Origin of the sequence: Ectothiorhodospira variabilis (assembly GCF_022227625.1) — a bacterium.
GTDB lineage: Bacteria > Pseudomonadota > Gammaproteobacteria > Ectothiorhodospirales > Ectothiorhodospiraceae > Ectothiorhodospira > Ectothiorhodospira haloalkaliphila.
Window position 1 is genome coordinate 1 of sequence record NZ_JAJNAO010000012.1, and the last position, 56,056, is coordinate 56,056.

Annotated in this window: 57 protein-coding genes and 3 tRNA genes (1 of these 60 cut by a window edge); 23 read left to right on the forward strand and 37 right to left on the reverse strand. The window is 63.9% G+C overall.

Features of this window, described 5'->3' with window-relative positions; genetic code table 11:
• Positions 1-321: 321 nt before the first annotated feature.
• Positions 322-546 carry a hypothetical protein gene (locus LPW30_RS11830; protein WP_025282791.1) on the forward strand — a complete coding sequence of 75 codons (225 nt, stop codon included), beginning with the start codon at positions 322-324 and terminating at the stop codon, positions 544-546.
• A gap of 4 nt (positions 547-550) precedes the next feature.
• Here the strand turns inward: LPW30_RS11830 and LPW30_RS11835 are convergent, their stop codons facing one another.
• Both LPW30_RS11835 and LPW30_RS11840 read right to left on the reverse strand, forming a co-directional pair.
• Positions 551-832 (reverse strand): type II toxin-antitoxin system YafQ family toxin, encoded by a 282-nt coding sequence (locus tag LPW30_RS11835; protein WP_238626109.1) that lies wholly within the window; start codon positions 830-832, stop codon positions 551-553.
• Positions 819-1,085 carry a type II toxin-antitoxin system RelB/DinJ family antitoxin gene (locus tag LPW30_RS11840; RefSeq protein WP_025282793.1) on the reverse strand — a complete coding sequence of 89 codons (267 nt, stop codon included), beginning with the start codon at positions 1,083-1,085 and terminating at the stop codon, positions 819-821. The genes LPW30_RS11835 and LPW30_RS11840 overlap by 14 nt, the downstream gene beginning before the upstream one ends.
• A gap of 165 nt (positions 1,086-1,250) precedes the next feature.
• Between LPW30_RS11840 and LPW30_RS11845 the strand changes: the two genes are divergently transcribed.
• Positions 1,251-1,745 carry an RpnC/YadD family protein gene (locus LPW30_RS11845; protein WP_239680951.1) on the forward strand — a complete coding sequence of 165 codons (495 nt, stop codon included), beginning with the start codon at positions 1,251-1,253 and terminating at the stop codon, positions 1,743-1,745.
• Positions 1,746-1,980: 235 nt separating this feature from the next.
• Here LPW30_RS11845 and LPW30_RS11850 read toward each other — a convergent pair whose 3' ends face one another.
• The 4 genes from LPW30_RS11850 to LPW30_RS11865 form a co-directional block, all read right to left on the reverse strand.
• Complete coding sequence (locus LPW30_RS11850; RefSeq protein ID WP_239680952.1) at positions 1,981-3,549, reverse strand: ATP-binding protein; 1,569 nt, start codon at positions 3,547-3,549, stop codon at positions 1,981-1,983.
• Positions 3,550-3,955: 406 nt separating this feature from the next.
• Positions 3,956-5,521 (reverse strand): ATP-binding protein, encoded by a 1,566-nt coding sequence (locus tag LPW30_RS11855; protein ID WP_239680953.1) that lies wholly within the window; start codon positions 5,519-5,521, stop codon positions 3,956-3,958.
• A 432-nt stretch (positions 5,522-5,953) separates the two neighbouring features.
• Complete coding sequence (locus LPW30_RS11860) at positions 5,954-6,364, reverse strand: helix-turn-helix domain-containing protein (RefSeq protein WP_238625947.1); 411 nt, start codon at positions 6,362-6,364, stop codon at positions 5,954-5,956.
• On the reverse strand, positions 6,361-6,669 hold the full coding sequence (locus LPW30_RS11865) for a type II toxin-antitoxin system RelE family toxin (RefSeq protein ID WP_238625948.1): 309 nt from the start codon (positions 6,667-6,669) through the stop codon (positions 6,361-6,363). Before LPW30_RS11865 ends, LPW30_RS11860 begins: the two co-directional genes overlap by 4 nt.
• 20 nt (positions 6,670-6,689) lie before the next feature.
• Between LPW30_RS11865 and LPW30_RS11870 the strand changes: the two genes are divergently transcribed.
• The gene (locus LPW30_RS11870; RefSeq protein WP_169738295.1) at positions 6,690-6,857 is read left to right on the forward strand and encodes a hypothetical protein; all 168 of its coding nucleotides are present in this window, start codon (positions 6,690-6,692) and stop codon (positions 6,855-6,857) included.
• A gap of 306 nt (positions 6,858-7,163) precedes the next feature.
• Here LPW30_RS11870 and LPW30_RS11875 read toward each other — a convergent pair whose 3' ends face one another.
• The 8 genes from LPW30_RS11875 to LPW30_RS11910 all read right to left on the reverse strand — a co-directional run bounded on the left by LPW30_RS11875 (position 7,164) and on the right by LPW30_RS11910 (position 16,976).
• On the reverse strand, positions 7,164-8,726 hold the full coding sequence (locus tag LPW30_RS11875) for an ATP-binding protein (RefSeq protein ID WP_239680954.1): 1,563 nt from the start codon (positions 8,724-8,726) through the stop codon (positions 7,164-7,166).
• A 174-nt stretch (positions 8,727-8,900) separates the two neighbouring features.
• Positions 8,901-10,271: a PEP-CTERM-box response regulator transcription factor gene (gene prsR, locus LPW30_RS11880; RefSeq protein ID WP_025282799.1), complete on the reverse strand. Its 1,371-nt coding sequence runs from the start codon at positions 10,269-10,271 to the stop codon at positions 8,901-8,903.
• A gap of 12 nt (positions 10,272-10,283) precedes the next feature.
• Positions 10,284-12,500, reverse strand: coding sequence for an XrtA/PEP-CTERM system histidine kinase PrsK (prsK, locus tag LPW30_RS11885; RefSeq protein ID WP_239680955.1), 2,217 nt, complete (start codon positions 12,498-12,500; stop codon positions 10,284-10,286).
• Positions 12,501-12,530: 30 nt separating this feature from the next.
• Positions 12,531-14,078 (reverse strand): TIGR03013 family XrtA/PEP-CTERM system glycosyltransferase, encoded by a 1,548-nt coding sequence (locus LPW30_RS11890; RefSeq protein ID WP_239680956.1) that lies wholly within the window; start codon positions 14,076-14,078, stop codon positions 12,531-12,533.
• 360 nt (positions 14,079-14,438) lie between these two features.
• Positions 14,439-14,514, reverse strand: a tRNA-Thr gene (locus LPW30_RS11895).
• A 73-nt stretch (positions 14,515-14,587) separates the two neighbouring features.
• On the reverse strand, positions 14,588-15,229 hold the full coding sequence (locus LPW30_RS11900) for an SPOR domain-containing protein (RefSeq protein ID WP_239680957.1): 642 nt from the start codon (positions 15,227-15,229) through the stop codon (positions 14,588-14,590).
• A complete protein-coding gene (locus LPW30_RS11905; protein WP_025282803.1) occupies positions 15,229-15,984 on the reverse strand; it encodes a type III pantothenate kinase in 756 nt (251 codons plus the stop codon). The genes LPW30_RS11900 and LPW30_RS11905 overlap by 1 nt, the downstream gene beginning before the upstream one ends.
• Positions 15,981-16,976 (reverse strand): biotin--[acetyl-CoA-carboxylase] ligase, encoded by a 996-nt coding sequence (locus tag LPW30_RS11910; RefSeq protein WP_239680958.1) that lies wholly within the window; start codon positions 16,974-16,976, stop codon positions 15,981-15,983. Before LPW30_RS11910 ends, LPW30_RS11905 begins: the two co-directional genes overlap by 4 nt.
• A 56-nt stretch (positions 16,977-17,032) precedes the next feature.
• On the opposite strand from LPW30_RS11910, the gene LPW30_RS11915 reads away from it, so the two are divergent.
• Positions 17,033-17,665 carry a lytic transglycosylase domain-containing protein gene (locus tag LPW30_RS11915; protein WP_029762677.1) on the forward strand — a complete coding sequence of 211 codons (633 nt, stop codon included), beginning with the start codon at positions 17,033-17,035 and terminating at the stop codon, positions 17,663-17,665.
• A 5-nt stretch (positions 17,666-17,670) separates the two neighbouring features.
• On the opposite strand, the gene pgeF is transcribed toward LPW30_RS11915, so the two are convergent.
• The 5 genes from pgeF to LPW30_RS11940 form a co-directional block, all read right to left on the reverse strand.
• On the reverse strand, positions 17,671-18,414 hold the full coding sequence (gene pgeF, locus LPW30_RS11920; protein ID WP_239680959.1) for a peptidoglycan editing factor PgeF: 744 nt from the start codon (positions 18,412-18,414) through the stop codon (positions 17,671-17,673).
• Between the two features lie 175 nt (positions 18,415-18,589).
• Positions 18,590-18,665 (reverse strand) — tRNA-Phe (locus tag LPW30_RS11925).
• Positions 18,666-18,781: 116 nt separating this feature from the next.
• The gene (locus LPW30_RS11930) at positions 18,782-19,054 is read right to left on the reverse strand and encodes an oxidative damage protection protein (RefSeq protein WP_025282807.1); all 273 of its coding nucleotides are present in this window, start codon (positions 19,052-19,054) and stop codon (positions 18,782-18,784) included.
• On the reverse strand, positions 19,020-20,141 hold the full coding sequence (mutY, locus tag LPW30_RS11935) for an A/G-specific adenine glycosylase (protein WP_239680960.1): 1,122 nt from the start codon (positions 20,139-20,141) through the stop codon (positions 19,020-19,022). Before mutY ends, LPW30_RS11930 begins: the two co-directional genes overlap by 35 nt.
• Positions 20,113-22,278 (reverse strand): AsmA family protein, encoded by a 2,166-nt coding sequence (locus LPW30_RS11940; protein ID WP_239680961.1) that lies wholly within the window; start codon positions 22,276-22,278, stop codon positions 20,113-20,115. Before LPW30_RS11940 ends, mutY begins: the two co-directional genes overlap by 29 nt.
• Before the next feature lie 223 nt (positions 22,279-22,501).
• On the opposite strand from LPW30_RS11940, the gene LPW30_RS11945 reads away from it, so the two are divergent.
• Entirely contained in the window at positions 22,502-22,951 is a 450-nt protein-coding gene (locus LPW30_RS11945; RefSeq protein ID WP_239680962.1) for an arsenate-mycothiol transferase ArsC, read from the forward strand.
• Positions 22,952-22,970: 19 nt separating this feature from the next.
• On the opposite strand, the gene moaC is transcribed toward LPW30_RS11945, so the two are convergent.
• Positions 22,971-23,447, reverse strand: coding sequence for a cyclic pyranopterin monophosphate synthase MoaC (moaC, locus tag LPW30_RS11950; protein ID WP_025282811.1), 477 nt, complete (start codon positions 23,445-23,447; stop codon positions 22,971-22,973).
• A gap of 81 nt (positions 23,448-23,528) precedes the next feature.
• Between moaC and LPW30_RS11955 the strand changes: the two genes are divergently transcribed.
• The gene (locus LPW30_RS11955) at positions 23,529-23,762 is read left to right on the forward strand and encodes a MoaD/ThiS family protein (protein WP_025282812.1); all 234 of its coding nucleotides are present in this window, start codon (positions 23,529-23,531) and stop codon (positions 23,760-23,762) included.
• Between the two features lies 1 nt (position 23,763).
• Positions 23,764-24,222: a molybdenum cofactor biosynthesis protein MoaE gene (locus tag LPW30_RS11960; protein ID WP_026623890.1), complete on the forward strand. Its 459-nt coding sequence runs from the start codon at positions 23,764-23,766 to the stop codon at positions 24,220-24,222.
• A gap of 98 nt (positions 24,223-24,320) precedes the next feature.
• On the opposite strand, the gene LPW30_RS11965 is transcribed toward LPW30_RS11960, so the two are convergent.
• The 11 genes from LPW30_RS11965 to LPW30_RS12015 all read right to left on the reverse strand — a co-directional run bounded on the left by LPW30_RS11965 (position 24,321) and on the right by LPW30_RS12015 (position 32,631).
• On the reverse strand, positions 24,321-25,265 hold the full coding sequence (locus tag LPW30_RS11965; protein WP_025281729.1) for a DnaJ C-terminal domain-containing protein: 945 nt from the start codon (positions 25,263-25,265) through the stop codon (positions 24,321-24,323).
• A gap of 90 nt (positions 25,266-25,355) precedes the next feature.
• Positions 25,356-25,790 carry an Hsp20/alpha crystallin family protein gene (locus LPW30_RS11970; RefSeq protein WP_025281730.1) on the reverse strand — a complete coding sequence of 145 codons (435 nt, stop codon included), beginning with the start codon at positions 25,788-25,790 and terminating at the stop codon, positions 25,356-25,358.
• A 99-nt stretch (positions 25,791-25,889) separates the two neighbouring features.
• On the reverse strand, positions 25,890-26,117 hold the full coding sequence (locus LPW30_RS11975; protein WP_025281731.1) for a DUF2835 domain-containing protein: 228 nt from the start codon (positions 26,115-26,117) through the stop codon (positions 25,890-25,892).
• Positions 26,118-26,123: 6 nt separating this feature from the next.
• Positions 26,124-26,990 carry a YicC/YloC family endoribonuclease gene (locus LPW30_RS11980; RefSeq protein ID WP_025281732.1) on the reverse strand — a complete coding sequence of 289 codons (867 nt, stop codon included), beginning with the start codon at positions 26,988-26,990 and terminating at the stop codon, positions 26,124-26,126.
• 71 nt (positions 26,991-27,061) lie between these two features.
• The gene (locus LPW30_RS11985; protein WP_239680963.1) at positions 27,062-28,348 is read right to left on the reverse strand and encodes an HD-GYP domain-containing protein; all 1,287 of its coding nucleotides are present in this window, start codon (positions 28,346-28,348) and stop codon (positions 27,062-27,064) included.
• A gap of 113 nt (positions 28,349-28,461) precedes the next feature.
• Positions 28,462-29,025, reverse strand: coding sequence for a PilW family protein (locus LPW30_RS11990; protein WP_238625124.1), 564 nt, complete (start codon positions 29,023-29,025; stop codon positions 28,462-28,464).
• The gene (gene pilV, locus LPW30_RS11995) at positions 29,022-29,471 is read right to left on the reverse strand and encodes a type IV pilus modification protein PilV (protein WP_025281734.1); all 450 of its coding nucleotides are present in this window, start codon (positions 29,469-29,471) and stop codon (positions 29,022-29,024) included. Before pilV ends, LPW30_RS11990 begins: the two co-directional genes overlap by 4 nt.
• Positions 29,472-29,674: 203 nt before the next feature.
• Positions 29,675-29,872 (reverse strand): YjfB family protein, encoded by a 198-nt coding sequence (locus LPW30_RS12000; protein ID WP_025281735.1) that lies wholly within the window; start codon positions 29,870-29,872, stop codon positions 29,675-29,677.
• A 122-nt stretch (positions 29,873-29,994) separates the two neighbouring features.
• Positions 29,995-30,933 (reverse strand): metal ABC transporter permease, encoded by a 939-nt coding sequence (locus LPW30_RS12005; protein WP_025281736.1) that lies wholly within the window; start codon positions 30,931-30,933, stop codon positions 29,995-29,997.
• A complete protein-coding gene (locus LPW30_RS12010) occupies positions 30,933-31,733 on the reverse strand; it encodes a metal ABC transporter ATP-binding protein (RefSeq protein WP_239680964.1) in 801 nt (266 codons plus the stop codon). The genes LPW30_RS12005 and LPW30_RS12010 overlap by 1 nt, the downstream gene beginning before the upstream one ends.
• A complete protein-coding gene (locus LPW30_RS12015) occupies positions 31,726-32,631 on the reverse strand; it encodes a metal ABC transporter solute-binding protein, Zn/Mn family (RefSeq protein ID WP_239680965.1) in 906 nt (301 codons plus the stop codon). The genes LPW30_RS12010 and LPW30_RS12015 overlap by 8 nt, the downstream gene beginning before the upstream one ends.
• A 237-nt stretch (positions 32,632-32,868) precedes the next feature.
• On the opposite strand from LPW30_RS12015, the gene LPW30_RS16055 reads away from it, so the two are divergent.
• From LPW30_RS16055 to LPW30_RS12050, 8 genes are all read left to right on the forward strand, one after another.
• Positions 32,869-32,997, forward strand: a complete 129-nt coding sequence (locus LPW30_RS16055; RefSeq protein ID WP_274520767.1) for a hypothetical protein — start codon at positions 32,869-32,871, stop codon at positions 32,995-32,997.
• A 46-nt stretch (positions 32,998-33,043) separates the two neighbouring features.
• Positions 33,044-33,637, forward strand: a complete 594-nt coding sequence (gene aroK / locus LPW30_RS12020) for a shikimate kinase AroK (RefSeq protein WP_239680966.1) — start codon at positions 33,044-33,046, stop codon at positions 33,635-33,637.
• Between the two features lie 47 nt (positions 33,638-33,684).
• Positions 33,685-34,776 carry a 3-dehydroquinate synthase gene (gene aroB, locus LPW30_RS12025; RefSeq protein ID WP_239680967.1) on the forward strand — a complete coding sequence of 364 codons (1,092 nt, stop codon included), beginning with the start codon at positions 33,685-33,687 and terminating at the stop codon, positions 34,774-34,776.
• On the forward strand, positions 34,773-35,954 hold the full coding sequence (locus tag LPW30_RS12030; protein ID WP_239680968.1) for a deoxyguanosinetriphosphate triphosphohydrolase: 1,182 nt from the start codon (positions 34,773-34,775) through the stop codon (positions 35,952-35,954). Before aroB ends, LPW30_RS12030 begins: the two co-directional genes overlap by 4 nt.
• Entirely contained in the window at positions 35,951-37,486 is a 1,536-nt protein-coding gene (locus tag LPW30_RS12035; RefSeq protein ID WP_025281741.1) for an AAA family ATPase, read from the forward strand. Before LPW30_RS12030 ends, LPW30_RS12035 begins: the two co-directional genes overlap by 4 nt.
• Positions 37,487-37,533: 47 nt before the next feature.
• Positions 37,534-39,318: a DNA primase gene (gene dnaG, locus LPW30_RS12040; RefSeq protein WP_239680969.1), complete on the forward strand. Its 1,785-nt coding sequence runs from the start codon at positions 37,534-37,536 to the stop codon at positions 39,316-39,318.
• A gap of 48 nt (positions 39,319-39,366) precedes the next feature.
• Positions 39,367-41,304 (forward strand): RNA polymerase sigma factor RpoD, encoded by a 1,938-nt coding sequence (rpoD, locus tag LPW30_RS12045; protein WP_338018819.1) that lies wholly within the window; start codon positions 39,367-39,369, stop codon positions 41,302-41,304.
• A gap of 85 nt (positions 41,305-41,389) precedes the next feature.
• Positions 41,390-41,466: transfer RNA gene (locus LPW30_RS12050), tRNA-Ile, on the forward strand.
• An 11-nt stretch (positions 41,467-41,477) separates the two neighbouring features.
• Here LPW30_RS12050 and LPW30_RS12055 read toward each other — a convergent pair.
• Positions 41,478-41,615, reverse strand: coding sequence for a hypothetical protein (locus LPW30_RS12055; RefSeq protein ID WP_156946849.1), 138 nt, complete (start codon positions 41,613-41,615; stop codon positions 41,478-41,480).
• Between the two features lie 438 nt (positions 41,616-42,053).
• Here LPW30_RS12055 and LPW30_RS12060 point away from each other — a divergent pair, with 438 nt between their 5' ends.
• Complete coding sequence (locus LPW30_RS12060) at positions 42,054-42,638, forward strand: cytochrome b (RefSeq protein ID WP_025281744.1); 585 nt, start codon at positions 42,054-42,056, stop codon at positions 42,636-42,638.
• 131 nt (positions 42,639-42,769) lie between these two features.
• Here LPW30_RS12060 and LPW30_RS12065 read toward each other — a convergent pair whose 3' ends face one another.
• The 3 genes from LPW30_RS12065 to LPW30_RS12075 form a co-directional block, all read right to left on the reverse strand.
• The gene (locus LPW30_RS12065; RefSeq protein ID WP_025281745.1) at positions 42,770-43,537 is read right to left on the reverse strand and encodes a competence/damage-inducible protein A; all 768 of its coding nucleotides are present in this window, start codon (positions 43,535-43,537) and stop codon (positions 42,770-42,772) included.
• 12 nt (positions 43,538-43,549) lie between these two features.
• Positions 43,550-44,659 carry a ferrochelatase gene (hemH, locus tag LPW30_RS12070; RefSeq protein WP_238625129.1) on the reverse strand — a complete coding sequence of 370 codons (1,110 nt, stop codon included), beginning with the start codon at positions 44,657-44,659 and terminating at the stop codon, positions 43,550-43,552.
• A 255-nt stretch (positions 44,660-44,914) separates the two neighbouring features.
• A complete protein-coding gene (locus tag LPW30_RS12075) occupies positions 44,915-45,454 on the reverse strand; it encodes an HNH endonuclease (RefSeq protein WP_051582720.1) in 540 nt (179 codons plus the stop codon).
• Between the two features lie 345 nt (positions 45,455-45,799).
• Between LPW30_RS12075 and LPW30_RS12080 the strand changes: the two genes are divergently transcribed.
• From LPW30_RS12080 to LPW30_RS12095, 4 genes are all read left to right on the forward strand, one after another.
• A complete protein-coding gene (locus tag LPW30_RS12080; protein WP_025281748.1) occupies positions 45,800-46,933 on the forward strand; it encodes a Re/Si-specific NAD(P)(+) transhydrogenase subunit alpha in 1,134 nt (377 codons plus the stop codon).
• Positions 46,927-47,220: an NAD(P) transhydrogenase subunit alpha part 2 gene (locus tag LPW30_RS12085; RefSeq protein ID WP_025281749.1), complete on the forward strand. Its 294-nt coding sequence runs from the start codon at positions 46,927-46,929 to the stop codon at positions 47,218-47,220. Before LPW30_RS12080 ends, LPW30_RS12085 begins: the two co-directional genes overlap by 7 nt.
• On the forward strand, positions 47,221-48,603 hold the full coding sequence (locus tag LPW30_RS12090) for an NAD(P)(+) transhydrogenase (Re/Si-specific) subunit beta (protein ID WP_025281750.1): 1,383 nt from the start codon (positions 47,221-47,223) through the stop codon (positions 48,601-48,603).
• 106 nt (positions 48,604-48,709) lie between these two features.
• Positions 48,710-50,920 (forward strand): primosomal protein N', encoded by a 2,211-nt coding sequence (locus LPW30_RS12095; protein WP_239680971.1) that lies wholly within the window; start codon positions 48,710-48,712, stop codon positions 50,918-50,920.
• Between the two features lie 13 nt (positions 50,921-50,933).
• On the opposite strand, the gene vapC is transcribed toward LPW30_RS12095, so the two are convergent.
• Complete coding sequence (vapC, locus tag LPW30_RS12100; protein WP_238625133.1) at positions 50,934-51,338, reverse strand: type II toxin-antitoxin system tRNA(fMet)-specific endonuclease VapC; 405 nt, start codon at positions 51,336-51,338, stop codon at positions 50,934-50,936.
• 3 nt (positions 51,339-51,341) lie between these two features.
• Positions 51,342-51,572, reverse strand: a complete 231-nt coding sequence (locus LPW30_RS12105) for a type II toxin-antitoxin system Phd/YefM family antitoxin (protein ID WP_239680972.1) — start codon at positions 51,570-51,572, stop codon at positions 51,342-51,344.
• Positions 51,573-51,736: 164 nt separating this feature from the next.
• Between LPW30_RS12105 and argS the strand changes: the two genes are divergently transcribed.
• The 3 genes from argS to hrpA all read left to right on the forward strand — a co-directional run.
• Positions 51,737-53,497, forward strand: a complete 1,761-nt coding sequence (argS, locus tag LPW30_RS12110) for an arginine--tRNA ligase (RefSeq protein WP_025281753.1) — start codon at positions 51,737-51,739, stop codon at positions 53,495-53,497.
• Positions 53,497-54,072, forward strand: a complete 576-nt coding sequence (locus LPW30_RS12115) for an SPOR domain-containing protein (protein WP_239680973.1) — start codon at positions 53,497-53,499, stop codon at positions 54,070-54,072. Before argS ends, LPW30_RS12115 begins: the two co-directional genes overlap by 1 nt.
• Positions 54,073-54,146: 74 nt before the next feature.
• Positions 54,147-56,056 carry the beginning of an ATP-dependent RNA helicase HrpA gene (hrpA, locus tag LPW30_RS12120; RefSeq protein WP_239680974.1) on the forward strand. It continues 1,969 nt past the right edge of the window, so the window shows 1,910 of its 3,879 coding nt (coding positions 1-1,910); it begins with the start codon at positions 54,147-54,149; its stop codon lies off the right edge, out of view.

Sequence of the window (56,056 nt, forward strand, 5' to 3'; positions counted from 1 at the left end):
ATCAGAGGGTAAGAAACAGCCACCCCAGGCGATGCGGATCGCGCCCCAAAAGGAAAGACCCCACCACACTCCATGTGGCGGGGTCTGGTGTCGCGCGGCAATGATCCATCCACTGGGCCTTCCGTGATGAACTGCCTTTCATCCCTGACTGCCTTCAATGGCGACACAAGGCATTTTCCACAATCCTGGAAAGGTGACAACTCCAATCATTGAAACTGTGAATCAGTTCAACCTACCGGCAGGTTATCGCCACAGTCGGGGATCGGCCAGGCTCGGGGCAAATATGGCACACAGTGGCCCGATCTCCTGCCAGGACGCCCCATGAGCAACCATCACGACACGGGCTACAAGGAACTGTTCAGTTACCCGGAACTGGTTCGCCAGCTCATCGAGGGCTTTGCGCCACCGGAGGTGGCAGCCATGATGGACTTTTGCGGCCAAGGAAGGGGACGGGCACCCTTGCCCCGCAGTCCGGCGCCGACAATGCGGTATCTGGGGATCACTCTGAAGGAGGTGCATGCACTGGCGAATGAGTTCTGTTTGTGATCGATCAGCCGAAAAGTTTGCTGTGCGAGCCGAGCCGTGCCAATCGGAGGGTGTTGGGGTCAGATTTGCGGTAAATCAGCAGCAGATCAGGCTTGATGTGGCATTCCCGGTAGCCTGCCCAATCACCCGAAAGGTCATGATCACGGTAGCGAACATCTAAAGCCTGATCGGTCGCCAGTGCGATCAACACCGGTTTGAGCTCATCGTCCAGCATGGTCCGGTGCCTGCCTTTGGCCTCTCGCTTGTAGTCGCGCTTGAAAGCGGATGAACGATCAATCGTCCTCATGCAAATCCGCCATCAGATCGTCCACGCTGGTGAACTTCTTGCCTTTCCCAGCTTCCAGTTCGGTAATGGCCTTCTTCGTCGTGGAGTTGGGCACCTTCACATCGAAGGGCAAACGGCGCTCATCAGCTATGCGCAACATCAGCAAACGAATAGCGTCCGAAACGGACAACCCCATTGCCTCTAGTGCATCAGCGGCGCGTTCCTTGGTCCGAGTATCGATGCGAGCACGGACGTAGGTATCAGCGGTTTTCATCGGCAATTCTCCGAGGAGATTATTATGTAGTCGCATTAAGACTACATAATAAGGCTATCATCGCAAGAATTCACCTTACTTCCCGGTGGTGCTGTACAACGGCTCGAAGCGGTGGACGGCGCGAGAGGACATCTATCGGATGAAACGGCCGGAGCCGCCGGCTTCATGCGGGTGTATCAGCCCCACCTGCGCTACTATCTGGTGAACGAGTCAGCCTTCAGTGAGGAGGAGCTGGCACAGCGGGATACGCCGCTCAGCGGGATTTTCGAGGTGGAGAAGGCGTCAAAGGATGCGGATGCCTTGCAGGAGGCCGTGCAGCACCTGGCGGCGCGCATCCGGGCACACCCGGAGAAGGCGCGCCTGGACGAGGTGATTACCCGCTGGCTCAAGCGTCACCTCAAGCGACTGGGCGCCGAGGCAGAGAAAGCCCTGGAACAGGTCAACAGTTTGGTGGAGGACAATGCGATGCTGGCGGAAAATCTTCAGACTTGGGCGGAAAAGGAGCGGCAGAAGGGCGAGCAGAGGGGCCGGCAGGAAAATGCCCGTGAAACAGCCATCAACCTGCTTGCGCTAGGCCTACTCGATGACGATCAGATCGCCCAGACCACAGGCCTGCCCCTGGATGAGGTGAAGGCCCTGCGATCGGATCAGCCTCACTGAGGGGTGGAGTCAGTCAGGGTAAGAGACAGATACCCCAGGCTTCTGGAGATCGCCGCCCCAAAACGGAAAGACCCCGCCACAGTCCATGTGGCGGGGCCACGTGTCGCGCGGCAATGATCCATCCACTGGGCCTTCCGTGATTGACTGCCTTTCATCCCTGACCACCTTCAATGGCGACGAACCTCATTGTCCACACTTTTAGAAGGGTGACAACTCCAATCACTGAAAATGTGAATCAGTTCAAGCTTTCCACATCAAAGGCCACGATCTGCCGCTGCTGGCTGGAAAACTCCACGCCGACCAGGTGAATGGCCTTGCCCTGCCCCAGGTACTTGTCCGCGTAGCCCTTGTCCTTGAGTTGCTGTAGCGCCCTGCCCTCAGGGAGCTGTTCCACCACCTTGAACTCGAACAGGTAGATGTGGCCATTGAAGTCCACCGCCATGTCCACCCGGCCCATGTGGGTGGAGTCTTCCACCCGGATCAGAAGCCCCAGGGCCGCCAGGTGGCTGTAAAACACACTGGCATAGTGGCCCTCGTATTGGGCGATGGGATTGTTGCGGTACCAGTCGTGAGGGAGGCTGGCGTACAAGGCCTTCAGGTGCGCCTCCAGGGCCTTGAGGTCGTGGGCCTGCAGGGCGCGGAACAGGGTGAGGGTTTCCCGGCCTGAACGCGGCAGGCCCAGGGCCGGCAGCAGGGCCTGGTTGAGGCTGGATTCCACTTCCCGGTTGGGATAGCCCAGGGTATACAGCCAGTAGCCGGTGATGGGCTGTTCCACCTTATGCACGGTGAGATAGCCGGTCTGGAACAGCAACGCCTCGGTGGCGATGTCGTCCACGTCGAAACGCCCCAGCAGGCTGGCTTCGGTCTCCATGGATTCCAGACGTGGGGTATACAGACCCCGCTCGGCCAGCAGCTTGACCAGAAAGCTGGGGGTGGCGCTCTCGAACCAGTAGGGGCGGAATTCACGTTTTTGGAAGAACAGCAGGACATCGAAGGGGTTGTAGACCGCTGGCGTGGTCTCATCTCCCCACCGATAACCGTTGTACCAATCCTTGATCTGCTGGCGATCCAGCCCGGGCAGCTCCGGGGCGAAGACGGTGTCCAGGTCTTCGTCGGTATAGCCGCAGATGGGGGCGTAGGGTTTGTCCAGGGTGATGTCGTTGAGGTTATTCAGCCCCGAGAACAGGCTCACCTTGCTGAACTTGGACACCCCGGTGAGCAGGCAGAACCGCAGGTGGGGATCGGCATCCTTGAGCACGGAATAGAGGTTCTTCAAGCCCTCCCGCAGCGCCCGGGCAGTCTCCCCGTCGGTGATGTTGTCCAGGATGGGTTTGTCGTATTCATCGATGAGCACCACCACCCGATCGCCATGCAGCCCGTGTGCCAGGCGAATCAGGTCGGAAAATTCCCCGGAGATGTCCGGGGCGCCGCTCTCCTCGACCCCCAGTCTCTCCCGGTTGAGCCGCAGCAGGTGACGGATGCGGGCGTCCAGGGCTTCGCGGCTGTCCATGACCCCATCGCCAAAGCTCAACCGGATGACGGGATGCTTTCTCTGCCAGTCCCATCGCTCATGAATATACAGGCCTTGGAACAGGGGCTCGTTGGCCTCGAAGAGCTCCTTGAGGGTGTCCAGCAGCAGGCTCTTGCCAAAGCGACGGGGGCGGGAGAGAAAGAAATAACCACCCTCCTGGGTGAGCTGATGCAGCCAGGGGGTCTTGTCCACATAGTAGTACCCACCCGTGCGAATCTTGGCGAAGCCTTGGATGCCAACGGGAAGCTTGCGGCGGGACAGTGGGCTGGTCATCGAGCGAGTTCCTGGGGACGGCAAGGGCCATATCACCTGGCGTCCAGTCTATCGCTTTGTCAGTGTTTAGCGAACTGGGTGTCGATGGGGCCGCTGCGCTTCCAGACCGAGGGCCACGCCCAGACTGAATCTTGCTTGCCTTGGAGATCGCTGCCGCAATAAGGGAAGACCCCGCCACAACTCCATGTGGCGGGGTCTGGTGTCGCGCGGCAATGATCCATCCGATGGACCTTCCATGATGAACTGCCTTTCGTCCCTGACTGCCTTCAATGGCGACGCGACGTATTGTCCACAGTCTTGGAAAGGTTACAACTCGAATCGCCGAAAATGTGAATCAGTTCAAGCTATCGACGGGCTACCGCCACGGTGCTCTCGGCCAGGCTCAGGACAAACATGGCGCACGCCATCAAAGGCTTTCCACATCAAAGGCCACGATCTGCCGCTGCTGGCTGGAAAACTCCACACCAATCAGGTGAATGGCCTTGCCTTGCCCCAGGTACTTGTCCGCGTAGCCCTTGTCCTTGAGTTGCTGTAGCGCCCTGCCCTCAGGGAGCTGTTCCACCACCTTGAACTCGAACAGGTAGGTGTGGCCATTGAAGTCCACCGCCATGTCCACCCGACCCATGTGGCTCGAGTCTTCCACCCGGATCAGAAGCCCCAGGGCCGCCAGGTGGCTGTAAAACACACTGGCATAGTGGCCCTCGTATTGGGCGATGGGATTGTTGCGGTACCAGTCGTGAGGGAGGCTGGCATACAAGGCCTTCAGGTGGGCCTCCAGGGCCTTGAGGTCGTGGGCCTGCAGGGCGCGGAACAGGGTGAGGGTTTCCCGGCCGGAGCGTGGCAAACCCAGGGCCGGTAGCAGGGCCTGGTTGAGGCTGGATTCCACTTCCCGGTTGGGATAGCCCAGGGTATACAGCCAGTAGCCGGTGATGGGCTGTTCCACCTTGTGGACGGTGAGGTAGCCGGTCTGGAACAGCAACGCCTCGGTGGCGATGTCGTCCACGTCGAAACGCCCCAGCAGGCTGGCTTCGGTCTCCATGGATTCCAGACGTGGGGTATACAGACCCCGCTCTGCCAGCAGTTTGACCAGGAAGCTGGGGGTGGCGCTCTCGAACCAGTAGGGGCGGAATTCACGCTCCTGGAACAGCAGCAGCACATCAAACGGGTTGTAAACCGACGGTTGGCGTCCATCCCCCCAGCGGTAGCCGTTGTACCAATCCTTGATCTGCTGGCGATCCAGCCCGGGCAGTTCCGGTGCAAAGACGGTGTCCACATCCTGGTCGGTGTAGCCGCAGATGGCCCCGTAATCACGGGAGAGGGTGATATCGCGCAGGTTGTTCAGGCCCGAAAACAGGCTCACCTTGCTGAACTTGGAGACGCCCGTGAGCAGGCAGAACCTCAAGTGAGGATCGGCATCCTTGAGCACGGAATAGAGGTTTTTCAGGCCTTCCCGCAGCGCCCGGGCAGTTTCCCCATCGGTGATGTTGTCCAGGATGGGTTTGTCGTATTCATCGATGAGCACCACCACCCGCTCGCCATGCAGCCCGTGCGCCAGGCGAATCAGGTCGGAAAATTCCCCGGAGATGTCCGGGGCACCGCTCTCCTCGACCCCCAGCCTCTCCCGGTTGAGCCGCAGCAGGTGACGGATGCGGGCGTCCAGGGCTTCGCGGCTGTCCATGACCCCATCGCCAAAGCTCAGCCGAATGACAGGATGCTTTCTCTGCCAGTCCCATCGCTCATGAATATACAGGCCTTGGAACAGGGGCTCGTTGGCCTCGAAGAGCTCTTTGAGGGTGTCCAGCAGCAGGCTCTTGCCAAAGCGACGGGGGCGGGAGAGAAAGAAATAACCACCCTCCTGGGTGAGCTGATGCAGCCAGGGGGTCTTGTCCACATAGTAGTACCCACCCGTGCGAATCTTGGCGAAGCCCTGGACGCCAACGGGGAGCTTGCGACGGGACAATGGGGTGGTCATCGGGGAATTCCTGGGGAGAGCAAGGGCCATGACACGATGTTCAGTCTATCGCTTTGCCGGTGGTAAGCGAACAGGGTGTGTGCGACCTGTGCCCTTCGCGGCCGAGGGCCGCTCCCACACGGCGCTTGAGAATCGCTACCCCAAATGGAAAGGCCTCGCCACAGTCCGTGTGGCGGGGCCCGGTGTCGCGCGGCAATGTTCCATCCTTTGGACCTTCCGTGATGAACTGCCTTTCGTCCCTGACTGTCTTCAATGGCGACACAAAGCACTTTCCACAGCTCTGGAAAGGTGACAACTTCAGCCTTTGAAGATGTGAATCAGTTCAAGCTATCAGCAGGTTACCTCCAAGGAGGAGATCGGCCAAACTGGGGGGGGGCATGGCACACTGCGGCTAGGGCTCTGCGAGGCGTCATTTCTCAGGATGTCAACCCCCTACACCTCACCTTTGCAGGAATATTCAGAAGGCAACAGGTCCTCCACATCCACCGCCAAAGCCTGGGCTAGTGCCCGTAAGACCTTCGCCGACCCTCCCCTCTTGCCAGCCTCAATCTGTGACAGGTAGGACTTTCCGATGCCTGCCTGCTCCGCCAGCACTGCCTGGGACAACCCACGGTGCTCCCGCCACACACGCAGCGGATGCGCCTCACCGTTCACCAGGCGGCTGACAACCTCAGCGGGTACCAACTCGTCCCGCCCATCCTCCAACTCGCGCATGGCCTCATCCGCGGCGCGCACGTCCTCCATATCCTCGGCTAATGCCAGCAAGCGACGATACTGATCGATTGGCACCACCGCGTATTCCGGCTTTCCATCTCGTTCGATGATCTGCGCTTGAAAACTCATTTGTAGATCCCTCCTCGAGGACCAATATCAATCACCAACAGCACCAGTTCCCGGTCGTTCACTTGGCAAATGGCCCGGTACTGACCAACTCGCAGCCGCCAGTAAGGTGAACCGACCAGCGGCTTCCAGTCGCCCAAATAGTCAGCCGGAGTCGCCGCTACGGCGCGTATTTCGGCCTCCATTTTAGTCCGCTGCGGCTTGGGCATCTTCGCCAGGCCCTTACCTGCAGCCTTCTTGTAGATGACCTCAAGCATGCTGGAAAGTTTACACACGGGTTTGCGTTCCGCAAACCCGTGCCAGTTCACCAAGAGGAACTCCTGGACGAGTGCAGAAGGGGCGGCAGGAAGGCGAGGAAATCGGCTTGCAGAAAGGCCAGCGTTTGGCAGCCATCAACCTGCTCAAGTTGGGACTGCTCGAAGACCAGCAGATCGCCCAGACCACAGGCCTGCCCCTGGACGAGGTGAAGGCCCTACGATCAGATCAGCCTCACTGAAGTGCGGGGTAAGTCAGGGTAAGAGACAGACACCCCAGGTTTTTGGGGATCGCTGCCCAAAATGGGAAGGCCCCGCCACAGTCCATGTGGCGGGGCCGGTATCGCGCGGGAATGATCCATCCGCTGGTCCTTCCATGATTGACCGCCTTTCATCCTTGACTGCCTTCAATGGCGACAGGAAAGATTTTCCACAATTCTGGAAAAGTGACAACTCCAATCAGTGAAACTGTGAATCAGTTCAATCTGTCGGCAGGGTAACGCCAGGGAGGAGTTCGGCCAGGCTCCGCGCAAACATGGCGCACGCCATCAAAGGCTTTCCACATCAAAGGCCACAATCTGCCGGCGCTGACTGGAAAACTCCACGCCGATCAAGTGAATGGCCTTGCCCTGCCCCAGGTACTTGTCCGCGTAGCCCTTGTCCTTGAGCTGCTGTAGCGCCCTGCCCTCAGGGAGTTGTTCCACCACCTTGAACTCGAACAGGTAGATGTGGCCATTGAAATCCACGGCCATGTCCACCCGCCCGGTGTGAGTGGCGTCTTCCACCCGGATCAAAAGCCCCAGGGCCGCCAGGTGGCTGTAAAACACACTGGCATAGCGGCCCTCGTATTGGGCGATGGGATTGTTGCGGTACCAGTCGTGAGGGAGGCTGGCGTACAAGGCCTTCAGGTGCGCCTCCAGGGCCTTGAGGTCGTGGGCCTGCAGGGCGCGGAACAGGGTGAGGGTTTCCCGGCCTGAACGCGGCAGGCCCAGGGCCGGCAGCAGGGCCTGGTTGAGGCTGGATTCCACTTCCCGGTTGGGATAGCCCAGGGTATACAGCCAGTAGCCGGTGATGGGCTGTTCCACCTTATGCACGGTGAGATAGCCGGTCTGGAACAGCAACGCCTCGGTGGCGATGTCGTCCACGTCGAACCGTCCCAGCAGGCTGGCTTCGGTTTCCATGGATTCCAGACGGGGGGTATACAGGCCCCGCTCGGCCAGCAGCTTGACCAGAAAGCTGGGGGTGGCGCTCTCGAACCAGTAGGGGCGGAATTCACGCTCCTGGAACAGCAGCAGCACATCAAACGGGTTGTAAACCGACGGTTGGCGTCCATCCCCCCAGCGGTAGCCGTTGTACCAATCCTTGATCTGCTGGCGATCCAGCCCGGGCAGTTCCGGTGCAAAGACGGTGTCCAAATCCTGGTCCGTGTAGCCGCAGATAGCCCCGTAATCACGGGAGAGGGTGATATCGCGCAGGTTGTTCAGGCCCGAGAAAAGGCTCACCTTGCTGAACTTGGAGACACCCGTGAGCAGGCAGAACCGCAGGTGAGGGTCGGCATCCTTGAGCACGGAATAGAGGTTCTTCAAGCCCTCCCGCAGCGCCCGGGCAGTCTCCCCATCGGTGATGTTGTCCAGGATGGGTTTGTCGTATTCATCGATGAGCACCACCACCCGCTCGCCATGGTGTTCATGGGTGCGACGGATCAGTTCTCCAAAGCGCCCGGCGATGCTGTCATTTTTCAGACAGACCTCAAGACGGCTGGCCCGCTCCCGAAGCATTTCCTGAATCCGTTCATCCAGAGCGGCACGGCTCTCCATGACCCCATCGCCAAAGCTCAACTGGATGACGGGATGCTTTCTCTGCCAGTCCCATCGCTCATGAATATACAGGCCTTGGAACAGGGGCTCGTTGGCCTCGAAGAGCTCCTTGAGGGTGTCCAGCAGCAGGCTCTTGCCAAAGCGACGGGGGCGGGAGAGAAAGAAATAACCACCCTCCTGGGTGAGCTGATGCAGCCAGGGCGTCTTGTCCACATAGTAGTACCCACCCGTGCGAATCTTGGCGAAGCCTTGAACGCCAACGGGGAGCTTGCGGCGGGACAATGGGGTGGTCATCGGGGAATTCCTGGGGAGAGCAAGGGCCATGACACGATGGTCAGTCTATCGCTTTGCCGGTGGTAAGCGAACAGGGTGTGCATGCAGTCTGCGCCCTTCGCGGTCGAGGGCCGCTCCCACAAAGCACCTTACACTTGGGAACCGCTGCCCCGAAATGGAAAGGCCCCGGGGAGTCTACCCCTCCCGACCCATCTCGTGCTTCTTCATCAAATCATACAAAGTCGGCCGGCTCACCCCCAGCAACTCCGCTGCCCGTGAGATATTGCCATCCACCATCTGCATTGCACGGCGCACGGCGCGGCCTTCGGCTTCGTCGCGGACCTGGCGCAGGTTGAGCATCATGGGATCTTCGCCCTCGGGGGAGAGTTCCAGATCCTCGGCGGTGACCTGGTTGGCGTCGGCCATGATGACAGCACGCTTGATGCGGTTTTCCATCTCGCGTACGTTGCCGGGCCAGGTGTGATGTTCGATGGCCTGGACGGCGTCCGGGGCGAAGCCCTTGATGGGGCGACCCTGCTGGTCGGCGAAACGCTTGAGGAGCAGGCGGGCCAGTACGTGGGCGTCGCCGGTGCGATCCTTGAGGGGTGGGATGGCGATGGTGATCTCGCTGATGCGATAGAACAGGTCTTCCCGAAAGGCGTCTTCGGCGATCAGGCCGGAGAGGTCCTGGTGGGTGGCGCACACCACGCGCACGTCCACCGGAATGCCTTCGCGACCACCAATGCGGTCGATCACCCGTTCCTGCAAGAAGCGCAGCAGTTTGGCCTGCAGGGCCATGGGCAGGTCGCCCACCTCGTCCAGGAACAGGGTGCCGCCGCTGGCGTATTCGATCTTGCCCTTGGTCTGTTTGTTGGCGCCGGTGAAGGCGCCCTTTTCGTAGCCGAACAACTCACTTTCCAGGAGGTTTTCCGGGATGGCGGCGCAGTTGATGGCGACGAAGGCCTCCTTGCTGCGGGGGCTCAAATCGTGGAGGGCGCGAGCGATGACTTCCTTGCCGGTGCCGCTGTCGCCGAGCAACAGGGTGGTGGCATCGGTGGGGGCCACTTTTTCCACCGTACGGCATACCTTGAGCATCTCGGGGCTGCTGGCGATCAGGCCCGGCAGGGGTTCGGCCGAGCGATGATCGGCCAGTCGGCGGTTCTCGGCTTCCAGTTCGTACAGGCGATGGGCGCGCTGCACGATGAGGTCGAGAATATCGGCGTCCACAGGCTTTTGGTAGAAATCGTAGGCGCCCAGGGCCACGGCCTTGACGGCGTTGTCACGGTCGTTGTTGCCGGTGACGACGATCACTTTGGTGTTGGGGGCCAGGGCCAGGATCTGCTCCAGGGTGGCCAGACCTTCGGTGGCGCCGCCGGGGTCGGGGGGCAGGCCCAGGTCGAGGGTGACCACCTGGGGTTCGCCGCGGCGTAGCTGGGTAATGGCTTCGTCGCGGTCTTTGGCAGTAAGAACTTCAAAGTCGCTGAAGCACCAGCGCAGCTGGCTGAGCAGGCCGGGGTCGTCCTCCACCAGGAGTAGGGTCGGTTTTTGTTGGGTGCTTCCGGTCAAGGTTTGGGTGCCTCACTGGCTGGTGGTGTCATTCTCAAGCGGGAGAGGGGTTGTTTGTTGTTGGGCCAACGGAATACTGACCCGGAATCGTGACCCCTTGCCCGTTTCGCTCCACACTTCCAGATCCCCCCCCAGGGCGCGGATGAATTCGCGGCTTTCGAAGGCCCCGATACCCATGCCGGTAAGGCCCTTGGTGGTATCGAAGGGGCGGAACAGGCGCTCGCGGATGAATTCCGGGGTCATGCCGGTGCCGGTATCCATCACATCCAGATAAGCCTGGCGGGTGTCCTGCCAGAGGGAGAGGCTCACCCTGCCGTTGTCGGGGGTGGCCTCCTGAGCGTTCTGGATGAGGTGGTTGAGCACGGAGCGTAACCTCTCGGGATCCGCCAGCACGGGACAATCCCCACCATTGTGCTCCAGTTCCGGCTCGGGTGCACGCCCCTGTGCATCGTTGACGGCCTGGGTGGCCAGGTCGGCCAGATTGACAGGTCTGGCCTCGCGGCCCGGGTCGCCACTGCGCAGCTGAAGCATGAGTTTGTTCATGCGGGATACGGCATTTTCCACTGTGCCGATGGCGTCCTTGAGGAATTCCGGGTTGTCGCCATGCTTTCGTGCATTGCTCACGACCAGGTTGAGCTGGGCGATGATGTTTTTCAGGTCGTGCACCACGTAGGCCGACAGGCGATTGAAGGCCTCGAACTGCCGCGCCTCGGACAAGGCCTGCAGGGCCTCCATCTGAGCCAGGTGGCTGGCGGCCTGCAGGCCAGCGGTCTTGAGCAGGTCGCGGTCTTCCCAGTTGATGATGCGCCGGGCCCGGGAGGGGGCCAGAAGCACGAAGCCCAGCAGTTCCAAGTCCTGCTTGAGCGGCACCAGCAGCCAGGAGCGTTCGCTTTCGGCCAGCCAGTCAGGCAGTTCCAGTCCGGGGTAACGCTCCGGGTACTGCCGCGCCTCCTGGATATCCAGCACCCAGCCGGTCTCCAGAAGATAGGCGGCCAGCGGGCCATCCCGAGGCTCGCTGGTCTGAGCGGGCTCAATCATGTTGCGCTGGGCCACCTGGGCAAAATGGCGGCCACCGCTGCGCATCCACAACTGACCGGCCGGGCTGTCGACGATGTCCCCCAGGGCATGAATCACCCGCACCGGCAACCCTTCCTGGCGGTGACCGTCGGCCAGTGTCTGAATGAAACGTAGCCACTCCTCGCGATAGTCGTATTTGTAGTTGAAAAAATGCTTGCTGACAAACACCCGGAACTGGGCCCGAAAGCGCCCGGAGATCACGAACACAGCCAGGCCCATCAGGGCCGCGAACAGGAATACCGCCTGGAACACGGTACCCCAGTCGCCGCCGAACACCCGCAGGTAATAGCCAGCGGCGGCCATGAGCAACAGATAGATGCCGGCTCCCAGCAGCGTCGCGGTGTGGAAGACCATCCCCCGCGAGACATACACATCCAGCGACCACTGGGGGTTGCGGGCGGCAGAGACGGCGATCAGCGGCACCACCAGGGCATTCACGAATCCCCGGGCCTCCCACAGGCCGGCATACACCTGGCGGAACAACAGGGCCTCGGCGTACATGTAGAAGTCGAATCCATACACCCCCCCCAGGCCCAGACACAGGTACTTGATGGCCCACCGGCCCTCGGTGGAGGTGTTGCGGAAGATCTGCTCCACCAGCAGGAGCACGATGAGCACCAGCAGCAACTTGCCGCCCAGGATGATGTCGCTGCGCACCCAGGCCTGGGGCAGCAAGGGCTGCACTCCCAGATAGACCGCCAGGGTGAGGAGCAGCACCAAGGAACCCACGCCCAGGGCGACCAGGGGCTTGCCCAGGCCACCGGAAACGGCCACGCTGCCCGGCAGGTGGGCGGGGTCGTGTTCCGGCTCGGCTGAGGGGCCAGCACGGCGCGGGGTTTGTGTGGGCGTTGCCAGGCCTTCGCCGGAGCGGGCCAGTTGCAGGTGGCGCGCTTGCCAGAGCAGCCCCCAGAGGAAGGCGATCCAGCCGGCGTCCCGGGCCAGCTCGGCCAGCAGGACCATCTGGGTGCCTATGATCTGCCCATGGGCGGCGTTGAGGGCCAGGGTGGCGCCCCAGAGAATACTCAGGGCAACGGCGACCATCAGCAACGTGCCTTGCAGGCGCCGCTGCCAGCCGATGGCCAGCACCGCCAGCAGGATGACGAAGGCGCCTGCGGCGATGCTGTAGCTGGCTAGGCCTAGGGGGAAGGTCAAGTCCATTGGGGTACGGCCAGGCTCAACCCCCTATCGGGACCCTCTTCCCCACAGGACCACCTCGACCGTTTGCACAATGGTGAGGATGTCCAGCGCCATGCTCTGATTCTTCACGTAGTACAGGTCGTACTTGAGCTTTTCAAAGGCATCCTTCTCGGAGGCGCCATAGGGATAATGGATCTGTGCCCAGCCAGTGAGACCCGGCTTCACCCAGTGGCGGTGATGATAATAGGGCAGCTTGGCACCCAGGGTTTCCACGAACTCCGGGCGCTCCGGACGTGGCCCGACGAAGCTCATGTCGCCACGGATCACGTTGAACAACTGCGGCAGTTCATCCAGGCGGGTCTTGCGCATGAATTGGCCGAAGCGGGTCACGCGCGGGTCTTTCTGCTGGGCCCATATGGCCTTGCCGTCCTTTTCCGCGTCCATGATCATGCTGCGAAACTTGAACAGGGTGAACGGCTGGCCATGCTGGCCGGTGCGTACCTGTTTGAAGATGACCGACCCCTGCCCCTTGCTCTCGATGAAGATGGCGATGGCACAGAACACCATGAAGGGCCAGGTGATGGCCAGCAGGCCCAGGCTGCTGACCAGGTCCAGCACGCGCTTGGCATAATCCCGATAGATGCACTGTCGGAAACCGCGGCCAAAGATCATGCTGGAAGGCCGCAGGATGTCAAGCTTGAGCAGCCCGGCCTCACGTTCGAAGAAGTCCGCCACATCCAGCACGTTCACGCCGTGCATCTTGCAGTGCATCAGCTCGTCGGTGGGGAAGCCACCGCGAGGATCATCGTAGGCGATGACCACATCATCGATATGATGACGACGGGTGAAGTCGGTGAGGGATTCATCCATGTCCACAAGGCTATCGGCCTCCACCTTGGACGAGTCCCCCTGCCCCGGAACAAAGCCCACTACGGTGAACGCCACCTGGTCGGACTTGCGGCGCAGTCGCTGGAACAGGCTGGCGGTGTCGCCGGCCCCCAGCACCAGCACCCGGCGCTTGAAGGCCTCGTGGGAAAGCACCTTGAGCATGCCGAAACGGGTGACCAGGATACCCGGCACCGCCAGCCCCAGGGCCACGGCCATGGTGGTTGGCGAGATCATGAGCGGGGGGAACACGTAGAACAGCATGGACATCATGACGATGGCCAAGGTCCCGGCCGCCAGGATGCGCAATACGATAGCGGTGGCACCACCACGGAAACCGCGCCGGTAGAGCCCCATACTGACCATGCCCACCATGCCGATCACCACGAACAGCGACATCTGCAGGGTGCTTGCCTGCCCCGTGAAGGCCAGCGCGGCGGGGAGATTCATCTGGGTGGCCCCCAGGAAGGCCAGTGCCAGAACCAGCACTTCCACGGCGGCCAGTAGGAGAAATGGGGTGGAGAGCTCTCGCCCGAAGATATGGAAGTGGCTATGACGAACCCGGACGGGGCGTCGTTTGGTCTCGCCTGGCCTGACCAGTCTGGGGGGTGGCGGCGGCGTGCGCTTATCCGGCGCGCGCTGCTTTTCCTGAATGGCGTCAGCCGTTTCCACTACGGAGAACAACCGATTTTCTGCTGGATTTCCCATATTACCCAAACCTCTCTTGCTTGGGTGAGTGACCGGCCGGCACGGACATCACCCGAGGTCCAACGGCACGGTCTCAAGACCGACGTTCCTGAACATGAACGTCCCTCTATTCTTGATCCTTTTCACGAAGGTTATGTGATGGCGGTCACACTTTGCAAGGCTTAAAAAAAGTCTAGACGCTTTTTTTTACAATGCCACCCCCGGATGAGAGGCTTCAGTAACAAATGGAGGTATTAAGGGTGGTGAGCGGCGAAGTACAGCCATACTTCACCCCTTGGCGGCACGTCGCCGTCGATGCCCGAGGCACACAACGACAAGGGGCGACCACGAACGTGCCGCCCCTTGCTGAGTGCATTGCGTTGGTGCCGGAGATAGGAGTCGAACCTACGACCTTGGCATTACAAGTGCCCTGCTCTACCAGCTGAGCTACTCCGGCGTTTGTTGCGGAAGGCGATATCTTAGACCAGCCCCCCGGGGTCCGCAATCGGCACCCGGTGTGCTGTCGACGGCTATGGGCAGGCTCGGGCCCGCCATTGCAGGCCTGGCTCAACCGTCGGGCGCTCGTCGGCATCCAGGGCCCGGTGCATCTCCAGGTCCACCCAGTGAACCGTGCGGTCGCGGTATCGGGTAATCACCGTCGGTGCCAGACCCAGCGCCCGGATCTGCTCCTGCCGGCGCTGTGCCCGCTCCGGGGACGAGAACAACCCCAGGGACAGGCCGTGCTCATGCTCTCCCTCGGTGATGATGTAATGATCCCCGACGCCTTCATCATTCAATCGCTCCCGGGCAGCCTCGGCGCCCTGCAGGCCGTTTTCCGGGGGCAGGATCACCCAATAGGATGCCGGTCGTGAAGCCTCCGCGGTACGGATCAACCCCTGAGCCCCGGCAGCCTCCCAGGCCAGCAGGGCCTGGCGAGCGGCCAGGTCATCGTCGAAGGGCCCCAGACTGAAACACCCCCATGTACCGGACTGCACCTGACTGCCCGGCGGCGGGGGCTGCTCCTCTCCCAGGCGCTGCAGCAGGGGCACACCGGGCCGCTCAATGGAGACGGGCGACGTCAGCGCCGATGGGGAGGGCGGCGCATCCTGCCACAGGACGAACCCGAGGTATCCCAGGTTGAGCAACACCAGCAGGGCGAACAGGGCGCGCATCAATCGCCCTCCCCCATCCCTGCCAGCCCCATGAAGACGAGGTCCGGTACCATGATGATGTCGCCTGTCAGGTGAGGGGCCAGGGAGGGGGCGTCGCCGCCGGTGATGAGGCGGGGGATGGCTCCCGGGACGTGCGAGCCCAGACTGGAGGACAACCGATCGATGGCCGCCACCAGCCCCATCAAGGTGCCGGTGGCCACAGCATCGGCGGTGCACGACGCGGGGATGCGGTCAGCCCGGCCCTGCTCGACGCCCGACACCCCGGGGGCAACGCCAAGACTGCGGCGCATCAGGCCCAGGCCGGGGAGGATCAAACCGCCGCGATGATGTCCGCCCTTACTCAGAAGATCCAGGGTCACCGCCGTGCCGCAATCGATGATCACCGCCGATTCATGGCCCAGGGCCCGTGCGCCGGCCATGGCGGCGTAGCGATCCAGCCCCAGGCGGGAGGGGTCGTGGTAGTCGCTGATGATGCCATGCAGCGCCGGGTCGTCGCTCATGAAGCGTGGGGCGGGCCAACCTCGGTCGCCTGCCCATGCTTGCAAAGCCTCTCGAAACCCATTGCCAAGCACCTCCACGCACAGGATCTGCGTTGGCGGATGCCGGGCTTTCCGTAGCTCCAGGGACGAGAGGAATCCGGGCCATGGGGTCCTGGTGGCACCATCATGGGCCAGGGCCCCCTGTTCACGCACGGCACCCTGCGCCCACCACGCCCATTTGAGACGGGAGTTACCCGCATCCAGCAACAGCTTCATGGGTCCACCCGCACGCTCACCTCACCGGCATCCACCCACTGGGGCCCGCTGGTGGTCTCGACACACAGCCGGCCCCGGGCGTCCACGCCCTGAGCGATACCTTCAAGCCCCGGATCCCCGGCGACGGTGACAGCCCGCCCCAGGCACACGTCACGGCCCTGCCAAAGCTCCCGCCAGGCCTGGAATCCCGGTTCCGGGTAGCTCTCAAGCATTCCGATCAGGGCCTGCAGCAGGCGCCCCGCCAGCCAGCTGCGGGTCGGCAGGGGATCAAGGCCGGACTCGCGCAGATCCCCATAGGGCTGATCGATGGGCAGACCGGGAGGCAGACGCAGGTTCAGCCCCACCCCCAGGATCAGGGCCCCGGCCCCATCCCGGTTCAGACGCCCTTCCACCAGGATGCCGCCCAGCTTGACCCCATTCACCTGAATGTCGTTGGGCCATTTCAGACCCAGACCACGGGCCCCCAGGTCTTCGAGGCATTGCACCAGGGTGGCACCGGTGGCCAGGGTCACCGTGGGTTGCGGTCCCGGCCAGTGGGATGTATCCCACAGCAGAGACAGGGCCAGCCCGGCCCCCGGGGGCATCAGCCACTGTCGACCGCGACGTCCGCGACCGGCAGTCTGAAGCTCGGCGCAGCAGACCATTGGGCCACGAGCACCTCGTTGGCGGGCCCGGTCCAGCCAGGCACTGGTGGAGTCCACCTGCTCCAGCACATGGATGGGTGGGACGGTTCGAGGGTTGTCAAAGCCGGCCCGGATGCCCGGTTCATCCAGCAGGTCCAGGGGCGTGCGCAGCTGGATGCTGCCCGCGTTGTCCTCATGGAGGGCCAGCCCCAGATCGCGCAGCTTATCCAGGCCCTGGCTGATGACGTCCTCGGTCACACCCAGGTCCTGGGCCAGTGCCCGGGGGGTGGTTTGGTGGCCGCAAGCCAGGGCGGTGAGCAAACCGTCCGGGAAAATCGGGCGATGGTCGGGGGGCGAGGCCTGAGGCATGCGTTGCGTGTATCTTGGGTGTATCCCTATGATCCTTGCAGGGGGACGTAAACACAATGCAGCCGCACCGCTTCGCCATCGGAATGTCACTCACCGGCCTCGCCCTGGTGATGTTGCTGATCTGGGTGCCCGGTGTGTCGATGGCGGACATCTATATGCACGAGGGTCGCGATGGCGTCCCGATGTTCACCGACCAGCGAGACATGGGGCCGGATTACACCTTTGTGCGCCGTTATGGACGACCCACCGCCCAGCACGCCTGCCAGGGCCTGACCCGGGCCATGCTGGATGAAAGGGCAGCCGACCAGATGGGTTGGGTGATGCACTATGCCCGGCATCACCGGGTGGATCAGGAGTTGATCCGGGCCATCATCACGGTGGAATCCTGTTTTGACCGATTCGCGGTCTCCCGGGTGGGTGCCGAGGGGCTGATGCAACTGATGCCCGGCACGGCCCGGGAGGTGGGTGTGGATAATTCCTTCGATCCCCGGCAGAACATCCGCGGTGGCGTCACCTACTTCGCCCGCATGCTGGATCGCTTCGACGGCGATCTCACCCTGGCACTGGCCGCCTACAACGCCGGGCCGGGCGCAGTGGAACGCCACGGCGGCGTGCCGCCCTTCAGGGAGACCCAGGGCTATATCGAGCGGGTGTTCAATGAGTTCCGATTGCTGGGAGGCAGACCTTAGCCGGGTTAATCCAACCAGATCAGGCTGGCCATCCGCCCCGTCTCCCCGTCGCGCCGGTAGGAGTAAAAGCGCTCCGGCTGGCTGTGGGTGCAGGCCTGGTTGCCGGTGATCTGGGTGACGCCGCAGTCTTGCAGGCGGCGGCGGGCCAGGCGGTGCAGATCGGCCAGCCAGCGGCCCTGGGGGGAGGGGGCGAAGGCAGTGTCTGCGCTCGGGTCGTGATCGATGAAGGCCTGGCGTACCTCGGGGCCCACCTCGAAGGCCTGGGGGCCGATGCAGGGCCCCAGCCAGGCGATCACGTCCATGGGCGGGCAATCGAAGGCCTCCACGGTGGACTCCAGCACCCCGGCCACCAGGCCGCGCCAGCCGGCGTGGGCGGCGGCCACCTGCTGGCCCGAACGGTCACAGAACAGCACCGGCAGGCAGTCAGCGGTGAGTACGACGCAGGCCAGGCCGGGGGTGCGAGTGATGGAGGCATCCGCCTTGGGGGGCTCATCAGGGTCCACATGATGAGCTTCCACCACCTGGATACCATGCACCTGGTGGAGCCAGGCCGGCTCGTCAGGCAGGTTCAGGATCTCTCGCAATCGACGGCGATTCTCCATCACCGCATCCGGATCATCACCGTTGCCCAGCCCCAGGTTCAGGCTGTCATGGGGCGTGCGACTCACCCCGCCTGCCCGGGTGGTCACGGCGGCGCGCACCCCCTCCGGGGCCGACCATTGGGGCAGAATGAGTTCAGGAGCGCTCAAAGGAAATCCTCGTCCACACAAACCTGGACCGCATGGGGCAGGGAAATGTTCATGGCGCTCATGGGCCGAGCCTGGTCAGCATGGAAAAATGTGACAAGATTGCCTGGTTGAGCCTGCGGGGTGGGCGCCCAGAAACAACAAAGCCCGGGCGATGCCGGGCCAAGTCGCTGAAATATGGTGGCCAGGGACGGAATCGAACCGCCGACACGGGGATTTTCAATCCCCTGCTCTACCAACTGAGCTACCTGGCCTGATCTGAGCGCTGCTGGGCGGGGGGCGCTGCAGCGAAGGTGCGTATTAAAGCCGGACTGACCGCATTCGTCAAGCCCATACCGGCTTGAAGTGATTTAATTCGAAGCAACCAGCCCTATTTGCTGGGGTCCACGTAACCTTCCGGCATGGTGGCGCCGTCACCAAAGAAGAATTTTTCCATCTCCTCCTCCAGGAACTGACGCGCCTTGGGGTCGATGGGGGTCAGGCGATACTCGTTGATGAGCATGGTCTGGTGACCCATCCACTTCTGCCAGGCCTGCTTGGAAACGTTCTCGAAGATCCGCTTGCCCAGTTCACCGGGATAGGGGGGGAAGTCCAGGCCTTCGGCCTCTTCACCCAGCATTACGCATTTCACCATGCGAGCCATTGGTCTCTCCGTCTTCTTGCGTGATTTGTTTCAGCAGCCGGGCCACTGGCGCTGCCAGTCCCAGCCCTGCCTGAGCCGTGTCTTTATACCAGACGCGGCCGGCACCTTCCATCACGCCCGCGGCAGGGTCTTGTACCCACATCCGCAGCGGGGTGATGTGTAGGCGAAAGTGGGTGAAGGTGTGCACGAAGGGCTCCATGGCATGACATTCCTGGGGATCCACCCCCAGCCGTGCCTGGCACCATGCCGCCGCATCATCCGTTGAAGCCACTTCCGGAAAACCCCACAGACCACCCCATAGCCCGGTGGGCGGGCGCTGTTCCAGCAGGATGCCTTCCGGGCCCTGGATGATCAGCATGCACACCTGACGCAGGGGTTGCTCGCGACGGGGCCTGGGGGTGGGCAGGCAAGATTGCAGCCCTTGGGCACGAGCCAGGCAATCGGTGGCAACCGGACAGGCATCGCAGCGGGGCCGGCTTCGGGTGCACACGGTGGCCCCCAGATCCATGATGGCCTGGGTGTAGTCTGCCACTCGCTGGGCGGGTGTAAGGTTTTCCGCCAGCATCCATAGGTGCTTTTGAACCGCGGCCTCGCCGGTCCAGCCCTGCACGGCCTGATGGCGCGCCAGCACCCGCTTGACGTTGCCATCCAGGATCGCCTCGTGCTGCCCCCGGGACAGGGCCAGGATGGCTGCCGCCGTGGAGCGTCCGATACCCGGCAGGGCCTCCAGCGCCGGGCGCTCACGGGGGAACTGACCCTGGTGCTGCTCCACCAGTTGCTGCGCTGCCCTGTGCAGATTGCGGCCCCGGGCGTAGTAGCCCAGCCCCGACCAGTAATGCAGCACTTCATCCTGCGTGGCCGAAGCCAGGGCGTGCACTTCCGGGAACCGGGCCATGAAACGCTGGAAGTACGGGATGACCGTCCCCACCTGGGTCTGCTGGAGCATGATCTCCGACACCCAGACCCGGTAGGGGGTCACTTGCTTTTGCCAGGGCAGGTCGTGGCGACCGTACTGGTCATACCAGTCCAGCAGGCGCGCCGCGAAATCCCCCGAGGTCTCAGCGCAACCGGTCAAGCAGACGGTCACCCAACTCCTCCTGGATCCGGCTGCCCTCTTCCCGCAGGCGCTCGCGCTGTTCCTCGATGACCGGGTCCACCCGCTCGCGGACCCGCTCCTCGGCCTCTTCCCGCACGCGGCTCTCAAGCACCGAGCGCAGATCCAGGCCGAAACGCGGCTCGGCGAAGCTGCCACGAATCGTGATGGGCAGATTCACGTTGCGCAGATCCGACAGGTCCCGGCCACCCTGACCTTTCAGGGTGCCCACCAGGCTGGTGTCCAGACGGTAATCCAGCTGTTCCCGGTTCAGGTCCACCTCGCCTCGACCACGAATCCGCAGCAGCGGCGAGGCGGCCCGCAGATCGTCATTCTTCACCACGCCGTTGTTGATGTTGAAGCTGCCCGTGATCTCGGTGAAGTCGGTCTGACGCGGCTCGTCGGTCTCCTCGGGGGAACGCCCGCGCACGCGCGCCTCGGCATCGCGGATGACCTGGGCCACGTTGATGCCCTTGACCGCGCCATCGGCGACTCGCATCTGCCCGTTGCCATTGAGACCATTGATCAGGGCCTTCACCGAGTTGCCGCGGCTGGTGACATCAAAACTCACATCCGCGCCGCCGGTGACCATGGCATCACCGGTTAGATCCTCCAGCAGGCCGCCAAAACGGATGCCTTCAAGGGATTGGCGGGCCTGAATGCGCGGGGTGTCCTGGCGCACATCCAGTCCAAGGCGACCATCCAGCTGGCCCTCGTAAAGGCTTGCCTGAACCGACTCCACGTCCAGTTGGCCATCGCGGGCCCGCAGCTTCAGGTTCACGTCCTGCATGCGCAGGCCGGCCACCGTCAGGTTGCCCACGCGCAGATCGCCGGCCACCTTCAGTTCCCGCAGCATGTCCACGGGCAGTTCCAGGGGCTCCTCGGGCCAGCCGTCCCGTGCGGGGGTGTCGCCGTTGGCATCACCATTGCCGTTGGCCTCGGCGGCTGGCGGCAGGTAATGATCCAGGTTGATACGATCCAGCTGCATGGATACGTTCACATCGGGGTTGGCCAGATCCTTCACCGTGGCCTGCCCGCTGAGGGTGCTTTGATCCAGGGTGACGATCAACTGGGTCACTTTCAGCTCATCCCCCTGCATTTCAAAGGCCATATCCATCGCCGCCCGTCGGAGCACATCCGGATTGGCCGTCTCGGGTGGCTCCATGGCCAGCTCTTCCATCAGACCACGGGGACTGAACTGACCGCTGCGCAATTCACCATGGACACGGGGGTCGCCGCTCAGCCCGGCCACTTCCACAAGACCGGTGAACTGGGTGTCGAAGGCGTTGATGGTCATGCGCTCCACCTTGGCCAGGTCATTGAGCAGATCAGCCATCAGATCCGCCTCCACCCGAACCGTGATGGGCGCAGGCAGCGCCTCTCCCGTGGCCTCCACCTGGGCCACCATGCGGCGCAGGGCGTAGCGCTGGTTGGCCACATCCAGGAAAACGAGCCCTTGCAGTTCCACGGCCGTATCCAGGTCATCCATGAGCGCCCGTAGGGAGAGGTCCAGGCGGGTCTCCTGGGCCAGGCGCAGGCGACCCAATTCGAGATTGAAGGGGTCCACGCTCAGGCGGGTGCCCGTTTGATCATCGCGCCAGTTGAGCCGGGCATCGCGCACCTGAATCCCCGCGATATCCAGCCCCCGCAGGATCTCGGGGACCGTTTCCGGGTCGTCAGCGGGCCGGGTGACCGGTCGGGTTTCTTCCGAGGGCTCGGCGACCGCCTCTTCGTCGATCAGGTCATCCCAGTTGGTCCGACCCTCGGCGTCGCGGGCCAGGTTGAGTTCAAGCCCTTCAAGGCGCACCTGCTGCACCTGCAGTTCCCGGCGCAGCAGCGGCAGCAAGGCCACCGCCACGTCCACCTCGCCCACCCGGGCAAAGTGTTCTTCTTCAAAGCCTTCGGCGTTGGACAAGGTGGTCTCACCCAGCTCGAGCCCCAGACGCGGGAAGACGGAGAGGCCGATGTCGCCAGTGATCACCAGGGTACGCCCGGTCTGTTCCTCCACCACCGCGCTGATGCGGTCCTTGTAGTCGTTGGGGTCGACGGTGACCAGCAGAAAGCCCACCAGCACCACAAGCAGCACCAGCAGCGCGAAGATGGCCAACAGGCCGCGCTTGATCCATTTCATCGAGTGATTACCTCGTCGGTAGCCTATGCATCGTCGACCCACCTTGCGCGGGCATTCCGAGGGCCCGGCGAGTCGCCATTTTCGTCAGTGTACTAAGGCCCGGGGCCTGAAAGCCATGACAAGGCCACGGCAGGTGCCCGGCACACAGCGCGGATCTGGCTTTCCGGTAGAGGCGGTGAGTACAATCCATAGGTACTGGCCGCCTCACGCTGAAACCCCGCCCATGCCCGAGAAACCCGACCTGCGGCGCAAGCCCCACATCCTGTTCCTGGGCCACACCAACACGGCCCGCACCCTGGTGGCGGAGGCCTATGCCCGGCAACTGATGCCGGACCTGGTGGAGGCTCGCTCCGCCGGCCTGCAGGCGGGCAAGGTCCAGCCCCGCGCCCTGGCGGTGCTGCGCGAAGAGGAGCTGGAATCCCCGGCCCTGGAGGCCAAGGCCCTGGATCGGGACTTGCTGGAGTGGGCAGACATGGTCATCACCCTGTGCACCGACCCGGCCAAGCTGCCCCTGCCTGCCGCTGAGAGCTTTATCTGCAAGAACTGGCCCATGGACCCGCCCACCCGGTTTGCCGCAGACGGGGAAGATCTGGAGCCCTTCAGGCGCATGCGCGATGACGTGAAACGCCGCGTGCGCCTGCTGGCCAACTCCATGCGCTTGATGCAGCGCTGAGCTGCACTTGCCCGGGCTGTTACGCCCGCTGCCAGTCACCGGACTGGCCACCCGACTTGCTGACCAGGCCGATTCCTTCCATGACCATGCCCCGATCCACCGCCTTGCACATGTCGTAGATGGTGAGCAGGGCCACCTGCACGGCGGTGAGGGCCTCCATCTCCACACCGGTGGGGCCGGTGGTTTCGGCGGTCACGCAACAGTACACGGCGGGCGGCTCATCCACAGGCGCCAGATCCACCTGCACCCGGCTCAGGGCGATGGGGTGACACAGGGGGATCAGGTCGGCGGTCCGCTTGCTGGCCATGATGGCCGCCACCCGGGCGATGCCCAGCACATCTCCCTTCCTGTGGTCGCCCTGGCGGATTTTTTCCAGGGTGGATGCCTGAACGCGGATGCGCCCCTCGGCCACAGCCACGCGACGGGTAGGTGGCTTGTGCCCCACATCCACCATGTGGGCCTGGCCGGAGGCGTCGAAATGTGTGAGATCGTTCATGAGTGGCATCCTGATGGGTATGGCGCCCGGGATCAACGAATGTTTAAGCTGTGCTCAGAGACTGACCGGGATCCGCACGCCATGTCCATTACCGTTCGTTACTTTGCCAGCCTGAGGGAGCAGTTGGGTGCATCGGAGGCCTCGGTGTCCGCTGACGGGATTCGCTGCGTGGCGGATGTCTGGCAACGTGCCCAACCCGGCCGCGACCTGCCACCCCGGGTGCTGGCAGCCGTGAATCATGCCCATGCCTCACTGGAAGATACGGTGACGGACGGCGACGAGGTGGCCTTTTTCCCACCCGTGACGGGGGGTTGAGATGGCTGTGGTGCTGCACAGTGAACCACTGGAGCCCTTCAATCTGGTGAATGAGCATGAAGGTGGCCTGTCCCCGGGGAGTTTCGGGGCCTGCGCGCTGTTTGTGGGCACCATGCGGGATTTCAACGACGGGGATGCAGTGACAGCCATGACCCTGGAGCATTACCCGGGGATGACCGAGCGTGAGCTTGCGCTCATCGAGGATGAGGCCCGCACCCGATGGCCTGTTCAGGACTCCCTGATCGGTCATCGGGTGGGCCGGGTCGAACCGGGGCAGCCCATCGTGGTGGTGGCGGTGTGGTCGGCCCATCGTCAGGCGGCCTTTGATGCCTGCCGGTTTCTGATGGAGGCGCTCAAGGAGCGGGCCACATTCTGGAAGCAGGAGGAGCTGCAGGATGGGCGCCGGCGGTGGGTGTCGCCCTCACCCCAACCCCTCTCCCCGGAGGGGAGAGGGGCTTAGCCTGCCCCCCATCATCAAGCCCCATTCTCCCCTTGGGGAGGGGATGAGGGGCGCGGCGGGCACGGTGCCAGCGGTGGAGGCACCTGATCTGTTGCCGGTCAGCCATTCCCCGGCAGATGTTCCCTCGGGTTGAAAGGCATTTCCTTCTGCATGCGCTCATAGAACTCCCGGGCCTTGTCCGAGTCTGCCGGGGGCGTGACGATCTGCAGTATCAGGTACTGGTCGCCCGGCGGTGACCCGGGCATGCCGCGGCCCTTGAGGCGCAGCTTGCCCCCCGATCGGGAGCCGGCGGGCACCTTCATGTCCACCTGCCCCTCCAGGGTGGGCACGCTCACCGTGGCACCCAGCGCGGCCTCCCAGGGGGTGATGGGCAGGTCCAGATGGATGTCGCGGCCCTCCAGGCGAAAATGCCGATGCGGGCGGATGCGCACTTCCAGATACAGGTCGCCGGCATCGCCCCCACCCACACCCTGGGCACCCTGACCGGACAGGCGAATGCGTTTGCCCTCGGTGACCCCGGCAGGGATCTTCACCTGAAGGCTGCGCTCACCAATGCGAACCGGAACGGAGCCACCGCGAAAGGCCTGTTCCAGGTCCAGCTGGATGCGGGCGTTCTGGTCCTGGCCACGGCTGGCGAACCCCCGCTGGGTGCGATGCCCACGGGTGCGCCGGGCGCTGCCCCCGAACAGGGTCTCGAAAAAGTCGGAGAAGTCGCTCTCACTGAAACCTGCCTGAGGGCCGGCATCACGAAAGCCACCCGGCTGTGGGCCACCGGCACCGAACCAGGCATCCCAGTCCGGTGGTGGACGAAAGTCCTCACCCGAGCGCCAGTTGCTGCCCAACTGATCATAAGCCTTGCGCTTTTCCGCATCACCCAGGACCTCGTACGCTTCGTTCACTTCCTTGAAGCGGTCCTCGGCATTGGCCTCCTTGCTCACATCGGGATGGTATTTGCGCGCCAGCCGACGATAGGCCTTCTTGAGGTCGTCCTGGGAGGCGGATCGATCCACCCCCAGGACCTTGTAATAGTCTTTGTATTCCATAACCGCCTACGATACTCCAAAACAAGAGCGCCGCGTGATCACGCGGCGCAGGTTGCGTCCTGCCGAACGCCTTCCGAGTGGAGTCCGGGGTCATCCTTCCACGGTGATGCGCCGGGGCTGCACCTTTTCCTGCTTGGGAATGCGCACTTCCAGCACACCGTTGGCGCTGCGGGCGCTGATGCGCTCGGCGTCTGCCGTGTCGGGCAGGGAGAAGCGACGATAGAAGCTGCCGCGGATACGCTCCACGCGCTTGTACCCTTCGCGCTCTTCCGCGCTTTCGGCCTTGCGCTCACCGCGGATGGTCAGCACGCCGTTTTCCATATGGACTTCAATGTCCTTGGGGTCCACGCCGGGCACGTCCGCGTGCAGCACATAGGCGTCCTTCTCCTCCCGGATATCCACCGCCGGCACCCAGTCGCTGGTGGCCGCAGCCTCTTCGCCACCGGCCATGGCCGGGTTCAGGCGATCCAGTTCCCGGGACAGCTGGTTCAGCAGGCTCCAGGGTTCATAACGGGTCGTCAACATGGCTATCACCTCCACTTGTCTCGTTAGTCAAGGCAACTTCGCCTTTCGCTATCCGATATAGGGGCCGTGGAGAGGATTTCAAGGGGGATTTGTCACCGTTCATCCGGTGCTCATGCGCTCCAGTGACTGCAGCCGGAATTGGTCATCCACCGTCAGGCGAAACCGCCCGCGCACCCCGTCATGGGTCACGTGCGGGCGCAGCGCCGAGGCCGGAAACCGAACCGTGCGACCCTCCTGTGACCAGGCCACCACGGAGGCCGCCGACCCGGAGTAGTAGCGCAGGAATTCGTCGCGGGGGATGTCCAGTCGGAAGTGATAGCGGTGCACCGGGGCCTATTCCAGGTTCTGAATCTGCTCGCGCATCTGTTCGATGAGCACCTTGAGTTCCACGGCGGCCTGGGTGGTTTCCATGTCGTTGGACTTGGAACTCAGGGTGTTGGCCTCGCGGTTGAGTTCCTGCATGAGAAAATCCAGGCGCCGCCCCACCGGCTCGCGGCGCTCCAGGACCGCCTGGATCTCCTTCACATGGCCCTCCAGGCGATCCAGTTCCTCGGCCACGTCCAGCTTCTGGGCCTGCAGGGCCAGTTCCTGCTCCAGCCTGCCGGGCTCAAGGTCGGTGCCCAGTTCCTGAATGCGACTGCGAACCCGTTCGCGCAGGGCCTCCACCACCTGGGGTCGCCGTGCGCGCACCCGGGCCACCTGCTCGGTAATGGCCTTGCAACGGGCCTGAAGCAGTTCCTTGATGTGCGCCCCCTCACGACCGCGATTGTCCACCAGGGTGTTCAGAGCCTCATCCAGCAGCTCCAGGGCGGCGGTCATCACGGGTTGCAGATCCTGCTCGGGCTCGATCACCACGCCCGGCCAGCGCAGGATGTCCATCGCCGTCATGCGTGCCGCGTTCATCATCCAGTGCTCGACACGCACCACGGTGCTGATCATTTCCTTGGCCAGCTCCTCGTTGAGTTCGATGGTGTCCTGGTCAGCGCTGCCCCGGCGAAAGCGCAGGTTGCACTCCACCTTGCCCCGCCCCAGCCGGGCCTGGATGCGCTCGCGCACCTTGCCCTCCAGACCACGGAGTTCCTCGGGCAGCCGCGGCGAGATCTCAAGGTAACGGTGGTTGACGCTGCGCAGCTCCCAGACAAGCGAACCGTACTCGCCCGAAGATTCGCATCGCGCGAAGCCGGTCATGCTGAATAACATGGGATCTCCCGATATGTGGATTGACCAGCAGATTGTAGCGGTTCGGTCGGATACCGACAGGCCTGGGTGCATCAGCGGGCCACGGCGCGTTCCGCTGGCGCCTGCCAGCCCTCCTGCGTCACGTATTGGACCACCTGATGGGGATCGATCCCATGGCTGCCGGGCTCGAGGACCGAACGTATGGCGGGGGCGGAGGAACCCGCCTCCCAGGCCGTGCTCGCCAGATTGAGGAGGCTCGGGGTGTGCATGGGGCTGTGTTCCGCATCCAGCAGCAGCATCACCGTGGGCCTGAGGCGATGGCGGGCATTGAAGCCCACCACCACCCCTACCTCACCGGAGGTGAGTTCCACCAGACTGCCCACCGGATAGATGCCCACGCAGCGGATGAAGGCCTCCACCAGTTCGGTATCCAGTTCCTCGCCACGCATGCGAAAGATGATGTTCAGAGCATCCTGCGGGGTCATTCCATCGTGGTAAACCCGTTTACTACTGATGGCGTCGTAGACATCCGCCACCGCCACCAGGCGGGCATGGGGCGGAATGGCGTCACCCTTGTGGCCGTTGGGGTAGCCTGCGCCATTGATGCGCTCGTGATGACACAGGGCCGTCTGCAACGCCTGTTCGGGGAGATCCTTGTTGCGCTTGAGCAGGGCGTAGCCGAGCACGGGATGGGCCTTCATCTGCTCGAACTCTTCGGCGGTCAGCCGACGCGGGCAGTTGAGGATCTCCAGCGGCACGCGCAGCTTGCCGATATCGTGCAATAACGCGCCCAGACCCAGAACCTCCAGTTCGTCACGGCCCATTCCCAGAAAGCGCCCGAAGCTCAGCGACAGGATGCAGACATTGATGCTGTGCAATGAGGTGTATCGGTCACGTTCGCGCAGGTGGGTGAGCCACAACAGGGCATTGGGACTTTCCACCACCTGCTCGGCCAGATGGCTCACAACCCGACGCACCTGCCCGGTGTTTACCGAACGGCCCAGGCGGGCATCTTCCAGAACCTCGGTGATGTAATGCTGTGCATCCCGCCACACTGAACGGGCACGATCCATCTGTGCGCCGATTTCGGCGAGTGCTTCTGGCGGCGGCGCGTCGCACTCCACCTTGCGAACACGGTCAATGGCGGACCGGGTCCGGCGCCGGGTGCCCGGGATGGGCTGGAGCAGTTCATCCGGGGTCTTGTCCCGGTCCACGGCAACGATGGTGCAGTTTTCCTTGAGGTAGCGGATCTGCTCATCCGTTTCCACCCAGAAGCCTTGCAGGGGAAACGGCGTACCCTGCCAGGGGCGATCCAGTTCGCAGACGTACATCCCCGTCCTGACGGACGTCGCGGCAAGCTCCTGCTTGATCACTGCCATCTCAACATCTCACCGGCGTGGCGCATGATTGTGCAGTATCTCACACTCTCCGGCCATCGCGGCACGATCAATCTCAACGGACCGCCGCCCCAGACCCGGCCCGGGAGACCCTGTCATGTGGGCGGTGCTGCCGACAGTATGCGGTTTCTCAGGGTGACATGGAATTCGAGATGGTGATCCCGTGGGGGCACCCCCTGAGCACCACCGCTTTGAAGCACCAACCCCACCCGCACGGCCAGTGTGTCCTGCGCATCAGGCAGGGGCTGCACCATCAACCCGGACCCGGGCCGAAAGCCCCGCAGCAGTTCGTGATTGTGCTGCGAGCCATGGCGACAACGCAGGGCGTCGCCCTGGATGAAATAGGTCACCGTGTGCACACCCGGTGGCGCGCCGCACCAGTCGATGGTGCGATCCCGGACCACCGCCAATTCACCATTGGCGTGACTCACGTGCTCGGCACCGCGTATATCCCGGGCCAGATAGTCCACGGCAAAGGCCATGGTTTCCTGGAGCTGCCCGAACCGCTGGGCCTCCCGATAGGCCACGTGGTTGGCGAGAAAGACCTGCACCACCCCGGCCATCAAAATCAGGCCGATCACCATGGCGACCATCAGCTCGACCAGGGAAAAACCCCGCGCCGGATACTGTGGCCCCACTTCAACAGGAGCCGCACTCATGGCAGCGATACCGCTGGCGGTTGCAATGCATATTCGAACACCGGCCTGTCATCCGCGTCATCGAATCGCCCATCCACCCACCGGATGCGCACGGTGCAACCCGAGGCACCGCAGTCCAGCGCGCTATCGCCAGCCTCGGGCAGGCCGACGCGCTCCGGAGCATCCGGATCATGTTGCCAGTGGCCACGCCATGGCCCTTGCACGGATTCCGGGTCCGCCATACCCGTGGCCGCCGCCAGCCACAGACGCTCGCCGGCATCCATGGCCATGATGCTGGCCACGGTGCGCTGGTAGGCGGAATGGGCACTTTGCAGGGAGAACAGTTGCAGCCCGGCCAAGCCGAGCAGGCCTATGGAAAGCACCAGCAGCGCAACCAGGGCTTCGACGAGAGTGAAGCCCTGGAGATGACGGGGTGCTGAGGGGGGACGAGGAAGTCGGTTTGGCATGGGGGTCACCTCCTGTGACGATATCCGTTTCCTTGTGGGCCGAGCCGGGGTCGGGCAGGGGCAGACTAAGCCAACCGGGCAAGGGCATCAAGTCCTTGCAGCCGCCCCCCTCACCCCGACCCCTCTCCCCCAAGGGGCAAGGGGCTCAGTGAATCGGCCCCGAAGAGGCCGTTCTCATCAGGGGGCTGCGCCTTCGGGGCCCGTCAGGCCGTTACATTGATGTTGTTGCCCAGATTGGCAGGCAGGACCTGAGAACCGGGATCGGGCAGTGCATCCACCAGATCGGCGGCGACCTGTGCCTGGACATCAATGGCCTTCTTGGTGACGGCCGTGCCCACGTCAAGGGCAGTTTGCTGCTGGCTCAACTGAGTGGCCAGATTGGCAATGGCGTTGGCGTCCATGGGGATCTCCGAAACATCGCATGCGTGAATGTGAAGCCGTTTTCAGAGGGCTCGAGAAGGGTAGCGGCAGACCTGAAGCCGACTTGAGGGCACCGGACAGAAATCTTTCTCACCACCCGCCCTCAGGGCACCATGGCTGCCGCCCCCCGGCGCCGACGCCACCAGCGACCCACCAGGCCGTGGCGGGGCGCTGCCAGCAGGGCCACGGCGAACAGCGCGGTAGCCACCAGCACGATGGCACCGCCTGAGGCCACATCGAACAGGAAGGAAAGATACAACCCCAGCACCGCCGACAATATCCCGGTGCCCACCGACAACAACATCATGGTGGTCAGTCGGTCGGTGAGCAGATGAGCCGTGGCCCCCGGTGTGATGAGCATGGCCACCACCAGGATGATGCCCACCGTCTCCAGGCTGGCGACGATGGTGAGAGTAAGCAACAGGATCAGCCCGTAATGCACCACGCTCGTATTGAACCCGAGGGCCTGGGCCTGCATGGGGTCGAAGGTGTAAAGCACCAGGGATCGATAGAAGACCCATACCGCCACCAGGGCCACCACGCCGGAGAACAGGGTGAGCATCAGCGCCGGATATTGAACACCCAGGACATTCCCGAAAAGGATATGCATCAGGTGGGTATTGGTGGCGATCTTGCCGATGATCACCACCCCCAGGGCGAAGGCGAAGGTGAACATCAGGCCCATGGCCGCATCGGACTTGATGCGTGTGTGCCGCTCCAGTGCGCCAATGCCCAGGGCCGAGACGGCGCCGGCCAGGAAGGCGCCAATGAAGAAGGGCCAGCCCAGCAGATAGGCGATGGCCACACCGGGCAGCACGGCGTGGGAAATGGCATCGCCCAAAAGCGACCAGCGCTTGAGCACCACGAAGCAGGACAGCAGGCCGCAGATGGCGCCCACCAGGATGGAGGTGAGCAGGGCCCGCTGCATGAAGGCGTAGTCGAAGGGTGCCGAGAGGGCCTCGGGAAACAGGCCCACGATCAGCATCAAACCGGCGATCAATACGTCGATCAGGGCCATGCCCAGGGATTCGAACCATGCCATCACGATGCCTCCACCAAGGGTTCATGATCCCGCACCCATCCCGCCGCCGCAGTTCGGGCCAGCATCTCATCCACCAGCATGCGCTCGGGAGCCCCCATACCCACCACCTGACGATTGAGCAGCAGCACCTTGTCGGCGTAGCGGCGGGCGCTGTCCATGTCGTGGGTGACCATGATCACGGTGCGCCCGGAACGGCGCTCGCCATCCAGCACCTTCATGATGAGGCGCTCGCTGGCGGTATCCACCCCGGCCAGGGGCTCGTCCAGTAGCAACACCCTGGCCTCCTGGGCCAGAGCCCGGGCCAACAGCACCCGCTTTTTCTGACCGCCCGAGAGCGCGCCGATGGGCCGGTCGGCATAATCCTGCATGTCGACGGCCTTGAGGGCCTGACGTACCACCGCCCAGTGCAGGGGGTCGCACCAGCGGGGCGGCACGATGCGCCTCCAGAAGGCATCGCCACGCATGTGGCCATAGCGACCCGTGAGCACCGTATCCCTGACGGAGATGGGAAAGTCCCATTCCACCGCCTCCTGCTGGGCCATGTAGGCCATCACCCCGGCACGGCGCTGGGCGGACGGCTCCTGCCCGAGCACCTGCACCTGCCCACGCTGCGCCTTCATCACCCCCAGCAGGATACGAAAAAGGGTCGACTTGCCAGCACCATTGGGGCCGATGATGGCTGTCCATTCACCGGCTGGCAGGTCGATGTGCACATCCTCCAGCACCGCTTGTCCATCGTAGGCCGCGTACACATGCCGGACTTCCACCGCGGGCAGCGACTGGTGTACCACTTCACTCATCCTGACGACCTCCAAGGTGTTCCCTGAGCAGCATCATGTTATGGCGCATCATGGCGAAATAATCCTCAGCGCCGCTACCGGGCTGCCCGAGGGAATCCACGTACAGGGGGCCGGCCACGGTCACGCCGGTGTCCTCGGCCACGCTGCGCACATGGCGATCCGAAATGGTGCTCTCCCAGAAGACGGCCCCGGGCGCCTGCTCACGCACCAGATCCACGATACGCATGATCTGCCGCGGGGAGCCCTCGGTCTCCGCGTTGGTGCCCCAAACGCCATCATGGCGCAGGCCATATGCGTGGGCGAAGTATACGAATGCTGCCTCGCTGGTGATCAGCAGGCGCTGCTCTTCGGGAATGGGGGAAAGCGCCTCAAGGATCTCCTCGTGGAGGACCTCAAGCTCGGACTCCAGGGCCCGGGCACGGGTGGCAAAGGCCTCAGCACGGGCGGGGTGAATGTCCCCCAGGGCCCGGGCAATGGCATGGCCGTAGGCAGCGGCCTTGCGAGGATCCATCCAGAGATGAGGATCGGGATCCCCTTCGAAATCACCGGTCACGATGGGATGGGTTTCCACCCCAGCCTGCTCGGCCACGGCCACCAGCGGCACGTCGCGCCGCGTCGTGGCGCGCACCTGCCCCATCCACTGTTCCAGCATGTAACCGTTGTAGAGCACCAGATCGGCTCGCTCCAGGGCCTTGAAGTTATCGGGCGTGAGCTCCCAGTCATGCACCTCTGCACCCACCGGGGTGAGCACCCTCACCTGGGCGTCGCCACCGGCCACCCTCTCCACCAGGTCTCCCAGGACCGAAAAGGTGGTCACCACGCGCGGGGGCTCGTGGGCGGCAAGCGGCACCGCCACCAGAGACAACACAAACAACATGACCACGCGAAGGCTTTTCATGACATTATCACCTTAAATGAGAATTAATCTTAATCTAATGCTAGCCCGGAATCCTGAAAATTTCCAGCCCCGGGAGTCGAGAAACGCAGGGCGTCTCGGGTGGGGTTGCCTCAGGAGCGCCAATGATCCACTCTCTTGATGGGAATTCATGACCCGCACGAGCGCCGGACGAGTCAAAAGCCGCACAGACGGCCCGTCACCGGCGCCCGATCCAAAACCTGTTCAGGAGGTGGAAACATGTCAGAAGAACTCGCAGGCCAGACCGTGGCCTCCCTGCAGCTGGGCGTACCCTTCATGGTGACCCTGTATGTGATCATCGGCATCATCATTGCCGCCCAGATCATCGTGGTGACCTTCCAGAAGTAAGCATCCCGAGCACCCGGCCCGCTGGTGGGCCGGGTGACCGCACGCCATGAAACCACCCAGACGCACCCCATCGCCGGAAAAATCCAACATCGTCCTGATCGGACCCATGGGGGCCGGCAAATCCACCGTGGGTCGACACCTGGCCAGCCACCTGCACCTGCCCTTCGTGGACAGCGATCGGGAGATCGAACGCCGCATGGGCGTGGACATCCCCACCATCTTTGAGTACGAGGGCGAGGATGGCTTTCGCCAGCGTGAAGCAGCGGTGATCGCCGACCTGTGCAGCCGCGAGGGCATCGTCCTGGCCACCGGTGGGGGCGTCGTGATGCGCCCGGAAAATCGGGAATGCCTGAAACGCTGTGGCCTGGTGGTGTATCTGCGCACCTCCGTGTCGGTACAACTGCGGCGCACCGCCCGGGATCGCAACCGCCCGCTGCTTCAGACGGAAAATCCCCGTGCCCGGCTGGAGGAGCTGCTCAGGATTCGCGACCCGCTGTACCGGGAGATCGCCCACCTGGTGGTGGACACCGACCGGGAACACCTGCGCGGCACAGTGCGCACCGTGGCCCGGCGCTTCAGAGGTAGGCTCCCCAAGCCGGACAAGGCCCGCTCCTGGACGCCCGTTTCCGCCCCGGAGTAGTGCCTCCGCGGTGGCTTTCACGGTGCCCACCTTAGTATCATCCCGGCATGGACACCCTCACCGTTGATCTTGCCGAACGCAGCTACCCGATCCACATCGGCCGGGGGCTATTGAAAGAGTCGGGGCACTTCCAGGCCCTGCTGAAGGGACGTCGTGCGGTCATCGTGACCAACGAGACCGTCGCCCCCCTCTACCTGGACACCCTCAAGCAGACCCTGGCGGCCGTGCACGACGGCCCGGTGGAGGCCCTGATACTGCCCGATGGCGAGCAGTACAAGAACGTCGACACCCTCAACCGCATCTACACCTTCCTGCTGGAGCGACGCCTGGACCGTAGCGCCATGCTCATCGCCCTGGGAGGCGGCGTGATCGGAGATATCACCGGCTTTGCCGCCGCCACCTACCTGCGCGGCGTGGACTTCATTCAGGTGCCCACCACCCTGCTCTCCCAGGTGGACTCCTCCGTGGGCGGCAAGACCGGCGTGAATCATGCGCTGGGCAAGAACATGATCGGCGCCTTCCATCAGCCCCGGCTGGTGGTCATCGACACGGATACCCTCAACACCCTGCCCGACCGGGAACTCAGCGCCGGCCTGGCCGAGGTGATCAAGTACGGCCTGATCGACGATGCAGACTTCTTCGTCTGGCTGGAGGAACACCTGCCACGCCTGCTGGCCCGGGAACCCGAAGCCCTGGCCTGGGCCATCCACCGCTCCTGCGCCGACAAGGCCCGGGTGGTGGCTCAGGATGAGCGGGAGTCCGGACGCCGTGCGCTGCTGAACCTGGGTCACACCTTCGGCCATGCCATCGAAAACGGCATGGGCTATGGCCAGTGGCTGCACGGCGAGGCAGTGGGCGCCGGCATGATCATGGCGGCCCACCTGTCCCGACAGATGGGCTGGATTGATGACGACGACCTCGACCGCACCACCCGCCTCATAGAGAAGGCGCGCCTGCCCGTGGCCCCGCCGGCGGGGCTGTCCACCGAGCGATTCAAACAGATCATGGCGGGCGACAAGAAGGTCCTTCAGGGCCAGTTGCGGCTGGTTCTGCTCAAGGGGATCGGCGCATCCGTGGTAACGGCAGACTTCGATCCCGGGGCCCTGGACAACACCCTGAACGCCCTGACTCGCCCATGAACAGCGCACCGGCTGCCCTCAACGATCCCGGCCATCTGGCCCCCTACGCGGCCCGGGATGCCCTGAGTCGGGGCCGCAGCCACCCGGAGGACGCCCCGGGCTACCGCAGCGAGTTCCAGCGGGATCGGGACCGCATCATCCACTCCACCGCCTTCCGGCGTCTGGAATACAAGACCCAGGTGTTCATCAACCACGAGGGGGACCTGTTCCGTACCCGCCTCACCCACAGCCTGGAAGTGGCGCAGATCGCCCGTGGCTGCGCCCGGGTGCTGCGCCTGAACGAGGACCTCACCGAGGCCATCGCCCTGGCTCATGACCTGGGCCACACCCCCTTCGGCCATGCCGGCCAGGACACCCTGAACGCCTGCATGGCCGATCACGGTGGCTTTGAGCACAACCTTCAGTCGCTGCGGGTGGTGGAGTCCCTGGAGGCCCATTACGCCGAGTTCGACGGCCTCAACCTCACCTTCGAGACCCGCGAGGGGATCCTCAAGCACTGCGACCCCAGGGTGGCCGCCACCCTGGGCGATGTGGGCCGGCGTTTCGTGGACGGGCACCAGCCCACCCTGGAGGCGCAACTGAACAACCTGGCCGACGAGATCGCCTACAATAACCACGATGTGGACGACGGCCTGCGATCGGGCCTGATCACCCTGGAACAGCTCATGGACGTGACCCTGTTTCGGGAGGCCTTCGAAGCGGTGCGGGCACGTTACGGGGAGCTGCCCGAAAAACGTGCCCGTCACGAGGTGATCCGGCGCATGATCAACCGTCTGGTCACCGACCTGGTGGAAAGCAGTCTGGCCCGCATCCACGAGGCGGCCCCGGATCACCCGGACGCGGTGCGCGCCCAGGGACGCCCGCTGATTTGCTTCAGCGCACAAATCCGCGAATACAACCTTGAACTTAAACGGTTTCTACGTCAGCATCTTTACCGGCATTATCGGGTGAACCGCATGACCATGAAGGCGGCCCGGGTGCTCAGGGAATTGTTTGCCGCCTACATGGCCGAGCCTGCCCTGCTGCCCCCGGAGCACGAGGACAAGGCACGACGCCTGTCCGCCCAGTCCGGTGACGCCGGTCGTGCCCGCGCCGTGGCGGATTACGTGGCCGGCATGACCGACCGTTTTGCCATTGCCGAACACGGCCGTCTGTTCGACCCGAACACACTTTCATGACATCCAGGGATCCCATGGCCAACGACACGCTGCCCGCCGACTGCCTCGACCAACTGGGGCTCAGGCAACAACCGTTCGCCTCCATTGCCGGCGAAGACTTCCTCTACTCCGACCCGGCCACCGACATGCCGGTGAACGTCACCCTTGAGCATCTGGAGAATGACCAGAACGTGGTCATCCTCAAGGGCGAACAGGGCTCCGGCAAGAGCACGCAACTGCTGCGGGTGCTGGCCCAGGGCCGGGAGAACATGGATTTTTGCGCCTTCAAGGCCCGATCCGGCATCAGCCTGGCCGCCGTGGAATACACCGTGCGCCAGTACTGGAAGGAGGCCGTACCCGCCGAGCAGGAGGGCACCGAACCCCTGGAACAGTTCCTCATCCGCCTGATCCGGAGCGGCATGCGCCCGGTGCTGGCCATCGACGATGCCCACCTGCTGGAACCGGACGTGCTGCGCCAGCTCATTCAGACCCGGCAGCGCATTCACGATCAGGTGGACCGCCGCTTCGGTCTGCTGCTGGTGGGCGAACCTGAGATCGAGGAACGGCTCACCGCGGTGGATGAAGGCCTGGACATCCCCGAGGCGCAGATGACGGTGCAGGTGCGCGCCCTCACCCGGGAACAGACCGGCGCCTATCTGAACCATCGTCTGCAGGCTGCTGGACTGGAAACGACCGATCTGCTGGACCGGGAGACCATCGAGGACATCCACCGGGACTCCGCCGGGCTACCGGGCCGCATCAACACCTGCGCCATGGAACGCCTGCGGGAAATCTGTGAGGGGGGAGCAGCCATGACACCAGGCACACATGGGGAACAAGCCACCGCTTCTGGCGGCAAGGCCTTTTGGCAGCAGCGCTGGTTTGCACCGGCCGTGGCGGGCGTCATCCTGGTGGGGGCGCTGGTCACCCTGCTGAGCCTGCTGGGCGGCCCCGACGATGAACCTCAGCCGGTCCGCAGCCAGCCTCTGGTATTGCCGGAGCAGCCGCCGCGCACCCCCGCCGCACCGGAAACCCCACCGGCCACCGCGCCCGAGCCCACGCCACCGCCCCGGGCCGAAGCCCCGGCCGAACCGGCACCCAGACCCGAGCCGGTGCCTCCACCGGCACCGGAACCGGAGCCCACGCCGGAACCGGCGCCTGAGCCCGCGCCGGAACCCGCACCAGAGCCCGCACCGGAGCCTGAGCCCGAACCGGAGCCGGCAGCCGAGCCCCAGCCGGAACCCACGGGTGACAAGCGCATCCGCGACGCCCAGTGGCTGCGCGACCAGGACCGCTCCCGCTACACCGTGCAGCTACTCGTGAGCAGCAGCGAGTCCGGGGTGCAAAACTTCGTGCAGGACGCCGACCTGCCGGGCGATGTGGCCTGGTTCCGCATGCGTCGTGATGGCCAGAACCTGTACGCCGTCGTCTTCGGCTCCTACCCCGGCGCCAGCGCGGCCCGTAGCGCCATCGCTGCCCTGCCCGCGGATATTCGACGCAATCAACCCTTCATCCGCAGCTTTGGTGCCGTGCAGGACGCCATGGCTGACTAACCCCTCTCTCCTGGCGGCCCCGTTTTCGGGGCCGCAGCAGCGGCCACATGTCCCGCATCCCCACCGCCTTCATCGACGAACTCCTGGCCCGCACCGATATCGTCGATGTGGTGAACACCCGTGTGCAACTCAAGAAAAAGGGCAGCGAATACGCGGCCTGCTGCCCCTTTCACAGCGAAAAGACCCCATCGTTCTACGTAAGCCCCCGCAAGCAGTTCTATCACTGCTTCGGCTGTGGCGCCCACGGGACTGCCCTGGGCTTTCTGATGAACCACGACAACATGGGTTTTGTGGAGGCGGTGGAGGAACTGGCCCGTCGGGCGGGCATGGAGGTACCCCGGGAGGCGGGGCAACGGGAAGATAACGACCGTTTCGCCCGGCTGATCGCCGCCCAGGAAGCAGCGGCGGAGCATTTTATCAACAACCTGCGCCGGCACCCCCCGGCGGTGGACTACCTCAAGCAGCGTGGCCTCACCGGGGCCATCGCCCGGGATTATCGCCTCGGCTTTGCGCCGGACACCTGGGATGACCTGATACAGGCCATTTCCGGGCGTTTCAACGAGGAGGAGCTGCAAGCCGCCGGGCTCACCTCCCGCAAGGAGGGGGGGCGACCCTTCGACCGGTTTCGTGGCCGCATCATGTTCCCCATCCGCGACCAGCGCGGTCGCACGGTAGGCTTCGGCGGTCGCCTGCTGGGCCCCGGGGAACCCAAATACCTCAACACCCCGGAAACCCCCGTCTTTCACAAGGGCCAGCAGCTGTATGGCCTTTACGAGGCTCGCAAGGCAACGCCGCGCCTTGAGGAACTGCTGGTGGTGGAGGGCTACATGGATGTCATCGCCCTGGCCCAGTTCGGCCTGCGCAATGCGGTGGCCACCCTGGGCACGGCCACCACCCGCTACCATCTGGAGCGCCTGTTCCGGGTGGTCTCCCGGGTGGTGTTCTGTTTCGATGGCGATGCCGCCGGGGGCAAGGCGGCCTGGCGCGCCCTGGAGCAGGCCCTGCCCACGGTCCGCGACGGTCGCGAGGTGCGATTCCTGTTCCTGCCCCAGGGCGAGGACCCGGACACCCTGATTCGACGCGAAGGCCCCGAGGGCATCCGGTCCCGCATTGAGGCCGCCCAGCCCTTGTCCGATGCCCTGCTGGAGGGGCTGCGTGAGCGCCATGACGTGGAATCCCGCGAAGGGCGGGCTGCTCTGGGTGTGGAGGCCGCCAGACTTCTCACCACCATGCCCGAGGGGCTGCTGCGCAGTCAGATCATCGGCGACATCGCCCGCCTGTCGGGGGTGTCCAGCGAGCGGCTGGAGCAGCAGATGGGGGCGCCAGCATCCTCGGGCGCCCCCCTTCAGGCACAACCCACCCGGCCCTCGGCAAAACGGCAGGTGCCGGGCCGCAAGCTGGCTGTCACCCCCGTCAGGCTGGCGCTGTCACTGCTGCTGGAGCAGCCCTCACTGGCTGCCCGGGTACAGGACAAGGACTGGCTCAAGGCCGTGGAAGTGCCGGGCGCAAAGCTCCTGGCGAAGGTCCTTGAAACTCTGCATGCGCACCCCCATCTAACCACCGCAGCGCTGCTGGAGCGCTGGCGAGACAGCGAAGCGTGGCCGCATCTACTAAAATTGGCTCAATGGCAACCTCCACCCTCGGAGGAAACCCACCTGGAACGCATGCTCGATGATGCCCTGGCCCGCCTGTATCGCCAGTACGAACAGCAGCGGGCCGACACCCTGCTGGCCAGGGCGGCCCAGCAACCGTTGACGGAGGCGGAGAAGGCAGAGTTGAAGTCGGTACTCAAACCCGGAAAGGGCAAACCCGGCACGCAACACCCAGCCTGACAGGTCTACGCCTATTGAAAGTGGTCGTCAACCCATCGCAATGCTACAATTGATCGTTTAACCCCTGGCCAGCGCCTCTCCCGGTTCGCACAGGTCCAGCTTGAGCAGGTTTTCATGAATCACGAAGAACAGCAATCGCGCCTCAAGGAGCTCATCGCCAAGGGCAAGGAACAGGGCTTCCTGACTTACGCGGAGGTGAACGACCACCTCCCGGACACCATCGTCGATCCGGAGCAGATCGAAGACATCATCGCCATGATCAACGACATGGGGATCACTGTCCACGAGCAGGCACCGGATACCGACAGCCTGATCCTGTCCGACAACTCCGTGTCCACCGACGAAGATGCCGCCGAGGAAGCCGCCGCCGCGCTGGCCTCCGTGGACGGGGAATTCGGGCGCACCACCGACCCGGTGCGCATGTACATGCGCGAGATGGGCACGGTGGAACTGCTCACCCGTGAAGGCGAAATCAAGATCGCCAAGCGCATCGAGGAAGGACTCTCGCAGGTCCTGTTCGCCCTGGCTCACTACCCCAAGTCCATCGCCTCGCTGCTCTCCGAATACGGCCGTGTTGAGGCCGAGGAGATCAAGCTCACTGACATCATCGTGAGCTTCATGGACCCGCATGCCGACGAGATCGCTTCCGTGGCCCCGCCCCGCGAGGAATCCCCGGCGGCTCCGGCTACCGCCGCAGCCTCGGACGACAGCGACGCCGACAGCGACGACGGCGATGCGGATGATTCCGATGACGACGCCGCCCCGGAAGATACTGGCCCGGATCCGGAAGAGGCCCGCGCCCGCTTCACCCAGCTGGAGGCCATGTACGAGCGCGCCATGGAGTGCGCCGCCCAGGGCAAGAACGAGGAATATGCCCAGGCCCGGGAAGAGATGGCCCGCTACTTCATGGAGTTCAAGCTGGTGCCCCGCCTGGTGGACCAGCTCACCGCCGACCTGCATGACACGGTGGCCCGCATCCGTGGCCAGGAGCGCATGATCCTGCGCACCTGCGTGGATCAGTGCAACATGCCCCGCAAGGAGTTCATCTCCACCTTCCCGGACAACGAGACCAACCTGAAGTGGCTCGATGGCGTCCTCAAGGGCAAGGCCGCCCGTTACAAGACGCAGCTCGCCGAACACCGGGGTGACATCCTCAAGGCCCAGAACCGCCTGGTGGACATCCAGGAAGAGTCCTCCCTCACCATCGGCGAGATCAAGGACATCAACCGCCGCATGTCCATCGGTGAGGCCAAGGCCCGTCGCGCCAAGAAGGAGATGGTGGAGGCCAACCTGCGCCTGGTGATCTCCATTGCCAAGAAGTACACCAACCGCGGCCTGCAGTTCCTGGACCTGATCCAGGAGGGCAACATCGGCCTGATGAAGGCAGTGGACAAGTTCGAGTACCGTCGTGGTTACAAGTTCTCCACTTATGCCACCTGGTGGATTCGCCAGGCCATCACGCGCTCCATCGCCGACCAGGCCCGCACCATCCGCATTCCCGTGCACATGATCGAGACCATCAACAAGCTCAACCGCATCAGCCGGCAGATGCTCCAGGAGATGGGCCGAGAAGCCACCCCTGAGGAACTCTCCCAGCGCATGGAAATGCCCGAGGACAAGGTGCGCAAGGTACTCAAGATCGCCAAGGAGCCCATCTCCATGGAGACTCCCATTGGCGACGACGAGGACTCGCACCTGGGGGATTTCATCGAGGACGTGAACGTTCAGTCGCCCATCGACTCAGCCACCCGCGAGAGCCTGTCGGAGACCACCCGCGAGGTACTGGCCAGTCTCACCCCGCGCGAGGCCAAGGTGCTGCGGATGCGTTTTGGCATCGACATGAACACGGACCACACGCTGGAAGAGGTCGGCAAGCAGTTCGACGTCACCCGCGAACGCATTCGTCAGATCGAGGCCAAGGCCCTGCGCAAACTGCGCCACCCCTCCCGCTCGGAGATGTTGCGCAGCTTCCTCGACCTGGAGTAGACGTTTCTCCCGTGGGTCGGGCTACATCCCCGGGGCGTGTGCCCCGGCGTAGTCCGACCCCTTTCAAGACCTGCCCATCAATACCGGGCCTGTAGCTCAGTTGGTTAGAGCAGGGGACTCATAATCCCTTGGTCGTCGGTTCGAGTCCGACCGGGCCCACCATTCTCCCCTCATCACTCCTCCCGAGGCTTCCCGTACACCACCACATAGGCTCCGTATAGAAACAGGGCGCCGCCCACCGCCAGGAGGGGCGTGGAACCCATCATGAAGCCGATGTGCCCGATGACGTAGCCAATCACGAACCACCACATAGCCCGACTCCTCTCAAAAACGGGGACGACCCAACCCCAAAAATCGGCCAAGTCGCGCCGTACAGGTCGTTTTGCAAACGGCCCCGACCATGACGCGCCGGGGTGACAGATCCTCTTGGGGTACTATGATCCAAATGGGCACCCGGTTCCACCTGATGAACGTCGTGGGATTAGGGAGGGTGTGCACCTGCGATTGTCCCGCCCCAGCCCAACAGACTGACACAGATCAGGACGGCGAGCGTCGAGTACGGCCAAGCTGGGGAGGGACGGGGTGCGAAAACATCACATGGACAATGCACCGAGCAGATCCGATTACAGCCCTGTGGCTTATGTTGAGACCGGATTAGGGCTTAAACTGTATGCGGGTTAACCAATGGGTCGGTCAACGCAAACCTGTGGACGGGGCCGACCCCATCACAAACCAATAAGGGAGCGACCATGAGTACAGACTATCCGAGTGTTGGCGTAGCCTCCGGGCTGCCGCGCCATTCCTTTCCGCTGCGCGTATTGCACTGGCTGATTGCCGTTTTGCTGGTCTTCGCGCTGATTGGCGGGCTGACCCTGGGCACCCTTGGCCATGAGCGCCTGGTGGAACTGGTAGGCATGGACATGGCCAACATGGCCTATATAGCCCACAAGACGCTGGGCATCACCCTGCTGGGCCTGATGGTGCTGCGCCTGTTGGTGCGGTTGCTCCAGGGCACGCCGCCCTATGCGGTGGATCTGTCCGGATTCCAGCGGTTCATGAGCCGTTCGGTGCATTTCCTGCTGTATGTGCTGGTGATCGCCATGCCCATCGTCGGCTGGCTGGCCACGGCAGCTGCGGGCTTCCCGATCAACTTCTTCACCTGGGAACTGCCGCCCCTGATCGCCGAGGACCCGGCCCTGGCTGAACAACTGTTCCAGGCTCACATGATCGTGGCACTGTGCATCATCGCCCTGTTGGTGCTGCATATCGGTGCCGGCCTGCGTCACAAGCGCCGTGGCGACTGGGTCATGCACCGCATCAGCCTGAGCCGCTAAGGCAAGCGGGCCGCGCCCCACACCCGCGGGTGTGGCGCGGCCCGTCAGGTCATTTCAGCAATAAAAAAGCGGCCCCCGGGGCCGCTTTTTTATTCGGGCGCTTTCATCGAGACGCCCAGCCGAGCCAACGCTCAGGACTGAACCACTGAACTCGTCTGCGGCTGCTCCTGCCAGCGCACCCCCTGGGCATCCAGCGCCGCCAGGAGCATCTGAGTGGCCTCCATGGCGTCATCTGCCGGGCCCTTGACGCCCATCTCCACCTCGCGACAACCCGCCTGGGTGGAAGGCAGGCTGGACAGGCGAATACCGGGAAAACGCTCCATGACTGCCTCCATGATGGGCACCAGGTCCGACTCCGGTGTACCGCTGACCTTCACCAATCGCTCGATCACCGGCACCTTGCCGAACAGATGGGTGTAATGGGTGTCCAGCACCCACTCCACCATGGGCCAGGCCATGTTGGGAAAACCGGGTACACAATGATGATGCTTCATGCTGAAGCCCGGGATGCGATTGACCGGGTTCGGGATCAATGACGACCCCACGGGCAGCTCCGCCATGCGAATGCGATGGGGGTAGGCAGACTCCCCGAAACGCTCCTCCAGAATGGCCACGGCCTCCGAGTGCAGCGCCAGGTCCACCCCGGAAGCCCGGGCAAAGCACTGTCGGGTGCGGTCATCGGGCGTGGCGCCGATACCGCCAAAGCTGAAGACCACAGCGCCGCTGGCAAGCGTCTGGCGAAGGTTCTCGGTGAGCAGGTTGGCGTCATCACCCACAAAACGGGCGGATGACAGCTCCAGACCTCGCCGACTCAAGGCCTGAATCAGGAATTCCATGTGTTTGTCGCGGCGCTTGCCGGACAGCAATTCATCACCGATGATCAGGGCGGCGATATGCATGCCATCTTCCCCTCAGTTCTTCGCGCCCATGGCCATGGCCCGCTCCCGAGCCTGTTCCCCGGCCTCCCGCCTGGCTTCGTAATCGTACTTCGGGTCGGCTTCCGGCCAGCCCTGGATATGACGCAGGATGAGGTCAGCCAATGCGTTGGTATGGTCGCGGCGGGTATTCAAGGAGGGAATGTAGCTGAAACGCTCGCCGCCCGCTTCCAGGAAGGCCTCGCGGCTTTCGTCGGCAATCTCTTCCAGGGTCTCCAGGCAATCGGCGGAGAAGCCGGGGCAGACCACGTCCAGTGATTTCACGCCCTGCCCCGGCAACTCGGCGATGGTCTCCGAGGTATAGGGGGTCAGCCACTGCTGACGACCAAAGCGAGACTGGAAGGCCACCTGCCATTGATGCTCGGGCAGCCCCAGGTTCTCTGCCACCATGCGGGCCGTGGTCTGGCAGTAACAATGGTAGGGGTCGCCCTGATCCAGGTAGTCCCGCGGGATGCCGTGGAAGGAGAACAGCAACCGCTCGCCCTGACCATTGGCCTGCCAGTGCTCACGGATGCTGTCTGCCACTGCCTGAATATAGGCCGGGTCACCGTGATAACCCATGACGAAACGAATCTCGGGCACCCAGCGCCAGCGACTCACCTCCTGGGTGACCGCATCGAAGGTGGAACCGGTGGTGGAGGCAGCATACTGGGGATAAAGCGGCAGCACGAGAATGCGCCGGGCACCGGCACGGCGCAACTCTTCAAGGCCGGCGCGAATCGACGGGTTGCCGTAACGCATGGCCACGGCCACCTTGACCGGACCGGGGAGCAGTTCCGCCATCCGCTCGGCGACGGCGGCCCCCTGCGCCCGGGTGGTGGTCAGCAGCGGTGAGCCATCCTCGCCCCAGATCTGGGCATATTTGGCGGCACTCTTGCGCGGGCGCGTGTTGAGGATGAGGCCGTTGAGCAGCAGCCACCACAGCGGGCGCGGCGCCTCCACCACCCGCGGATCCCAGAGGAATTCCTTCAGATAGCGCTTGAGTGCCGCCGGCGTGGGTGCATCCGGGGTACCCAGGTTGGTGATCAGGATTCCCAAGCTCTGAGGGCTCCCATGACGATAGTCCGGCTCGCCAATGTAGGTCATGGTACGTTCTGCTTTTTGGTTTGAAGACAGCCCTGAGGGCGGACGATCAGAAGAGGCTGGCGCCGGGTCGTCCTTACGACGCGCCTCCGGGGCGGGGAGATCGACCGCTTCTCTGTACATCTCAAGAGCCATATATACTCCTCCCCCAAAACACAAGGCGAGACTGTAAACCGACGAGCGTCGATTCACCAGAGTTCAGGCGCCATGCTTTGACTTGGTTTCGGTTTTGTTGCTTTCCGACCCGGCGTGACCGCACTACTGCAACGCCCGAAGGCGCAACGGACTCGTCCGCGGAAAATGGGCCTGCAGGAATTCCATTTGATCCGCCAGCACCCGACGTCCCTGCAGGTAGATATATTCGGCATGGGTGGGCACGAAGGGCACGGCCAGCAATTGCATGGCCGCCTGCTCCGGCGTGCGACCTGCCTTGTGATTGTTGCAGCGCTTGCAGGCCGTGACCACGTTGCTCCAGTGATCCTGCCCCCCCTGACTGATGGGGGTGACATGATCCCGCGACAGATCCCGATACGGGAAGGGGTTGCCACAATAAAGGCATAGATGGGCATCGCGCTTGAACAGGGCCGAGTTGTTCAGTGGCGGTACGTAGCGTTCGCGCACCGCCTTGTTGGTGCCGTAGGTGGCGATGATGGAGTTGACCTCCACCACGCTACGGCGCCCGGACCGTGCATTGATGCCCCCGTGAATACGGTAAAGCAGTACTCCGCAGGTGAAGGCCACCTGCTGAGCGTGGTAAAGCCGCACGGCCTGCTGATAGTCGATCCACTCCATCGGCATGCCTGAAGCATCGGTGCGAAGCACCTGCTGAGTGAACTCAAACACCCCTGCGCCCCCCGGAGGTTATACCGGCACTTGAGGACTCTGCCCCAATCCCGCCCAGAAAGCAATTATCAAGCCGTTGAAACGCCTCGAAAGCTGCCACGGACAGACGTTTGATGTTCAAAGGCCGGTAAAATTCCGCTACCATGCCCTGTTTTTGGGCACTCCCCGGAAAAATTCATGAGAAACGGGCCTCACGGCCCCCGAGTGGTCAATATTCACCCCAGAACCGTTGCAGTCCTTCAACGCCAGGATCGGTCGAAAGCCGGCCATCATCCCTGCACGGGCAGACGGAGTTAAGCCATGCCGATCAAACTTGCAATACCCAAAGAGACCGACCGCGGCGAGCGGCGGGTCGCCCTGGACCCCGCGGTGGCCGCCCGATTCGCCAAGATGGGCCTCGAGGTCATGATTCAGAAGGGGGCGGGTGCCGAGGCTCAGTTCCCTGACGAAGCCTACGCGGATGCCCGCGTGGTCAACGATGCAAAAACACTGCTGGGCGAGGCGGACATCGTCGTCAAGGTGGCCCCACCCACGCAGGAAGAAGTGGACATGATGAAGGACGGCGCCATGATTGCCGGCCTGTTCCATGCCCACAAGCACCCGGAAGTGGTCAAGGCGCTGCAAAAGAAGAAGATTTCCAGTTTCGCCCTGGAACTGATTCCTCGCATCTCCCGCGCCCAGAGCATGGACGTGCTGTCGTCCCAGGCCGCAGTGGGTGGCTACAAGGCTGCCATCATGGGCGCGGATCTGTCCTGCCGCTTCTTCCCCATGCTCACCACCGCCGCTGGCACCATCCGCCCGGCCAAGGTGGTGGTCATCGGTGCCGGCGTGGCCGGCCTGCAGGCCATCGCCACCGCGCGCCGCCTGGGCGCCATGGTGGAAGCCTATGACGTGCGCTCCGCCACCAAGGAGCAGGTGGAATCCCTGGGGGCCAAGTTCCTGGACCTGGGCGTCAAGGCCGAAGGTGAAGGCGGCTATGCCCGCGAACTCACCGACGAGGAGAAGGAAAAGCAGCAGGAGGCCCTGGCCAAATTCATCAGCCAGGCCGATGTGCTGATCACCACGGCCGCCATCCCCGGCAAACCCTCCCCCATGCTGATCCCGCAGAAGATGGTGAACGGCATGAAGTCGGGTGCCGTGATCATCGACCTGGCCGCCGAGGGCGGCGGCAACTGCGAGCTCACCAAGCCCGGCAAGACCGTCACCAAGGGTGGCGTCACCATCCATGGGCCGCTCAACGTGGCCAGCCAAGTGCCGCTGCACGCCAGCGAGATGTACGCCAAGAACCTGCTCAACTTCCTCACCCCCATGCTGCCCGAGGGCAAGCTGGCGCTGGATTGGGAAGATGAGATCATTGCCAAGAGCTGTCTCACCCACGAGGGCGAGATCAAGCACGAAGCGACCCGCAGCCTTGTGGAAGGAGGTCAATCATGATCGAGGGTTTCGTTGCACTCTATATCTTCATGCTCGCCGCCTTCACCGGCTACGAGGTCATTTCCAAGGTGCCGGTGATCCTGCACACGCCATTGATGTCCGGCTCCAACTTTGTCCACGGCATCGTGCTGGTGGGCACCATGGTGGCCCTGGGCCAGGCGGAAACCGGTTTGCAGCAACTGATCGGCTTCGTGGCCGTGATCCTGGCCGCCGGCAATGCCGTGGGCGGCTATGTGGTCACCGAGCGCATGCTTGAGATGTTCAAGTCCAGCAAGGGGGCCAAATAAATGAGTTTCATCGTCAATCTCGCCTACTTTGCGGCGGCGGTCCTGTTCATCATCGGCCTGAAGCAGATGGCTTCGCCGGTGACCGCCCGTCGCGGCATCATCTGGGCCGGCTGGGGCATGGTCATCGCCACCGTCGTGACCTTCCTGCACCCCGAAGTCATCGGCTTCGTGAACTATCTGCTGATCATCGCCGGCATCGGCATCGGCGGCGGCCTGGCCTGGTACACGGGCAAGCGCGTGCCCATGACCGACATGCCCCAGATGATCGCCCTGTATAACGGCATGGGCGGCGGTGCCGCAGCCGGTATCGGTATCGTGGCCCTGATGGGCTCCTACACCATGAACTGGACCATTCAGTTCATTGCAGTGGCGGGTGTGATCATCGGCTCCGTGGCCTTCTCCGGCTCCCTCATCGCCTATGGCAAGCTGCAGGGCCTGATCAAGAAGTCGCTGCGCTTTGACATGCAGCAGAAGATCAACCTGGGTGTACTGGGCGCCACCGTGCTGCTGGGCATCATCATCGGCTTCAGTGGCGCGGAGGTGAATGGCACCCTGCTGTTCCTGTTCGTACTGCTGGCCCTGGCCTTCGGCGTGTTGATGACCATCCCCATCGGCGGTGCCGACATGCCGGTGGTCATCTCCCTGTACAACGCGCTCACCGGCCTGGCCGTGGGCCTCAAGGGTCTGGTGCTGGACAATGCCGCGCTGATGATCGCCGGTATCGTGGTGGGTGCCGCCGGTACGCTGCTCACCCAGCTGATGGCCAAGGCCATGAACCGGCCCCTGACCAACGTGCTGTTCTCCTCCTTCGGCGAGACGCCGAGCGGCGAGCAGGAAGAAGTCAGCGGCAGCATGAAGGAGATCGAGGCCTCCGACGCCGGCGTGATGATGGCCTTTGCCAACAAGGTGATCATCGTTCCCGGTTACGGCATGGCCGTGGCCCAGGCGCAGCACAAGATCTGGGAACTCACCCAGCTGCTGCAGGAGCGTGACGTGCAGGTGAAGTTCGCCATCCACCCGGTGGCGGGTCGCATGCCCGGTCACATGAACGTGCTGCTGGCCGAGGCCGGTGTGCCCTACGACATCATCTACGACCTGGATGAGATCAATAACGAGTTCAAGACGGCCGATGTGGCCGTGGTGATCGGCGCCAACGACGTGGTCAACCCCGTCGCCCGCTCCAACCCGGAGAGCCCGATCTACGGCATGCCCATCCTCAATGCCGACGAGGCGCACAACGTCATCGTCATCAAGCGCGGCAAGGGGGCGGGTTTCTCCGGCGTGGAGAACCATCTGTTCTACGCCGACAACACCCGCATGCTGTACGGCGACGGCCAGAAGGTGGCCGGCGAACTCATCGCCAGCATCAAGGAAATGGGCTGACCCCCTCGGGGTTGCCTGCTTGAAGAGCCCGGGCCTCGTGCCCGGGCTTTTTTTTGCGCGCAAGGGGCGGTAGGGTGCCAGTCCCCGGCCTTGAGTCATCAGGTGCATGCCGAGTTCATCCCCCCCCAGCATCGTTCAGGTCGCCGTGCCCACGCCACTGCATGGGCATTTCGACTACCTGCCCCCTGCACAGGGCCCCCTCCCCCCGGTGGGCGCGCGGGTGCGGGTATCCTTCGGACGTCGCCGGGTGGTGGGGCTGGTGGTGGGACATGGGCAGGATTCGGCGCTGCCGGATGTCCGGCTCAAACGCATCGAGGCCGTGCTCGACGAGACGCCGCTGCTGGACGCCCCACTGCTGAACCTGCTGCGCTGGGCCGCCGACTATTATCACCATCCCCTCGGCGAGGTGATCAGTGCCGCCCTGCCCCAGACCCTGCGCCAGGGCAAGCCGCCCATCGCCCGAGGCATCGAACGCTACCATGTCACTGAGTCCGGCCGGGCCATCGCCCCCGACAGCCTCACCCGCGCCCCCCGCCAGGCGTCGGTGCTGCATCGCCTGCAGGCAAATCCTGAAGGACTCACCCTGGAGCAATTGCGCGACGATCAGGACACCGATCCGCGCGCGGCCCTCAAGGCCCTGATCGACAAGGGACTGGTGGAGCGACATCACCGGCCCTGTCTGGAACCGCCCCGGGATGAACGCCCGGACGCACCGGCACTCAATGCGGCCCAGCAGGCCGCTGTCTCGAGTATCACGGAAAGCCTTGGGGGCTTTACGTGTCATCTGCTGGAAGGCGTGACCGGCAGCGGCAAGACCGAGGTGTATCTGCATGCCATCGAGCAGGTGCTGGCCCGGGGACTGCAGACCCTGGTGCTGGTGCCCGAGATCGCCCTCACCCCTCAACTGCTGGAGCGCTTTCGCCAGCGTCTGGCCACCCCCATCGCCGTGCTGCATTCCAGCCTGAATGAGGGCGAACGTCACTGCGCCTGGCTCTCGGCCCGCGGCGGCGAGGCGGGGGTGATCATCGGCACCCGCTCGGCGGTGTTCGTGCCCTGGGCGCGGCCGGGGCTGATCATCGTGGATGAGGAACACGATGCCTCCCTCAAGCAGCAGGAGGGCTTTCGCTATCACGCCCGGGATCTGGCCGTGATGCGTGGACACCGGGAGACGGTGCCGGTGGTGCTGGGCTCGGCCACCCCCTCGCTGGAGAGCCTGGGCAACGTGGAGCGGGGCCAGTACCAGCGGATCGAACTTCCCGCCCGGGCCGGGGGCGCGGTGGCGCCCCGGCTCAAGGTGCTGGATGTGCGCCATCAGTTCATGGATGAGGGCCTGTCGGTGAGTCTGCTGGATGCCATGCAGCGACACCTGGAGGCCGATGGCCAGGTGCTGCTGTTTCTCAATCGCCGTGGATTCGCACCTGCGCTGATCTGCCATGACTGTGGCTGGGTGGCCGATTGTCACCGCTGCGACGCCCGCATGACCTGGCATGCTGGCGCCCGACTGCTGCGCTGTCACCATTGTGGCCACGAAACCGGACTGCCGGCCCGCTGCCCCTCCTGCGGCAGCCCGCTGGCGCCCCGGGGCCAGGGCACGGAGCGCATCGAACAGGCCCTGCACAAGCATTTCCCCCAATATCCGGCCATTCGCATCGACAGGGACAGCACCCGCCGCAAGGGATCGCTGGAATCCGCCCTGGCGGGGGTGCGCGAGGGGCGTTATCGCATTCTGGTGGGCACGCAGATGCTGGCCAAGGGGCATGATTTCCCCAACGTGACCCTGGCGGCCATCCTGGATGCGGATCAGGGATTGTTCAGCGTGGATTTTCGGGCGGTGGAGCGTCTGGCGCAGACGATCATCCAGGTGGCGGGGAGGTCGGGGCGGGCCCTGCGGGCCGGCGAGGTGCTGATCCAGACCCATCAGCCGGAGCACCCCTTGCTGGCCAGTCTCTTGGGTGGCGGCTACGGTGCCTTTGCCCGCACGGCCCTGGCGGAGCGGCGCGAGGCGATCCTGCCCCCCTATGCCTCCCTGGCCCTGCTGCGGGCGGAAGCGGCCGATGCCCAGGCGCCCCTGGCCTTTCTCGAAAAGGCGCGTGATCATCTTCAGGCCCTGTCGCCCCCCGGCATCCACCCCTGGGGCCCGGCCCCCGCCCCCATGGAACGCCGCGCCGGCCGCTACCGGGCCCACCTGCTGCTGCACGCCACCCGCCGCCAGGACCTGCAACAGGCCCTGGCCCCCTGGCTGCCCGGCCTCCCCCGACTGCCCGGCGCCCGCCAGGTCCGCTGGTCCATCGATGTGGATCCGGTGGATCTGAGTTAGGGCCCGACGGGGCTCAGGGGCCACGCAGCCAGTTTTCCACCTGCAACCCCTCCACACGCTGGAACTCACGCATATTATCGGTCACCATCACCGCATCGAGCGCCATGGCCTGTGCAGCAATCCAGAGGTCGTTGGCACCGATCACCCGCCCCGCCCTTTCAAGTTGCGAGCGGATCCCCCCGTAGGCCATGGCCACGGCCCCATCCAGCGGCACCAAGGGCAGTCCCTTGCATAATGCATCCAGACGCTGCCGATTACGCTCGGGCCACTGGCTTTTCTGAACACCCACTTCCAATTCTCCCAGGACAACCGGTGAGAGAATGAGATCTTCCGGGGCCAATGCCTCGAGCCTTTCCAGAACACGGGACTCATGCTTGAGGGCAGCGATACAGACATTGGTATCCAGCAAATAGCGCATGGATCAGTTCCAGTCCGGCACGGGTTCGGGCGGCCGATCGTCCGGGGCACGCAGATCCATATCATCACCGCAGGGGATGGCACGGAACACGTCTGCCGCACTGCGATGCCGCTCCGGGACCAAACGTGCAATCACCTTGCCCCGACGGGTGATGACCACCTCTTCGCCGGCCTCCACGGCGGCCAGCAGGGCGGAAAATCGTGCCTTTGCCTCAACAACAGGAAAACTCTGCATGATGCCTCCGAGAGAATGACCTCATGGTCAGTCTATCAGCGGATCATCCACACGGTAAGTCCATTCCGCCGGAGCGCCCCCCGGGTATTCACCCACCCCACCAACCCCGGTAAAATCTGGCCAGCCAATCAGGCCCTCCGCCCCAATCTCGGATACCCAGAACCTTGAAACCTCAACTCCAGGCCCTTCTCGAGCAGTCCCTGCAAGCCCTCAAGCAAACCGGCGCCCTCAATGAGGGGCACCATGTGGAGGTGCAGCTGACCCGCACGCGAGACAAGGCCCATGGTGATTTCGCCACCAACCTGGCCATGCAACTGGCCAAGCCCATGGGCTCCAAGCCCCGGGACGTGGCCCAGACCCTCATCGATCATCTGCCCGAATCCCCATTGGTGGACAAGGTGGAGATTGCCGGTCCCGGCTTCATCAACCTGTTCATCAGCGAGACGGCCCGCCTGGCAGTGATCACCCAGGTGCTGGACTCCGGCGAGGCCTACGGTCGAAGCCATCTGGGGGAAGGCAAACGGGTGCAGGTGGAATTTGTCTCCGCCAACCCCACCGGACCCCTGCATGTGGGCCATGGCCGCGGAGCCGCCTACGGTGCCGCGGTGGCTGACCTGCTGGAGACCGTTGGCTTTGACGTGCATCGGGAATACTACGTGAATGATGCCGGTCGGCAGATGGACATCCTGGCCACCAGCGTCTGGCTGCGCTATCTGGAACGCTGCGGGGTGGAATTCCACTTCCCGGCCAACGGCTACCGGGGTGACTATGTGCGCGACATCGCCGACACCCTGTTCCAGGAACACGGCAACGACTACGCCATCAGTGCCGAAGTGCTGATGAACGACCTGCCCGCCGACGAACCCGATGGCGGCGACAAGGAAATCTTCATCGACGCCATGGTCGCCCGCGCCCAGGAGGCCCTGGGCGAGAACCGCTATCGCTACGTCTTCGAGCTGGGCCTGAACAGCATCCTGGACGACATCCGAGAGGACCTGGGCGAGTTCGGCGTCCACTACGACACCTGGTACTCGGAGCGCTCCCTCACCGAGAAGGGGTCGGTGAACCGCGCCCTGGAAACCCTGCGCAACAACGGTCAGATCTACGAGAAGGACGGTGCCCTGTGGTTCCGCTCCACCGAGTACGGCGACGAGAAGGACCGTGTGGTACAGCGGGACAACGGGCAGACCACTTACTTCGCCTCGGACATCGCCTATCACATGGAGAAGTTCGAGCGGGGTTATGACCGGGTGATCGATGTCTGGGGCGCCGACCATCATGGCTACGTGCCCCGGGTGAAAGCCGCCCTGCAGGCCCTGGGTCAGGACGATGCCCGTCTGGACGTGCTGCTGGTGCAGTTCGCGATTTTGTACCGCAGCGGGGAGCGGGTGCAGATGTCCACGCGCTCGGGCAGCTTCGTCACCCTGCGGGAACTGCGCGACGAGGTGGGCAAGGATGCAGCGCGATTCTTCTACGTGATGCGCCGCTGCGAGCAGCACCTGGACTTCGATCTGGACCTGGCCAAGTCGGAATCTGCCGACAACCCGGTATACTATATCCAGTATGCCCATGCCCGGGTGTGCAGCGTGCTGCGACAGATGCAGGCCAAGGGCCTGAGCCATGATCCGGCCAACGGCCAGGCGCATCTGGCGCGCCTGACCGAAGACCATGAGGCTGCCCTGCTCGGCGGCCTGGCCCATTATCCCGAACTGGTGGAAGCAGCCGCCCTGGCGGAAGAACCCCATCAGGTGGCCAACTACCTGCGGGATCTGGCCAATGACTTTCATACCTACTACAACGCCCACCAGTTCCTGGTGGATGATGCAGATCTGCGGGATGCCCGTCTGAACCTGATCCTGGCTGTGCGCCAGGTGCTCGCCAACGGGCTCAGGTTGCTGGGCGTGTCCGCACCCGAGGAGATGTAATGGCCCGCGCCACCCGACGTCAGGCCAGCCGACGCAAGCCCCCACCGCAGGAGAGTACGCCCCTGCCCGGTTGGGTGTGGGGTGTGGCAGGCCTGAGTATCGGCCTGTTTGCTGCTCTGCTGATCTATCTGGAAACCCAGCGCTCTTCCGACGACGTGCCCCCCCAGGCCCGCGTGGAGCAGGCACCACCAGCGGCGCCGCAAACGGAATCACGGCACCGGTTCGAGTTCTACACCCTGCTGCCGGAACTGGAGGTGGTGGTCCCCGAACCCCGCGTGGACCCGCCGTCGGCCCCAGGCGGCCAGCCGCCACCGCCGTCGCGGGTGGAGGAGCCCGGCGAGTACATCCTGCAGGCAGGATCGTTCCGGGGTTCCCAGGACGCTGACCGCATGCGCGCCAGCCTGGCCATGCTGGGGGTGGAAGCCAGCATCCGTCAGGTGGAAGTGAACAACGACACCTGGCACCGGGTGCAGGTGGGGCCCTTCAGCGACCTGGATCAACTGAACCGCATCCGCGATCGTCTGCATGACAATCAGATCCAGACGATGATGATGAGAAAGCCCGGATCCGGTTGAAGCCCCTCCTGAGCCCCTCTCCCCCTCGGGGAGAGGGGTTGGGGTGAGGGCCGGCCCAAGGCAAAATAGGCGCCATGTCCACCCCCTCCCCCGACACCCTGCTATCCCGCCTGCCCCATTGCCTGGCCCCCGACCGCCCTACCCTGGCCAAGGATGTGGACCGCCTGCGTCGCCGCCTGAACGCCGGCAAACCCGCCGATCGTCTGCAGACTCGGCTTGAGCAGCGCATCCAGGCCTCCACACAGGCTCGTGAACAGCGCCTGACCACGCTGCCCAAGCCCGATTTCCCCGAAGATCTGCCCGTCAGCGCCCACCGTGATGAGATCGCCAAACTCGTCACTCAACACCAGGTGGTGGTGATCTGCGGCGAGACCGGCTCGGGCAAGACCACCCAGCTCCCCAAGATCTGCCTGTCCCTGGGCCGGGGCGTGGATGGCCTCATCGGCCACACCCAGCCACGACGCATCGCCGCACGCTCGGTGGCCAACCGCATCGCCGAGGAACTGCATGGCCGTGTTGGCGAGACCGTCGGCTTCAAGGTGCGTTTTTCCGACCACGTGGGTCCGCGAAGCCACATCAAGCTCATGACCGACGGCATCCTGCTGGCGGAACTGCGCTCCGACCCGGACCTCACCGCCTACGACACCCTGATCATCGACGAGGCCCATGAGCGCAGCCTCAACATCGACTTCCTGCTGGGCTATCTCAAGCGCCTCCTGCCCCGTCGACCTGATCTGAAGCTGATCATCACCTCCGCCACCCTGGCGCCGGAGCTGATCGCGGGGCATTTCGACAATGCCCCCATCTACACCGTGCCCGGGCGCACCTACCCGGTGGAGGTCCGCTATCGCCCGGTGACGGGGGACGATGATGCCGATACCGATCGGGATCTCAACGATGCCCTGCTGCAGGCCGTGGACGAACTGGCCGCCGAGGGCCGTGGCGACATCCTTGTATTCCTGCCCGGGGAGCGGGAGATCCGCGAGGCCGCTGAGGCCCTGCGCAAGCATCACCCCAAACACACGGAAATCCTGCCGCTTTATGCCCGGCTCTCGGCGGCGGAGCAGAACAAGGTGTTCGCCCCCCATACCGGCCGACGGGTGGTGCTGGCCACCAACGTGGCGGAGACCGCCCTCACCGTCCCCGGCATCCGCTATGTGATCGACTCGGGCCTGGCACGGGTGGCACGCTATGCCTGGCGCTCCCGGGTGCAGCGACTGTCCCTGGAGCCCATCTCCCAGGCCTCGGCCAATCAGCGCGCGGGGCGCTGTGGGCGACTCGGCCCCGGCATCTGTGTGCGTCTGTATGCCGAGGAAGACTTCGCGCTGCGGCCCGAGTACACCGACCCGGAGATACTGCGCTCCAACCTGGCCTCTGTGATCCTGCAGATGGCCCATCTCAATCTGGGCGATCCGGAGCAGTTCCCCTTTGTGGAACCCCCGGATACCCGCCTGATCCGCGATGGCTTCAAACTCCTGGAAACCCTTCAGGCGGTGGACGGGGCCCACCGGATCACCGACGTCGGTCGGCAACTGGCCCGGCTGCCGGTGGACCCCATGCTGGGCGCCATGCTCCTGGCCGGTGCCCGCGAGCAGGCCCTGGCGGAGGTGAACCTGATCGTCTCCCTGCTGGCCATCCAGGATCCGAGGGAACGGCCTGCCGACAAACGTCAGGCGGCCGACGAGGCCCACGCCCGTTACAGGGAACCCGGATCGGACTTCCTGAGCTATCTGAACCTATGGAAGGCCTGGCGGGAACAGTCCCGGCACCTGTCCCAGTCCAAGCTGCGGGCCTGGTGCCGGGAGGAATTCATATCCTTCCTACGCATGCGCGAATGGCAGGATCTGCACGGCCAGCTGCGCCAGCATCTCAACGAATTGGGTCTGAAGGAGAATCAGGAACCCGCCGAACCCGCCGCCATCCACCGCGCCCTGCTCACCGGCCTGGTGAATCAGATCGGCGTGAAGACCGAGCGGGGCGATTA

Coding starts and splice junctions, on each gene's coding strand:
- LPW30_RS12115 (WP_239680973.1), top strand. CDS start 53,497: ATGGCCCGCGCCACCCGACGTCAGGCCAGCCGACGCAAGCCCCCACCG.
- aroB (WP_239680967.1), top strand. CDS start 33,685: ATGGACACCCTCACCGTTGATCTTGCCGAACGCAGCTACCCGATCCAC.
- LPW30_RS11890 (WP_239680956.1), bottom strand. CDS start 14,078: ATGGGAAATCCAGCAGAAAATCGGTTGTTCTCCGTAGTGGAAACGGCT.
- LPW30_RS11855 (WP_239680953.1), bottom strand. CDS start 5,521: ATGACCACCCCATTGTCCCGTCGCAAGCTCCCCGTTGGCGTCCAGGGC.
- LPW30_RS12080 (WP_025281748.1), top strand. CDS start 45,800: ATGCCGATCAAACTTGCAATACCCAAAGAGACCGACCGCGGCGAGCGG.
- LPW30_RS12095 (WP_239680971.1), top strand. CDS start 48,710: ATGCCGAGTTCATCCCCCCCCAGCATCGTTCAGGTCGCCGTGCCCACG.
- LPW30_RS12055 (WP_156946849.1), bottom strand. CDS start 41,615: ATGTGGTGGTTCGTGATTGGCTACGTCATCGGGCACATCGGCTTCATG.
- LPW30_RS11900 (WP_239680957.1), bottom strand. CDS start 15,229: ATGCGCGCCCTGTTCGCCCTGCTGGTGTTGCTCAACCTGGGATACCTC.
- LPW30_RS11985 (WP_239680963.1), bottom strand. CDS start 28,348: ATGGCAGTGATCAAGCAGGAGCTTGCCGCGACGTCCGTCAGGACGGGG.
- LPW30_RS11875 (WP_239680954.1), bottom strand. CDS start 8,726: ATGACCACCCCATTGTCCCGCCGCAAGCTCCCCGTTGGCGTTCAAGGC.
- LPW30_RS12090 (WP_025281750.1), top strand. CDS start 47,221: ATGAGTTTCATCGTCAATCTCGCCTACTTTGCGGCGGCGGTCCTGTTC.
- LPW30_RS11955 (WP_025282812.1), top strand. CDS start 23,529: ATGTCCATTACCGTTCGTTACTTTGCCAGCCTGAGGGAGCAGTTGGGT.
- LPW30_RS11960 (WP_026623890.1), top strand. CDS start 23,764: ATGGCTGTGGTGCTGCACAGTGAACCACTGGAGCCCTTCAATCTGGTG.
- pilV (WP_025281734.1), bottom strand. CDS start 29,471: ATGCCAAACCGACTTCCTCGTCCCCCCTCAGCACCCCGTCATCTCCAG.
- LPW30_RS11910 (WP_239680958.1), bottom strand. CDS start 16,976: ATGCCTCAGGCCTCGCCCCCCGACCATCGCCCGATTTTCCCGGACGGT.
- LPW30_RS11990 (WP_238625124.1), bottom strand. CDS start 29,025: ATGAGTGCGGCTCCTGTTGAAGTGGGGCCACAGTATCCGGCGCGGGGT.
- LPW30_RS11905 (WP_025282803.1), bottom strand. CDS start 15,984: ATGAAGCTGTTGCTGGATGCGGGTAACTCCCGTCTCAAATGGGCGTGG.
- LPW30_RS11930 (WP_025282807.1), bottom strand. CDS start 19,054: ATGGCTCGCATGGTGAAATGCGTAATGCTGGGTGAAGAGGCCGAAGGC.
- LPW30_RS11830 (WP_025282791.1), top strand. CDS start 322: ATGAGCAACCATCACGACACGGGCTACAAGGAACTGTTCAGTTACCCG.
- LPW30_RS12060 (WP_025281744.1), top strand. CDS start 42,054: ATGAGTACAGACTATCCGAGTGTTGGCGTAGCCTCCGGGCTGCCGCGC.
- hemH (WP_238625129.1), bottom strand. CDS start 44,659: ATGACCTACATTGGCGAGCCGGACTATCGTCATGGGAGCCCTCAGAGC.
- LPW30_RS11970 (WP_025281730.1), bottom strand. CDS start 25,790: ATGTTGACGACCCGTTATGAACCCTGGAGCCTGCTGAACCAGCTGTCC.
- LPW30_RS11840 (WP_025282793.1), bottom strand. CDS start 1,085: ATGAAAACCGCTGATACCTACGTCCGTGCTCGCATCGATACTCGGACC.
- LPW30_RS11845 (WP_239680951.1), top strand. CDS start 1,251: ATGCGGGTGTATCAGCCCCACCTGCGCTACTATCTGGTGAACGAGTCA.
- moaC (WP_025282811.1), bottom strand. CDS start 23,447: ATGAACGATCTCACACATTTCGACGCCTCCGGCCAGGCCCACATGGTG.
- aroK (WP_239680966.1), top strand. CDS start 33,044: ATGAAACCACCCAGACGCACCCCATCGCCGGAAAAATCCAACATCGTC.
- LPW30_RS11850 (WP_239680952.1), bottom strand. CDS start 3,549: ATGACCAGCCCACTGTCCCGCCGCAAGCTTCCCGTTGGCATCCAAGGC.
- vapC (WP_238625133.1), bottom strand. CDS start 51,338: ATGCGCTATTTGCTGGATACCAATGTCTGTATCGCTGCCCTCAAGCAT.
- LPW30_RS12010 (WP_239680964.1), bottom strand. CDS start 31,733: ATGAGTGAAGTGGTACACCAGTCGCTGCCCGCGGTGGAAGTCCGGCAT.
- LPW30_RS11835 (WP_238626109.1), bottom strand. CDS start 832: ATGAGGACGATTGATCGTTCATCCGCTTTCAAGCGCGACTACAAGCGA.
- LPW30_RS11980 (WP_025281732.1), bottom strand. CDS start 26,990: ATGTTATTCAGCATGACCGGCTTCGCGCGATGCGAATCTTCGGGCGAG.
- LPW30_RS12105 (WP_239680972.1), bottom strand. CDS start 51,572: ATGCAGAGTTTTCCTGTTGTTGAGGCAAAGGCACGATTTTCCGCCCTG.
- LPW30_RS12030 (WP_239680968.1), top strand. CDS start 34,773: ATGAACAGCGCACCGGCTGCCCTCAACGATCCCGGCCATCTGGCCCCC.
- LPW30_RS12005 (WP_025281736.1), bottom strand. CDS start 30,933: ATGGCATGGTTCGAATCCCTGGGCATGGCCCTGATCGACGTATTGATC.
- LPW30_RS16055 (WP_274520767.1), top strand. CDS start 32,869: ATGTCAGAAGAACTCGCAGGCCAGACCGTGGCCTCCCTGCAGCTGGGC.
- LPW30_RS11940 (WP_239680961.1), bottom strand. CDS start 22,278: ATGAAATGGATCAAGCGCGGCCTGTTGGCCATCTTCGCGCTGCTGGTG.
- LPW30_RS12075 (WP_051582720.1), bottom strand. CDS start 45,454: ATGCCGATGGAGTGGATCGACTATCAGCAGGCCGTGCGGCTTTACCAC.
- LPW30_RS12065 (WP_025281745.1), bottom strand. CDS start 43,537: ATGCATATCGCCGCCCTGATCATCGGTGATGAATTGCTGTCCGGCAAG.
- LPW30_RS11860 (WP_238625947.1), bottom strand. CDS start 6,364: ATGAGTTTTCAAGCGCAGATCATCGAACGAGATGGAAAGCCGGAATAC.
- LPW30_RS12015 (WP_239680965.1), bottom strand. CDS start 32,631: ATGAAAAGCCTTCGCGTGGTCATGTTGTTTGTGTTGTCTCTGGTGGCG.
- LPW30_RS11945 (WP_239680962.1), top strand. CDS start 22,502: ATGCCCGAGAAACCCGACCTGCGGCGCAAGCCCCACATCCTGTTCCTG.
- LPW30_RS12035 (WP_025281741.1), top strand. CDS start 35,951: ATGACATCCAGGGATCCCATGGCCAACGACACGCTGCCCGCCGACTGC.
- LPW30_RS12000 (WP_025281735.1), bottom strand. CDS start 29,872: ATGGACGCCAACGCCATTGCCAATCTGGCCACTCAGTTGAGCCAGCAG.
- LPW30_RS11965 (WP_025281729.1), bottom strand. CDS start 25,265: ATGGAATACAAAGACTATTACAAGGTCCTGGGGGTGGATCGATCCGCC.
- dnaG (WP_239680969.1), top strand. CDS start 37,534: ATGTCCCGCATCCCCACCGCCTTCATCGACGAACTCCTGGCCCGCACC.
- LPW30_RS11915 (WP_029762677.1), top strand. CDS start 17,033: ATGCAGCCGCACCGCTTCGCCATCGGAATGTCACTCACCGGCCTCGCC.